Below are 57,671 nucleotides of genomic sequence, written 5' to 3'. Positions count from 1 at the left end.
CAACAGCAAAGGCTACCGCGAATTGGCCCGGGCCCGGAACATCCCGCTGATCCGCGTCGGCTTCCCCATCCACGACCGCTTCGGCTCCCAGCGCGTCCTGCACCTGGGTTACCGGGGCGCGCTGAATCTCTACGATCTGATCGTGAATGCGTTGATTGAGAAAAAACAGGACGATTCCCCGGTGGGGTACGGATATATTTGAGCAAAAAGGGATACACCATGAGCACTCCAGATACAATGAAGCATCCTTGTTTCAACGTTGCGGTGAAGGGCGAATGCGGGCGCATCCACCTTCCAGTGGCCCCCAAGTGCAACATCATGTGCAATTACTGCAACCGCAAATACGACTGCATGAACGAATCCCGTCCGGGAGTGACCTCCGCGGTGCTCAAGCCGCATCAGGCCGTGGAGTATCTGGCCCGGGTTCTGGAGAAAGAGCCTCGGGTCACCGTGGTGGGCATCGCGGGCCCCGGGGATCCCTTCGCCAACCCAGAGGAAACCCTGGAAACCCTGCGTCTGATCCGGGAGCGTTTTCCCCGGATGCTGTTTTGTCTGTCCAGCAACGGCCTGGGCGTTCCGGCGCATCTGGATAAATTGAAGGACTACGGCGTGACGCACATGACCATCACGGTGAACGCCGTGGACCCGGAGATCGGCCAGGAATTCTATGCCTGGGTCCGGGACGGAAAGAAGATTTATCGCGGCCTGGAAGCGGCCAAACTGATGTTGCGGCGCCAGGAAGCGGCCATCCGGGGGCTCAAGCAGCGGGGCATCACGGTCAAGGTGAACACCATCATCACTCCGGGGGTGAACGATCACCACGTGGAGGCTATTGCGGCCAAGATGCGCGAACTGGACGTGGACCTGCTGAACTGCATGCCCTTGTATCCGACCGCGGAAACCGTTTTCGAGGATGTTCGCGAACCCGGCAAGGAAGAGCTGGAGAGGATCCGGACCATGGCCGAAGCCTATCTGCCCCAGATGCGTCATTGCAAGCGCTGCCGGGCCGACGCCGTGGGATTGCTGGATCAGGACAAATCCCCGGAGTTCGCCTCTTGTCTGAGTGCCTGCTCCAAGGCCTTGCCGCCCATGCGCACCGAGGCCAGACCCTACGTGGCCGTGGCCAGCATGGAAGGCGTGCTGATCAATCAGCACCTGGGCGAAGCCCCGTCCTTCCAGATTTGGGGCCGGGAAAACGGCAGTTACGCCATGCTGGAGGTCCGCACCGCTCCGCCCAAGGGAGGAGGGGCCAATCGCTGGTACGCTCTGGCTGATTTGCTCAAGGACTGCCGGGCCGTGCTGGTCTCGGGAGTCGGCGACACGCCCATGGCCATCCTCAGCGAAGAGGGAGTCACGCCGCTGGAAATGAGCGGGTTCATCCAGGAGGGCCTGGAAGCGGTCTATACTTCCGGAAACGTCAACGCGTTCAAGCGTCGTCGCGAAGGCAAGACCTGCAAGGCCATGGGCTGTACCGGAGACGGGGGAGGGTGCGGCTGATAATTTTACTGTCTTTTGGTCGTTAAAGCAGGGGTACGGCCCCCGTGCCCCTGCTTGTGGATAGGTGCCACGCTTGAGTGCGTATTCATGTCCATTCTCTGGCCAAGTTCGAAATGGTCATGACGACTTATCAACCAATCTTCTGAATCACCCACCTTTTTGGCTTTGCATTTGCATTTGCCCCTGGCAGGAACATCAAGTTTCTCAACCAGGAGCGAACCAAAATGCGAATGAGTGAGCCCCAGAGCCAATTCAGCATCCTATCCGTCGGGCTGAGCCCCAGACAGGAAGAGGACATTCAGGCAATTATCGGTCCGGATTATTCCTGGGAACGGTATCAGCCATCCGGGACGGCCAAGCAAGCCAACCAAAGTCAACGACTCATGGCCTTGATCTCTTGGAAAGGGATCAATGGCCGGATTTCGGCTTTGCAGCGCGGAGAGTTTCAAGAGGACGACGCCCCTCCTCGGGTGTTGGTTCTGGATTCCGACGTGGCCCAGGCCGACTTGGAACGGGTCGTGGATGCCGGTTTTACGGCTGTTTTGCGCTATCCCTTCGAGCCGGAGCGGGTCAGGGGCCTGGCGCGGGAACTTCAAGAATCCCAGGGCTTGTACAAGGACCTATACCACATGGCTCGGGAAATCTGCCTGGAGCGAGAAATTCTTTCACGTCAGGCGGATTTGCTGCAATTCTTCAACAAGATCCTCACCAATGCCAGTTTTTCCCTGGACCCCGTGGAAATTCTGCACCAAGCCCATCAGGATCTTCAAATTTTGCTCCCGGTCAAGGGCGTGGACGCGATTTTCTGGCATACCGGCGCGGAGCAACAGATGGAGGCGGAACTCTTCATTCATGAGTACTCCGGTAAGACCATTCAGGGTAAAATGATTGAGTTTCTGCTGGAAAACGCGGCCAAACACGCCGAGGAGCCCATTGAAAACTACCACGTCAACTTCATGTCCAAGATGGACAGCGGCGATGAACTGAAAAAGATCAACAGCAAGGACATCCTCGTGTTGCCCTTGCGATTCGGAGGCAAGAGCTTTGGATGCGTCAGCATCGTCTCGGAAAAAATTGCCCGACTGGGTCGGGATCGCCTGCAAACCATCCTGGCGGCCGTGAACCATCTGGCCTTGGCCCTGCGTAACGCCTTGTTGTATCGGGAAATGCGCACCAGAGCGGACCGGGATGCCCTGACCCGCCTGCCCAATCGTCATTTTTTTGACGAGCGGATGGTCCAGGAACTCAAACGCCATCAGCGGTACCGAATCCCTCTGACCCTGATGATCATGGATCTGGACCACTTCAAGCGGATCAACGACACCTTCGGCCACCAAGCCGGAGACATGGTTCTGCGCGACATAGGACGCTTGTTGCAGGAAATGCTGCGCAGTTCCGATCTCGCGGCCAGGTACGGCGGCGAAGAGTTCGTAATGCTGCTTTCCCACACCACGGAAGAGCAGGCTTGGGTCCTGGCTGAACGGATCCGCGAGGTCATTGCCAAGCGCCGCTTCAATTACAAGGGAAAATTTTTCAGAGTCACCGCGAGCATCGGCATCGCCTCCCTGGAAACGGGCCTCTTTGGTCAAAACGTCGACCTCTTCGCCGAAGCCGACGCAGCTCTGTACAGAGCCAAGGCCGGCGGCCGGAACATGATCTGTCTGGCTGGAGAAGAAGAGGACGAGGATCAGTGCCGCCAATATGCCTGAGCAATCCCCAACGCATCCCCATCCGAAAACAAGGAAACGGGCTCACCCTGGTAGAGGGCGAGCCCGTTTCTGAATTTGTGAATGGTCGCAAGTTTCAGCGACTCAACATTGAACACACAGAATTAATACTTGAATTCATACTGATTGCAAAGTCGCTCTAATGAACGTGTTTTTTGATAAAATTACTTTGGAGATAGACAATGAGGAAAGTGCTATTTTCAAGTGTACATGATTGGCCTTGGTCGCGACAGATAAGTGCGTTGCATCCATTAAAGTCAACATTTGTATTCAATGATGAAGTTGCAAATTGTAAAAATAATTACAAAAACTTATGGCTTGTTGTTTGGGATGAACCGAGAAAAGGAAGAATACCACAATTTATTCCTTTCGAGAGAAGGATTCTTTGGATTACTGAGCCATCATGTTACAAGCAATATCCTAGCTGGTTCACAAAACAGTATAAATATATCGTCACACCAAACCAAATACAAGTCGATCATCAATGCACACAATTGATTTCACCACCGCTTATCAACTGGTTTTATGGAGTAAATATTGACAAGCTAAATTATGATGAGTGTTATCATATAGACAGAATGCTCAATGACAAGCGACCAGCAAAAAGTATGAAAATTTCAATTGTATGCTCAAATATACGAACTATAAAAAATCACCAACAACGCTTATATTTTGTTCAAATTTTACAAAAAATTTTCAAAGATAGAATTGATTTTTATGGTCGTGGTTTCAATAAAATTCAGAACAAGGCAAACGCAATTAATGATTACTTTTACACTATATGTCTAGAGAATAATTTCGAAGAAAATTTTTGGACAGAGAAAGTAGCGGACGCTTACCTTGGGTGGAGTGTGCCTGTATATGCCGGCTGTCCAAACCTAGAAGTTTATTTTCCTGAACAAAGCTTTATTCGCATTGATTACCGCAATATTGAGTCTTCTGTAAAAGTAATTTACAAATTACTTGAAGAAGAAGACGACTATTCTTCTAGGCTGGAAGCAATTTCTGAGGCTCGTTGGCGAGTTCTTTTTAAATACAATATTTTTAGATGTATTGATGGTATTTTGGATCAAATCGAAAATATTTAAGTTTTCTTTAATTATGCAATAATATGCTCATAAAAAGAATAGTCACTGCTTATTTCTAACGTTGAAGCTTTAAGTAGATCAATTTCCATCAAAGTCATTATTTTTGAATTTCTTAATGCGGACAACGCTTCAATATAATTTAAAAATACATTTTTTTGTTCATTGTTGCACATGCCTGGCATTTCTATAGAAAGGGCATTCAAATCTTGCGCGAGGCAATTTCTAAATATTTCGTTTTTGAAAAAGAATGTATTAATCGCCGCTATAAAAGAATGTTCATCTCCAATAAAATCTACACCTGTTATACTTTTAGAGTATTTAATAATATTTATAAATACATATGCCATATATAACAGTTCAATATATATTATCCCAAAATCTTTGCTTTTTAAAATATAATTTATTCTTTCAATCATTCCATCAAGAAATAAGAAGAAAAAAGCTTCTAATGAATTAGTTTTATTTAATTTATTTATTTCATTGGCCCTAAACCAAGTCCACTGTCGCTTTACCAGTGCAGTTCTTGTAATTTTCCGAATCTGCTTTGCTGTTCTTTCTGGGTTAGAATACAGGAATAAATTCAATCCTCTGACTTTCTTACAAAAGTAATGATCTTCGTGTGTTTTATTTGTATATCCTGACAAGCCACCTGAAATATCCCAGGTATTTTTTTTAAGAATCCATATACCAGCAGTGATAAAATCTACAAAGCCAGTTTCTGTATGTCCATGAAAAAAATTCATATAACGAGATGCAATATCATTCCCTGCTTCACAAATTATTGGGCTTCCAACAAGACCAATTTCTGGCCTTTCAATATGCCGAAGATTTATAGAAAGCCAGTCTGATGGTATTCGTATGTCACAGTCGATTGACAATATATACTGACATCGAGATGACGTTATCCCATGATTCTTTGTAATTGCACATCCCAAATTATTATCATGACGCTTGATAATAACAGGAATACCCATAAAATCTGTAGAATACTTGAATTTTTTACTTGACCCATCATCAACAACTATAATCTCCGATGGCTTGACGAGCCAATCTCGTACAGATTCGAGTAGTTCACTTGCAAGATGACCATCATTGTAGGTATAAGTTACAAGTGATACTTCTTTTTTTTCTGAATAGTTCATATTGTCACAATGGAAGGCTTGGGCTGAATTGATGGGGATGGAATGGTTGTGATTCTTGTAGACCATCACCACGGACAAGCCGGATAGGCCTCCCAATTGTTGTTCCACTGGCCGACGTTCATGGCCAGGTCGCAGGCCAGGATGGTCATGATGGAGGAAACCGGCTCTTCCGGGAGACGGCGGGTGTGGTGGGCGATGATGTAGTCGCGGCGGGGTTGCGGTTCCATGCGTCCGGCGTGTTCCATAATCCAGATGCGCTGGCCGCCTTCCACCTCGTAGATTTCCAGGCGCAGGCTGATGCTGGTCGTTCCCCGCGAGCCGCCGCTGAGAAAGTACGGGATTTCACCCCGGACAATCAGGTCCACGTCCAGGGCCCTGGCCCTGGCCAAGGCTCTGGTCAGCCCCGGCCACGTCGTTTCTTCCTCGTAGATGAAGGAGGGAAAGACCGCGGCTTGGCTCCAGGTTTGCCAGAAAATGCGCCCCAGGGCTCGCCCCAGGACGATGGGGCTGTCCGTGGGTTGGGTGACCTGCATGGGGTAGAAAATGGCTGAAAGCGGGGCTGCCGGAATGTTCTTGGGATAAATCGAAATGATGGGAGGGCCGCGAAAGATCGGGGCGTCGGTGGTCACTTCCTGAGGGCCGATGCGGGGCTCCCAGTAGTTGCCGACCACTCCGACATATTCCCCAGCCTGTCTCGCCAAGTCACATCCGGTGAGTACCGAGAGGGCCAAAGCAAAAAGCATGATCCACGCGCCAAGTCTGTTTCGTTTCCGCGTCATAGAGGCTCTTCTTGTCATAGAGGCTCTCCTTGTAAAAAGGGACTATTGCGGCAAGGAAGAGGCCGTGGGAGCTTCCTTGACGGCTTCAAGCAAATGTTCGCGGGATTCAATCAGATTCTCCCGCAACTGGAGTCGCTTCTCCGGAGTAACGAGTCGAAAATTCGGACGCTCGATGATTTCCTCGAGCATTTGCATTTCCCGTTCGACTTTCATCAGGCGGGTCCGAAGTTGCGGCTCATTGACGCAAAACCGATTCACCGCTGCGGCCAAGGCCCGGACTTCCCGCGAAAGGTCCAATAACGCCTCTGGTTTGGTTTGCTTGGAGACTTCTTGGGAATCCCGGTAATTTGTCCAGATTTGTTTCAGCCAAGAGAGCATGTCGACAATTTCTCCGTTGTCTCGGTTGCAACGTGGTCAGAAAACCGGTGCCCCGCTGCGTTGCGCCATGCTCATGACGATGGCCAGCAGAAGAATGAACGGAATCAAGGGGAGCAACATGGCCAGGAGGACCTTGGCCGTTGTCGTCCGATGAATGTATTTATAGCCCAAAAAGGTGACGACCAGGGACCAGATCGCTCCCACCAAGGGGCCGACGAACGGAATCAGCGTCAATACCATTGGAGCGCTGCCGTAGGTCAGGGCGCGGAATGTTCCCTCGAACCCTCGCGTTGCTCCCCCGACCATATTGAGGCAGGCATGAACCAGCACGGCCATGACGTACAGCAGCATGGTCAGGATGATCGGGTAGCCCACCAGCAGCATCACGGCGCTGAACCCCATGGCCTCACCTTCCCCGGTCATGCTCGATGTCATACCGGTCATATCCCAAAGCATCTGCAAAACGATCTGAAACTCGGCGACCAGCAGGTAAAAAATTAATGGCTTGATCTGGCCGGAGCCCACGGGCATGGCCTGAAAAAACGCCGCGGGCCGGAGCATAGCCCGCTTGATGGTCTCCCAGATGCCGGGAAAAAAGCCGTAAATGTCCAGCCGCTCCCAAGGCACCTCGATCTCGCCGCCCTTGGTGACCTCTTCGGGCTGCTCCGCATCCTGGGCTTCCTGGTGAGGCGTGCCCATGGAAGCGAGACTGTCCCAGAAATCGCCGTTGTCGGAAGGGGCTGCCTTTTCGGATGGTGCTTTTTCGGGCCGCGCTGTTTCGGTGTGGTCGGTCCGTGCCGCTCGCTGGGCAAAATCGCCTCCAGGAGCTCTTTCCGACTCGGTTCGGGCTGATTCTGTTTGGGATTGGTGGGAGTCAGTCTTGTCGAGCGGGGGGGCCGCAAGAAGGGGAGGAGGCGGGAAGGGGTCACCCGCTGTACGGAATTGAAATTTGTGTTTGCACTTCGGGCAGGTGGCGATCTCCGCCCGTTCCGGGATTTTTTCGTCCGGAACGGTCCTGGCGAAGCCGCACTGGGGACAGGTGATTTCCATGGTGTTTCCTCGGGGACAAACGTTCAACAACTTCGTCCATTCCTAGCCCGTCCCGAGGAGAGAAGCAAGCAAGCCTGAAGCCGCCCCCGGCGGCGCGCACGGTTGATTACTTGTAGGCGTTCCTGGCGTACCGCATGGTCGTGCTCGGCGTGTTCATCTCCTGAGCGGCGAACTCCGAAGGGGAAGCGGTCATGGTGGAGGTGGTCGAGGAAAACGTAGTCGGATTCTGGTTTTTGATCTCCTCGAACGCGGATTTCAAACCGGAAAGAATGGTGATCACCTCGTCGATGAGCTTGGGATCCAGTTTGAGATTGGCCATCAGCAACCGCGTGTTGCAGTAGAAATAGAGCTTGTGCAGATTCTCTCCCAGTTCGCCGCCTTTTTGGGTGTTCAAACTGGCTTCAAGTTCGCCGATGATGTCCAGGGCCTTTGAAATCAACAACCCTTTTTGTTCCATATCCCGTTCTTTCATTTTCTGCTTGGCCTGGTTCAAGAAATTAATCGCCCCTCCATAAAGCAACACGACGACGTCTCCGGGGTTGGTCGTGGTGACTTGGGTTTGGAGGTAGGCTTTCGCGGCATTGTACATATTCTTCTCCCGATCTTGAGGGTATCGGACTTGCGACTGAACACCAAGGCGACACTCGGTGTCGCCGGCTTACTTCGTATCCGAACTCAACTGCCCGAGCTGCGACCTTATGGAGGCACCGAGCTGATCGTAATAGCCGAGCAAGGTTTCCAAGCGAGCGAAGCGCGCGCGTAAGTCCCGCTCCATGCGGGTGATGCGACGCTGTTCGAACTCGATCTTTCTGTCGATCCCATCAGTGATGTCGTCGTAGTTCTCTTCCAGAATTTTCAGCGGTCCGGAACTGCTGTCCGTCAAATCCCTGAGAGCGTCTGTAAGCTCAGGGATTTTGCCGTATTTGAGAAAAACCTTGCCAGTGTATTCACCATCAGTCAGATTATCCACCTTGATGACCATACCGGCCTCCGGCTTGCCGCTCATGCCGGTGATTTCTCCGTTGCCGCTATAATTGGCTGGATTGCCGTTGATGGTCACATTGCTGAACATGCCCTCGCTGATCGTATATTTTACGGTGTACTCTCCACCCTTGGTCACTCCGTCGATGCTGGATAAATACCGAAAGTCCTGGGAATCGCTGGAGCCGATGTAGTCGGCAGCAAAAACCCGGGCAAAGGCATCCGGACGGTTGCGCAACGAGTGTTCCAGCACTTCCTCGTCCAGCTTAAGCATGCCGAACATGGGAGAGCCCTGATCGGCATCCGTGGTGATCCCGATCATACCCAGGGAGCTGAAGACGTCGTTGTTCACGTCAAAGCCGATGCCTTTCACGGAGGTGATGGATTTCAGTCGGGAATCGATCATCTGGATGGCGTAGTTGCCGGTCAGGATGGAGCCGTTGCCGCTCTGATCCACTTTGGTCAGCTTGGTGATCTGGGCTCGGACGTCGTTGACCTGATCGACGAACTCCCGGACATTCTCCAGGACCTTTTCATTGTTCACGGCAATGTTCAGCGTGGTTGTTCCGGCTTGACGCAGGTTGAGGGTTACGCCGTCCAACAGGTCGGCTATTGTGTTCGTGGAGCGTTCAATCCAGTCATTCGCATCGGGGGGGAAGCCGTCGATCTTGAGTTTGGAATTCTGCGCTGCTTGGGTTTGACTGAAGTCCCCACCTTCAAAGCCGGGAACGGTCGTGGCGGGGTTAGGGTTAATGGTAATCGTTTTGTTCGCTCCCAGGTCCATGCCCCGAAGCTGCAAGTGGTGCACCCCGTCCGCGCTTTTGATGATGCTGGCCCGAACTCCCGGATTTTCCGGGTCCGTGTTGATCAGGTTGCGCAACCCCTCAAGGCTGCCGCCGGACGGCAGGTTCAACGTCCGTGTTTTGCCGTTGTAGGAATAACTGAACACCCTTGCCGAACCGTCGGTGATGTCCTCCGTTGTACTGGCCTTCGTCGTCGTACTGGTCAGGATATGGTTCTGAGCCAGTTGGTGGACTTCGAGCACATGACTGCCCACCTGGGCCTTGTCCGTGGCAGTGGCCGTGAGCACGTTGTCGTTGACGCTGTCCGCATCCTTGACCATAAACTTGGCCATGGTGTTGATCCGTTGCAAATTGGTCCGCAGGTTGAGCATCTTGGAATTCAGCTCCCGAAACCCCTCCTGCTTTTCCTCCCACTCCTTTTTCCAGAGTTCCAGGCGAGCGGTTTGCCTGCGCTCCAAGTTGATCAACTGCTCGATCATGGTCTTGAAGTCTGTTCCAGACCCCAGGCCGGTAAAGTTGATCGATCCTGATATGAGGGCTTCCGTATCCATGATGTGACCTTGCTGGGAAAAAGTTGCTGGTTCGATTTACCTCATATTTTTTAAAGCAAAGTCGATGCCATCGTACAACTGAGCCGCCATCAGCAAAAAAGGCCGGACCCTAGAACAGGGCCCGGCCTTGAGTGATCAAGCCCCGATTTATGGTTAGCCGCCGATGAGCTGCATGGCCATCCTGGGCAGGGAGTTGGCCTGGGCGAGCATGGCCACGCCGGCCTGGGTCAGAATCTGGCTACGCACGAATGCCGTCATCTCCAAGGCAATGTCCGCATCCGAAATCCGCGATTCCGCAGCTGAGATGTTCTCAGCCTGAATCTGAAGGTTGGTGATGGTGTTCGACAGTCGGTTCTGCAAGGCACCGAGACTGGCCCGGATGTTGTCCTTGGAGAGGATTGCCATTTCAAGAGCTTCCAATGCCTTCTGCGCCCCCTCCTGCGTTGAAATCGAATAGCCGGCATCCTCGTCAAGTTTTGTTTCTCCAATAGTTCCTGAGCTAGTCGTATCGTCAGCTGCGTTTCCAACTCCTAAAGCCGATGCCGTGGCATTGCCGATGGCAATGTAATAATAGTCCTCGGAGCTGTCGTTCGATGGCCCGAAGTGAACCTTCAAAGGACCTGTCGATTTCAGGCCACTCCCATTAAATCCAGTCCCCCAATTGTGAGGGTTGCCTGAAGCCTCATTGCCAGGGGTTCCGGACAGATTTCCATTCAACAAATAAATGCCATTAAATTTTGTCGCACTTGCGATTCGGGTAATTTCCGAGGCCATGGCCTGGTACTCGGAGTCAATGATCAACCGCTGGTCCGAATTGTAGGTACCGGTAGCCGCCTGGGTGGCCAGTTCCTTCATCCGGATCAGCTTTTCGTCGATAACGGCCAAGGCGCCGTCAGCAGTCTGGATCATGGAGATGGCATCGTTGGCATTCCGGACGCCCTGGTTCAACGAGGCGATTTCCGCCCGCATCAACTCACGAATGGCCAAGCCGGCGGCATCGTCGGCACCGCTGTTGATGCGCAGACCGGACGAAAGGCGTTGGGTCGACGTGCCCAGCGCAGCATAGTTGTTGGAAAGGTTTCGGCTCGCGTTCATGGCCATTAAGTTGGTGTTAATACTCAGCATGGTACTTTCTCCTTGGAATATGTTGGCTTCCTTGCCTGGGCGTCAAACCGTCCTTCATGGACATGATCCTCACCCGCCGCGGGTGGGGCCGCCCAGCATTTGACTACTGTATCGACGGATGAAGAAAAAACTTTAGAGAGTTTTCAAAAGACGATGAAAATAATACCAATCGAGAGACTTGACATTTTGCCGACCACGAATGCACTTCACCTGAAAATTTACCTCCGGAGTAACAACAACGGCATATTTGGTTTTGAATTTTTGTGGAACTTTTTTCCTTAAACTGCCAGTAAAGATAAGATTTCACCCTAAATTTTCAAAATTATGCAAGAAATTTGCCAAAAAGCCGACACAATCTTGGGTGCCGGAAAACCTCTCGAAGCCGCAGCGCTTTATGTTGAGGCTTTGCGGAATACCCCTCATGATGCCCGGCTCTGGGTCAATCTCGGTAATGCCTTGGCTGCTGCTGGGGACCGTCAGCGAGCCCTGAACGCCTATGGGCATGCGGTGGAGCTTTGTCCTGACAACGCCATGATGCGCTTCAATTATGGGTCGGCGTTGCTGGATGGAAACGACCTTGACCAAGCTAGGCTTCATCTCGAAGAGAGCGCCAGATTGCAGCCGGACTTTTTCTGGACATTCGAGAGATTGGGGACATTGTACCACCAATTGAACGACAAGTCGGCATCTCTTCTCAGTTTTGACAAAGCCTTGGCAATGCGTCCAGATGACATTGGCCTGGTATGGCGACGTTGTTTGGCGGAACTCTCGATATGTTACGAAAGTGAGTTGCGGCTTGACGAGGCTCGCTTGAACTATAAAAATTACCTGGAATCATTGATAAAAAAGTTCGACCCGACAATCCGGCATATGCTGCATACGGCACTGGACGGAATTCGTGAGCCCCCCTTTTATTTAGCTTACCAGGGACATAATGATGTGGAATTGCAACGTCACTATGGTACATTTATCAGCAATGTCCTGCACGCTGCTCACCCTGCTTGGTGCCAATCCCCAACCATGCCGGCCCCTGAACCGGATGGAAGGTGGCGAATTGGGTTTCTCAGCAAGTATTTCGCGGGCCATTCCGTCTGGAAAATTCCCTTGCGCGGCTGGTTGGAACATCTGGATAGGCGCAGGTTTCGGCTGTTCGGGTATGCCACGGATGATGCCCGAAACTCACCCGCCGCGACGCTTTGCGATAAATTCGTCCACGGAGACCGGCCAGTGGAGGAGATCGCCCGCATAGTGGCGGAAGATCGACTGCATGCCTTGATATTTCCGGAAGTCGGGATGGACTGGAAGACGATCTGCCTGGCTGCGCTGAAGCTTGCGCCGCTCCAGCTTGCCGGAGCAGGGCATCCTCAGACCACGGGGCTTGATAGTATTGATCTGTTTCTCTCCAGCAAGATGATGGAGCCGCCGGATGCCATCCAGCATTATTCCGAAAAGTTGGCTCTGCTTCCCAACCTTTCCTCTTGCAATTACTCACCCCCGTATGCGGAAACTCCCCCCGCTCGAGAAACCCTGGGGCTTCCCAAAAAAGGCATCCTGTTTTTTTGCCCGCAATCCCTTTTCAAGTATCTTCCTCGATTTGACGACATCTACGCCCGCATAGCCGAAGGCGTTTCTGACGCGAAATTTCTCTTTATCCGTCATGAAATCTCGCCGGGAGTCACCGCGTGTTTCAAGGATCGTTTGCGAAAGCACTTCAAGCAACGCGGGCTCGATCCTGTGCGCCACCTTGTTTTTCTCCCAAGACTATCCGCAACCGGATTCGGGCAAATTTGCGGAGCCAGCGACATCTTTCTGGACAGCCTGGAATGGTCCGGCAACAACACCTCGCTGGAAGCCATTTGGCGCGGCACTCCCATCGTCACCATGCCGGGCAAAATGATGCGCGGGCGACACGCCGCGGCGAACCTGACCATGGCCGGACAAACGGCGACAATTTGTGCAAACGTTGAGGAGTACGTGAAGGTTGCCATTGACTTGGCGAACAGCCCCGGCAAACGAAAAATGCTCTCAATGGAGCTGCGCCAAAACAGGGCGGGCGCTTTTGGGGATCTGGAGTGCGTACGGGGGCTGGAGGAATTGCTGGAGATGGAAATCAGGTCGCGGATTTTCTGATGCTGTAAAGCATGGTTTCGAATTCCTGAGCTCGAAGAGCCCAATTGAATTCTTTTTGAAAGTGCAGGGCTTGTCGGTAGAGGTGTTTGGTTAATGCCTTGTCATTGTGAGCCAAACGTTGGCAAAGCTCTGCTGAAAGACTGGCAAAACTTTGGAGGGTTACATTCCCATTCTCGTCTGGCTCGGGGAAGAAACCATAGCCGGAGCATGTCTCAGGAAGGGCACCCAGCGGCGTCGTAACCACAGCGACACCGGCTGCCATGGCCTCCATAACTACTATTGATGAAGTTTCCTGGATAATGCATGGGTAGAGCAGTAGCCAGGATTTTTTTAAAGCATCGCACAGAACCTTCTGGGATACGGCTCCATGGCTAACAATTTGTCTGCATTTCAGAAGCGGGGAAAGACTTTCCGCCCATTTTGAGTGATACAAGAAATTTGATGGAGAGTATATGGAATAGTCTGAGTAAATATGGAACTCAGCTTGAGGTATTCTCTTGTGTAGTAACAAAAAAGATACCAAAGCCTGTTCAAGACCTTTTGATGGAACGCTTATATAGATTATACTCGGGAATTCATGTCGGTATTGATAGCTAAATCTGAAATTATTATTTGTATTGAACCACGGAGATGGTGCATTTCGGAGTACTTTAACAGTATCTGGATTGAGATTTCCAGATTCAATGAAGTGTTCTCGCTGCCAATGACTGACGCAGAGAATTATGTCCCGTGAACCATTCAATAATGCCAAAGGGTTTTCAAGTGGTTGCGTATTCCAAGTGTTGTGTTCCCAGGATACAACAACAGGATAGGAAGAATGTTTTCGTATTAAACAGGAAAGTGTAGAGCAATTAGTTACAATAATAGCTTCCAAAGCATTTATTTCGAGAATTCCTTTGTCAATATTTTCACAATTAACACCATGAAATTTCCCACTTTTTTTTGTTCCTGTAAACAGGTATACATCATGGCCACGTTTAGCCATCTCGATAGATAAATATACTTGAGCTGACTCTGAACCACCAAGTCCTCGCTCCCATGGTGTATTGGCATTATAATCATGTTCTTTGTCCGGATTTATGAATGCTATTCGCATGCTCTTTTGTCCGTATGATCAGATTGTTATGGCTTGTTTCAGTATTATCGCAAAAATATGAAGTATGATGAGACGTTAGCCATGGCTATATCAGTCGCGCCTACATCGAATGGTGTTCCAGAAAGAAGGATTTGCGTTTTGTCAAGCAGTTCCGAACCATCGCTCTTTTTTTTTAATTATCATTTAGTATGGTACTTTTAAAGTATTTGACAATTCCGCATTCGTGATAGGATGCTGTCGCTCCAAACAAGGTAAAATCTGAAAGCAACCCATCTATAATTCGCCTGTCTTTTTCACTGTGGTATTCTAGTAAAATTAAACCAAAACGATGAGGATTAATATTTCTCAGTATCTCGACCTCAGAACCTTCCGTATCGATTTTCAATATATGAGCTGATGGAACCTTAGAAGGATGCATTTTTTTAACTTCTTCAAAATTTTTCGTTTGTGTTCCTAGTTGGTAAAAGCTATTTTCTCCAATATTGTTTTTCCCAAGGAACAATTTTGTCTTGTTTAGATCACCTACAGCCAAATTATAAGCTTTAATATCTTTGTATTTTGATATGTTCTCTTTTAATATTGAATAATTAGCCTTTAACGGTTCGTAACCAATTATATTTGACCCGGGAAATGTTTCAGCAGCCCAGACGCAAAATGCTCCAACATTGGCGCCAATGTCTACGATAACAGGCTTTTCAACATTGAATGGACTTATGCTATACTCTCCTTTGAATATCTTTTGAATATGCCACTCCATGTTGTCCGGGTGTTTAAAAACCGGACAAGAGATAAAGTTTGTACGCATTTCAGTTATCTTCATAAAAACCTCTTTTCCAATATTTGCAAGAGGTGAATAATTACACCAAGCTGCAAGTATTTCAGGTCACTTTACATTTGGTTGAAGTGGAGGCAACAGATGCAAGATGAAGACGGGTTGTTGCAGTTGATAGGGCCGTGAGAAAAGCAAGGCATTTACGCGACTTGCCCAGCACTCCAGCCCGAGGGGCATCATACCCAGGGCCTGCACTTGCCCTGTGTGGATCATGTGCAAGCTGAAGGCAAGAGGATCCATCACCCAACCTTCCTCTTCTTCCGATACTTCCCCAACCAGGCATTCAGCCGAGGCTCCTGGCCTTGGAGTTTGGGTTCGTAGAAGCGGAGGTTGACTTCGGTGGGGAGGTAGTCTTGTTCCACCCAGGCGTCGGGGTAGGCGTGGGGGTATTTGTAGCCGCGGCCGTAGCCCCATTCCTTTTGCAGGGCCGAGGAGGCGTTGCGCAGGTGCAAGGGGACGGGGCGGGGGCCGTGGGCGCGGATTTCTTTCTGGGCGGCCAGGTAGGCGGCGTAGGTGGCGTTGCTTTTGGGGGCCAGGGACAGATAGACCGTGGTTTCGGCCAGGGGAATGAAGCCTTCGGGCATGCCCACGAATTCCACGGCTTGCTGGCAGGCCACGGCCATGCTCAAGGCGTGAGGGTCGGCCAGGCCGACGTCTTCGGAGGCCGAGAGAATCAGGCGACGACAGATGAAGCGGGGGTCCTCGCCGCTCTCCAGGAGGCAGGCCAGGTAGTAGAGGGCCGCGTCCGGGTCGCTGCCGCGGATGGATTTGATCAGCGCGGAGGCCAGCTCGTAGTGGGAGTCGCCCTCGCGGTCCCCGCGCAGGACCACTTCGGGCAATGCCTGGCGCAGCTTGTCCTCGGCCCATTTTTCCGGCGACAGTTCCGCGGTGAGTTCCAGGAGGTTGAACAGGGTCCGGGCGTCGCCGTTGGACAAACCGGCAAGAATTTCCAGGCTGGTTTCGGGTATGGCGGCCCCGAGGCTTTGAGCCCCTCGTTTGGCCAGGATGGTCAGTTCCTGACGGTTCAGCGGGCGCAGACGCAGAACGTGCATTCGCGAAAGCAGTTGTTTGGTTACGCTGAAGGACGGGTTTTCCGTGGTGGTGGCCAGCAGGGTGACTTCCCCGCTTTCCAGGATAGGCAGAAAGAAATCCTGCTGGGCCTTGGAAAAGCGGTGCAGTTCGTCCAGCACCAGAATTTCCATGTTCTCCAGCTTCTTGCGCAGGTTGGCCAGTCCCACTTCCGGCGCGCTCAGACGCAGATAGGGCTGATTGCGGGAAGTGGCTAAAAGCAGAGCCAGGGTGGATTTTCCACAGCCCGGAGGGCCGAAAAGCAACATGCTGGGCATGCGCTTGGCCTGAAACAGGGCGTGCAGCCTGATCCGTAAATGATCCTGGCCGACAAAATCCTCCAGCTTGGTCGGGCGAATGGCCGCGGCCAGAGGCTGCTGAAAGCTCATTGCCCCTCCTTATGGTCGCTGGAGGAGAGTGGGGCGGAAGATCGTTCGGCATCGTCGCCATCAGCCGCGCTCGGCGACGGGGACGCGACGTCGCGGGGAGCAGGAGGTTGGGCCTCTGCATCCAGTTCCGAAGGGACCACCTCCACTTCGGAAAAATCGTAGGAAATATCCCCGACCACCTCGACGCCATCCTGTTCGCCCTTGTCGCTCGTTTCACCGACCGGCTCGGGAAAATACTCGTGGGGAAGCAGGTCCTGGGGCAGCTCAATCTCCCAGACCGGCAATTCCTCTTCGGTGGATTCTGCTCCTTCGGAAAAATCGGGCTTTGGGTCGTCGACTTGGTAGATTATTGCCGTATCGGCGTCATCCTCGGACATGACCTCAACCAGGGAGAGGTCGTCTGGCTGTGCGACCTCGAAATTATCCTGGGCCGGCGCGGCAACGGAAACGGTGGGGATGTCTTCCGAAACGGCAGAGGGGTATTTGGCGAGCAGCGTTTCCCGATTTGAGATGGAATGAGCTGTTTCTTCATTTTGCAAGGATTCTTCAGGCGGCGACAAATCAAAATCCAACGTTTGTTCGTCGAAAGCGAAGCGTTCGGCGGCCTCGACATCCGGTTCGAAATCCATCGGCTCCGGGGCGGTTGAAGGACCTGGTTCCGCCTCTGCCTCCGGCGGTTCGGGGGCGGACTCGGGAAGCCACTCATGCCCGGCTGATTGGAGCCAGTTCAGGTTCAAGGCCGTACGAATCGACTGCCAGTCGTAGCCGCATTTGGAACAGGTCGCCAGGTGGTCGAAACTGGTGTGCTTGCATTTGGGACAATACATGGTGCGGGCTCGTGACGATGTGTGGTTGACGTGGGAGGTCAGGCTTCTGAAGCACCGCCCTGGATACTCCAATAACAAAGCCCGAGGCAGAGCAGGGCGGCGGTTTCCCAGCGCAGGGTGGACCGCCCCAGGGAGCGGGGCAGGTAGCCGTTGCCTATAAAGGATTGCGCTTCGTTCTCGGCCAATCCGCCTTCCGGGCCAAGGACCAGGACCGCGGGGCCGGAAGACGGAAGCTGTCCCGGATCAAACAGATCGCTCGGCGAAGCACTTTCCCAAATCAAAAAGTTTCCGGACTCCGGAGTTGCTTGAGAGGAGGCTTGCAGAGAAGCTTGATTGGACAAGTTGGAGCACAAGCGGATCACCTCGTCGGGCCCTTCGGGAACCGTGGTGATCGTGGGCAGCCAGGGATTGCCGCATTGCTTGGCCGCGTTGACCAAGTGATCGGTCCAGCCCTCCTTGGGCTGATCCGGGACCCTTCCTTGACTGCGTGAAGCTTGCCAAAAAATCAACCCCGCGGCTCCCAGTTCCACGGCTTTTTCCAGGATCCAACCGCGACGCGAGGCCTTGTTCCAGCCAATGGCCAAGTGGATTTCCCGTCGCGGACGCGGAAGGCGTTGCTGAGTCAGAAGTTCAAGGTGGGCTGTTTTGCGGGCTGCGGCCCGCACAATGAAATCACCGACCCGCCCATGGCCATCGAAAAGGCGTACGGTGGTTCCCGGACGAGCGCGCAAGACAGTGAGCAGGTGATGGGCTTCCGGTCCTTCCAAGCGGAACGGCTCCTGCCATTGATCCGGGGGGAGGTAGAGGGATTTCACGGTTCGGCGCGGAAAACCGCCTAAAGCTTTATTCGGGCGGTCCCTTGAGTGTAAAAGGGTAGGGTAGTGCGTCGCGCGGGCAACTCGGCCTTCCCTGTTCGGACCACGAATTCCGACTCATCGGCGAACTGCGTGTCCACATACGCCAGGGCAACGGCCTGGCCCAAGGATGGGGCGAAACTACCGCTGGTGACTCGGCCTCGCGCGTCCCCGGATGGACTGCACACCACGTCTCCGTGGCGGGCGCTGCGTCGGCCGGAAATGAGCAGCGGGGTCAGGTGTTCCCGGACGTCCACCTGGTGCTCCTTTCCCACATAAGGGGCAGGGGAGGTGAGCAGGGCGGCGTACCCGGCCTCGGCCGGGGTGTGGTGCTCGTCCAGGTCCTGGCCGTACAGCGGCAGCCCCATTTCCAGGCGCAGGGTGTCCCGGGCGCCGAGTCCGGCCGGAAGCACCCGGTCGTCTCGCAGGCAGGCTTCCCAGAACGCAAGCGCCGACGATGCCGGCAGATAGATTTCATAGCCCAGCTCCCCGGTGTACCCGGTGCGGCTGATCAGAACTTCCTCTCCCTGAAAAAGCTGCTTGCAAAAAGAAAAATACCCCAAGTTCCGCCAGTCAGCGGGTACGACGCCTTGCAACACCTCCAGGGAAAGGGGGCCTTGCAAATCGATCTTCGCAGTCTGCTCGGAAACGTCCTCCAGTATCACCGCGGACGGCAAGAGGCCCCGGATCCATTCCCGGTCATGGTCGATCCGGGCGGCGTTGACCACGAGCAGGAACCGGGCTTGCTCCAGCCGGTAGATGATCAGGTCGTCGAGAATTCCTCCGTCTTGACTCAGAAGAAATCCATATCCAGCCCGGCCAGAACGCAATTTTTGAAGGTTATGGGTCACGATGCGCCCCAGCGCTTCTTCCGCGTCCTCTCCGGAGACGAGGAATTCGCCCATGTGGCAGATGTCGAACACGGAAGCCCGTTTCCGAGTCTGTTCGTGTTCGGCCAAAATCCCGGCGGCGTACTGCACCGGCATTTCCCATCCGGCGAATGGAACCATCCGGCCCTGATGGGCCGAGTGCCATGCATGCAACGGTGTCTTATGCATCACGAACCTTTTTCTCTTTTTCCGGTACGGGGTCGCGTGACTCCGGTCGTTGTTTGCGAATGCCGCGTAGTTCATCCACCAATCCCACCAGCCGACGAAATTGGGCCTTGACGCGCAGACCGTAGACACTGGCTTCGTCTTCCTTAAGTTGGACATAGCGTTTATTCAGATAGGCATTGCCCAGAACCCGTTCGCACAAGTTGACGACCCGGTCCATCAGCCCGTCGAAATAGGGATGGATCTCAAATTTGAAGTCCTGGAGAATGTCGTTCATCTGTTGGAGCATGTCCAGCCAGGAGAGAGGCTGACCTTTGCGGGAGCGCTGGGTCAAATCCTCCAAAATACGGACCTTGCGGGCCTGCCGGATGTAGGAATACTGCGACCAGACGTCGGTGTACAGTCTCTGGTGTTGCTTGAAGACGTCCAAATTACTCTGCTCAAAGAGATAGCCGTCCAAAACCTTGACCACTCCGGAGTAGAACTCGTCGCTGTATCCGATGATCCTGCGCTGGTGCTTGGATAGCCAGGCAAACAGAAATTTCAGCCGCTTTTCGTGGGTATCCGTGTTTTCCACGACTTCCAGCTTCTTGAAGCGAATCGAGCCGGCGTACTCGCCCTTGACGATGTCGTTCAGCTTCAGAAGCATATTGGAAATGTCCTTGATCACGTTGGCCTCGCAGCAGACTTCTCCGGACAGGGGATGGATGATCTCCTGGCGCAGAACGGAAAGCGCCCGGTCCTGACGGACGTTGTTCCGGTCGTAGCGATGCTGGCGGTAGGTCACCCTCAGGATGACGACGTGTTTTTGGGCATCGACAAAGGCTCCCCGGTCTCCAAGGTGATTGATCAGCTCCACCTGGTCGGGATCGACTCGGACCAGGGCGATTTTGTCCACTTGCGGATAGGACTTGGATTGCGCGTTGGTGTGCAGGGTGGTGATGGTCCGATCCGATTGCCCCAAAACCCGAACCAAAAAATCCTCGCTCAACTTGAACAGCCGTCGCGCGAACAGCGCGGAGGAGGTCCTGCGCTCCGAAACAATGGGAAAGCCGTACAATTCCATGAGAAACTGATAGACGAAATTGCGGTGATGTTCGTAACAACGATTGTCGCCAACCTTGAACTTGCCGATACGCAAGCCGAAGCGTTTCAGTTCGCTGTCCAAATCCGAGGGGAAGGACGCGTTGATGCCGGAAAAAATAAACGGCCCCTGGGAAAGTTGGGAGAAAACATGCCCGCGCTCCATGCGCAAAAGAAAGGAGAGAACCCGTGGATAATTCTCCAAAGCGGTCAGGTCCCGCTCGGAAAAGTAATACTGAAACTCGTCGTGCATCTGTCTGGGAAGGCGACTTTGAAAGGCCAACTGGTTTTGGCGGGAGATCTGGATTTCCAGGGGGCAGACGGTTTGGTCGCCCTGGTCCAGAAGCTCGAAAGGGGAGTGCAGGATGTCGAATTGAAAGATTTCCTGGAAATAGGAAAGGGGTCTGGCCAAGGCCACCAGGCTGAACCCCGGCAGATGCTTGTATTCGAAAATATCTACGTCAAAGGAAGGAAGGAGCTCCCGGGCTTCGACAAGAGGGTAGTTGGCCGTTTCAAAATAGGGTTTGATCAAGCAGTACTTGATATGCACCATGTCCAGAAAACGGCGCAATTCAGGAAGGGTGCCGAACTCCGGGATGTTTTTGAACGTCCAATGATCGGCCCAGGCAATATCCTGGGCTTGAGAAAACGCCTGCTCCCAGATAATGCTCATAGCGAGACGGGCGTTTGATCGTGGAGAAGAAAAAAGAGGCGATTCAACTGCTTCATTCCCATGTGCCTTCAATGCAATTCGGATACTTTTTAAAAGATTATCTGTTTTTTCGTAAAAAAACAACATGTAGCCGTACCGACTCTCAATATTCAGGGCCTTTGGATAAGACTGACTGAAGTGCGATCATCCCCGAACATCTTCACGCATATGGGCGACGAACGATCTCAGGATATTCCGTGGGCCACGCACAGGGCGTCTTGCTGATGAAATATGAAGTTTCATTGTAGTGATAGCGATTATCGAGAACCAAAACGGGAAAGCCAAGGAAAGCGATTTTAAGTCATATTTTTCAATATATTGAACACAAAATCCAAAGTACTACTTAAACAATTTTCATGCGCACAATCCTTTATGAAGCACTGGCCGCCCTCGGGCAGCACGCGGACTTTCGGCATGTTCAGACCATGGGGGCAGGTCTTGGCCGACTCATCTGGGCCGTCGTACCGTCACGACGCAGGCTGGCCACGACCGCCATCATGGAACGCCTGGGGCTGGGCCCGGCCAAGGCGAAAGCCGTGGCTCGAAACAGCTTTGTTCACAACGGTCGATCTTTTCTGGAAATCCTGCTGTGTCGCAGGATAGATTGGCGGTTTGTCCGGGATAGATTGATTATCGATAATCCGGAACTCTTCCACGAAACCCTTCATGAACTGCGGGGGAGGCCGTGCGTGGCGGCCACGGCGCACCTCGGCGCCTGGGAACTTATAAGTGGACTGCTGCACCTGATAACCCCTCAGGAATACAAACAAGTGATCGTCAAAGCTACCCACGATCAATATTTGTATTCCGTCATTCGGCGAATGCGCAGCCAACCGACGGTGCGCGTCGTCGAGCACGAACAGGCCGTGCCCAAGGTGTTGCGCAACTTAAAGCAAAAAGGCTTGAGCGGCTTTCTCGTGGATCATAATTGCCGAAGGGAAGAAGCGGTCTTTTTGCCGTTCCTGGGGCGAGAGGCCGCGGTCAACATCGGCCCGGCCTTGCTGGCCTTGCGGGCCAAGGCTTTGGTCTGGCCGGCTTTTGTCGTTCGCGAGTCCCCGGATAAATTCCGACTCGTTTCTGAAGCACCGTTGGATACCCAGGATATATCCGGAGATCGCCATCAGAAAGTCGAAGTCATCGCCCGATTCTACACCCAGGCCGTGGAGCGGATGGTGCGTCGTTACCCGGAACAATGGTTCTGGATGCACCGCCGCTGGAAAACCCGCCCCGAAGGGGAGTCTCGCGAGAGGGGGTAATCAGCATATTTATTCGTGATGGCGTGACGAGTCCCGGCAAAACACATTCATAGAGTAAAGTTTACATAATTTACATTATGAGACAAACATATATCCACCTGAAATCAAATATCCTAATGCTCCGAAACCTGCCTCAACCGGTTATCGCACAAAAAAAGGGTTCACGGCTTAAGCCGTGAACCCTTACATCCATATTTGGTGCGCCCGGCACGATTCGAACGTGCGACCAACGGATTCGTAGTCCGGTACTCTATCCAGCTGAGCTACGGGCGCGCAAAGCGATAATCTCTACTCAAAGCTCAAGGATTTTGTCAAGTGCTCGAAGCCAGGTTTTTAAAATTTTCCAGATGTCGAACCTATGGACAGTTTGAAAACTTTTCCAAACCTTGACGAGAAAGCGTGCATGATGCTTTAAGACCTTCTGAGGGGTAAGCGTAACTGTTCAGCTCATTCGAAGCTATTTGGACCATTTTCCCAAGCAGTTTATCAAAACAATATATCCGTCGGGAACGACAACTCAGGTTTAACATGACAGATTGTCCAGAAATCATTGAACGATTCCAGGTCAAGGATCCGGAAGCCTTGCGTGAAGCGGCGCAGGATGCCGGAGATTACGGCTGTGAGGAGGCAATCCCCGGACTGATCACGTTGTTGCAAAACCCAAATTTAGGGGTCCAGGAGGCCGCTGATTTGGCGTTGCGGCAACTGGGCGGCGGCGAGGCGGTGCGGGGGCTTTGTCCCTTGCTTCGAGCCGAGGACGCCCAAGTGCGAAATCTGGCCATGGACATCCTTCGGGAAGTAGGCAACCTGGACATCAATACGATCGTCGCCCTACTCAGCGACGACGACGTGGACATCCGCATTTTCGCCTCGGACATTCTCGGTTCCACCCGGAACATCCTTGGCGTGCCGCATTTGTGCCAAGCCCTACTCCATGATCCGGAAGTCAACGTTCGATACCAGGCCGCTGTCAGCCTGGGCAGCCTGGGGTTTGCCGAAGCCGTTCAATGTCTGAACCAAGCCCTTTCCGACGAAGAATGGGTCCAGTTTTCCGTCATCGAAGCCCTGTTGAAAATCCGGGATGAATCCTCCATCAATGCTTTGATCCGGGCCATGCCTCAGTCCTCGGACTTGGTGGCCTCGATGATCGTGGACGCCTTGGGCGAAATGGGCAACCTGAAGTCCATTCCCTTGCTGCTCAAGCGACTTGACGAATCACCACGGGCGTTACGCAACAAAATTGTCAAGGCCGTGGTCCAAATCATGGGCGGACGAACCCTGAACCTGTTGTCGGCCCTGGAGCAAGCCAATTTCAAGGACTACCTGCTCTCCGCGCTGGAAGATGAAGATGAAGAAATTCAGGATATGGCCATATCCGGTTTGGCTTCCCTAAAGGTATCCGAAGCCGCCGTCCCGATTATCAAGATGGCCGCCAAGCTGGATCCGAACTTTGAGGTGCATCAGGACCGTCTGGAAACCATCGCCGACGCTTTGGCCCAAATCAGTTTCACCGAACCCTTGCGCCAAATCCTCCAGGAATCCGACCCAACGGCCATGGCCTTGACGGTGAAGACCTTGCGGCGCTTGCCGGGGGCGGAGTCCAGCCGTTTGCTGATGGATGCGTTTTGGAAGCACGACCGGGACGTGCAGCGAGAATTGGTGGATGCCCTGTGCGACGTGGCTGGGGATGAGGCCGAGGCGTTTTTCGTCGATTTGCTCGATCGGCACAACGACGGGCATGTACTCAAACAGGCGATGCGTTTTCTCAGCCGTGAGGCCGCCCAGGAGAAAAAACCGGAACTGGCCGATAAACTGTTCACGTTTCTGGATCACCCCTACCCCGATGTCCGCGGCGTTGCCCTGGAAGCCTGCATCAGCCTGGGTGGAAAATCCCTGGTGGACAAATTTCACCAGATGTACGCGTCTCCGGCCGCGGACAAACGGGCCATGGCCATCCTCGGCCTGGGCAATCTGGGGTGCGACACGCATCTGAACGTGATTCGTTCAGCCCTGGAGGATGAGTCCACCGCCGTGCGCAAGGCAGCCCTGGAAGCCAGCATCAAACTCTGCGGCCTGACCGGGGAAGTCTTTGAAATGATTTCCCAGCGCTTGCAGGATGAAGACCGGGACGTTCGGCTGACCCTGGTCGCCCTGCTCGGAGACTGCGCGTGCAGCTTGGTCAATGTGGCGCCGATTCTGAAATCCGCGCTGGGCGACGCCGACGATTGGATCCGGATCCGAGCCGTCGAGGCCTTGGGACGGTTGCAGGTCGCCGACGCGGTTAAGGACTTGGCTCCTCTTTTGCAAGAAAACAATCCACTTATTTCCATCAAGGTGATCGAGGCGTTGGGGATGATCGGCAACCAGGCCGCCTTCCAGGTTCTGCTCAGCATGCTCGACAGCGACGACTCGGAATTGATCAACGCAGTGGAGGACGCCATCGCCGTGCTCCAGGAACGTGAGGAAGGATAGGCGAAACAATGAACGCCGCGGGAACGGTGGACATCAAGGATGCCGAGTTTCAACAACTTCGAGATTTCATTTATGCGCAAAGCGGAATTTATATCCCGGACAACCGGAAATATCTTCTGGAGAACAGGCTTTCCAACCGCGTCAAAAATCTGAACCTGAAGGATTACGGAGAGTATCTTCACTTTCTGAAATACGACGGCGGACGCCGTCAGGAACTGCCCAGGCTGTTCGAGGTCATCACCACCAATGAAACCAGTTTTTATCGCAACCCACCGCAACTCAACGTATTTCAGAACATCGTTCTGCCTCGGATACTGGAGCGACTTCGCAAGGAAGGGAAACGCAGCCTGCACATCTGGTCCGCGGGCTGTTCCACCGGCGAAGAGCCGTACACCCTGGCCATCATTATCCACGAGGTGCTCAAGTCTGAAATCGCCTCCTGGAACATCCGGATCACGGCCAATGATTTATCCGAAGCCGTCCTCCGTACGGCGCGTCAAGGCATCTACTCCGATTACGCCCTGCGCACCACGCCCGAGGATGTCGTCAAGCGGTACTTCGCCGAAGAAGCCGGACGATTCAGGGTACGCCAGGACTTGAAAAATATGATTACCTTCGGCCAACTCAACCTGAACGATCGCGGCCAAGTGAAACTGGTTCCGCGCTCGGAGATCGTTTTTTGCCGAAACGTCATCATCTACTTTGACGATACGATGAAAAAACGGGTAATCAATGCTTTTTACGACAATCTGGCGCCTGACGGCGTGCTGTTCATCGGCCATTCCGAATCCCTGCACCATGTTTCCAGAACCCTGACCCCCAAACACCATCCTGGAAGCATCGTCTATTACAAAGAAACATGACCCGGTCCACGAGACGCCGCGATGAATTGATTCACGATCAATGCGAAAGGGAGTCCCGCATGCTTACTGAAGAGCTTACTGAAGAGGAAAAACGCGCCCATGTCCGACTGACCAAACCGTTTGAGGTGAAAATCAGGCCTTTTGCCTTCCCCTTGCAACGCCAGCCTACTTCCGAAGTCCATTCCGTGGACATCAGCGAAGGCGGGCTGCTCGTTCACTGCGCCCGGCGATTCACCGTCGGGGACAAGTTGCAGGTGACCATCTTCATCCCCAGCCTGAACAAGCACCATCCTGGTTTCTTCAAGGTCTTCGAAAGCGACGTGGACCAATCCTTGACCGCAGTGGCCGAGGTGGTCAGGGTTCAGGAGGTAATCCCGCTACGGGATTATGGATTGGGTTTGAAATTTTTGGACATCTATGAGGACGACTGGCAGGCGTTGCGCACGCTGATCCTCAAGGAACTGCGCAAACAGGGTGCCGCGTGAAGCCAACGGTCCTGGCCGTGGCCAACCAGAAAGGCGGTGTCGGCAAGACCACCACCGCCTTGAGCCTCGCCGCCGCGCTCGGCGAAACGGGGCGTCGCGTTCTGGTCATGGATCTGGATCCTCACGCCTGCGCCAGCATCCATCTGGGGTTTTATCCCGAAGAGGAGCGCACGACCCTCTACGACCTGTTTCGCGAGGAGGATCCCGGCAAGCGCACGACCATCCTGGACGCGATGATCTCCCCCGCCGTCGATGCCGGATTCGACGCCGCTCCCAGCCACATTCGACTCTCCGAACTGGAGATGGACCTCCGGGACCGGGCGGGCAAGGGCGCGATCCTGAAGCAATGCATGGGCCACCTGGAGAACCGATATGATTACGTGGTCCTGGACTGTCCGCCTCATGTCGGCATATTGCTGGTCAACGCCCTGGTAGCCTGCGATCTGGTGATCATTCCCATGCAGACGGATTTTCTGGCCCTGCACGGCGTGCGCCTGATCTTCGCGACCATGAAGACTCTGAACAAAGCCTTGCCCAAACCCATTGATTTTCGAATTTTACCCACCATGTTCGACCGCCGGGCCGGGGCTTGCCAGCGGGTATTGCGCTTGTTGCGCCAAAAGGCGGCTTCCAAGATGTTCGAGACCATCATCCCCATGGATACCAAATTTCGGGAAGCCAGTGGTCTGGGGAAAACCATCCTGGGCGTCGCCCCATCCTCCAAGGGGGCGCAGGCCTACCGACAACTGGCCAGGGAGTTGACCGCCAATGAAAACGCTTGAACAATATTTCAAGGATCAGCCGCTGCTGCCCGACAACATCGCGGCCCCCCGCGACGGCGAGGAGTTGACCAGCGCGGAACAGGCTTTCTTACGCAAATATCTCGGTTTCGGGAGCCCCTCCGGTGACCACGAACCGGCGATCCAGACCGTAAATCCGGAACAGGTCATGGCCGGGCCGACGCCTCCAACCGGTGTAGCCTCCGGGACCGAAGGCTCGACGGACCCGCGAGGTTCGTCCATGGGTTCGGATCCGGCGGAACTGCAAAAAGCACTGCGCGAACAGCCTGAACTGCAGTTGATCGGTTTTCGTCTAGCGGATCAGGATTACGCCCTCCCCATTGAGGTGATCCAGGAAGTCATCCGATCCGTGGAGGCGACCAAGCTGCCCTCCGCGCCGACGTTTCTATCCGGCGTGGTCAATCTGCGAGGGCGGGTCACCCCCCTGGTTTCCCTGCGCAATCTGCTCCGTCTGCCTCCAGGGGACGATCTGTTCATCATCGTCTGTCGTCACGGGGGCTTGCAGGTCGGCTTGCAAATCCAGGCCGTCTCCACCATGCACCGAGTCAAGCAGGAGCGCATTGATTGGGCGGTGGAGTCCTTGCTGGGCGTACAAAACGAGATGATCTGCGGTCTGATTCGTTCCGAAAATCAGCGCCTGATCAGCATTCTCTCCCTGGACCATCTTGTTCAATCCCTGGTGAAATCATGAGGTGTTTTTCGTGAAGCATATTCTTATCGTCGACGACTCCAAAACGGTTCGCAATCTTGTCGCCTTCATCATGAAACGGGAAGGCTTCCGGGTGACCATGGCCGAGGACGGCATGGACGGCCTGGAAAAGCTCTTTTCCGCCGGTGAACTGGACCTGATCATCAGCGACATCAATATGCCGCGGATGGACGGCTTTACTTTCATCAAGAATATCCGTGAACAAGATATTTTTCGCGATATCCCGATCATCGTCCTGTCCACTGAAGGTCAGGAAGAAGACATTCAAAAAGGGATCGGCCTGGGCGCGAATCTGTACATGGTCAAGCCGGCACAGCCCGACAAACTGGTCCGCAACGTAAAAATGCTTCTGGGATAGCCCAACAGTCCATTGAAAAACTCCCAATTGCTGCGTCGCTACAAAAAGTTCAAACTCTCACGTATCAATAATTACTCTTCGACCTTGAACTTTTTTTGCTTCTTGCACTTGTTTTTTTTGAACGGACTGACGGATAAGGTTTTCTCAACACTCAGCCAACCTCTCCCTTTTCCCCTTCAAGAGGTGCGCGAATGAACCAAGAGTTCTCGGATCCGGAAATATTCTCCGATTTCATCATCGAGGCCAAGGAACATCTGGAAACCATCGAGCCCAACCTGCTGCTTCTGGAAAAACAGCCGCGGGACGTGGGGCTTTTGGATGCCATATTCCGGCCGATGCACTCCCTGAAAGGGGCGTCCGGTTTTTTGGGCCTGCCTCAAATCAACAATTTGGCCCACAAGGCCGAGAACATCCTGGACGAACTGCGCAAGGGCAAGTTCCAGGTCACTCCCGACATCATGGACATCATCCTGGCGACCACCGACGCCTTGCGAACGATGATCGACAACCTGGAGATCAGCGGCTTGGAAGGCGACGTGGAAACACGGGAGATCATCGCTCGCATCAATGGCGTTTTGGAAGGCGGCGGCGCCCCGTCCGCGCCTGTCTCTCAGGAAACCACGGCTCCGAAAAACTCATCGCCCTCGGCACCATCTCCGAAATCCCCAGCGGACTCACCACCTCAAGCCTCGACGGACTCGGAAAACGGCCCATCAGCCAGACATCCGGCATCCTCGGACACCTATGCCTTGAACGCGGTCAGCGCGGAACACTTGGCGGACTTTCTGGAAGAGGCCCAGGAAATCGTCACCAACCTGAACCAGTCTCTTTTGGAGTTGGAGCGGACTCCGGAAGGAAAAGACGAGTTGATCAACGATATTTTCCGCTACATGCACAACCTCAAGGGAAACAGCGGCCTGCTGGGTTTTTCCGAGCTCAACGCTCTGGCCCATGAGGCTGAAAGCCTGTTGGGCCAAGTCCGCAAAGGAGAGATCGCCCTGGAGCGGGATCTGATCGACCTGCTCCTGGCCGCCACGGACCAAGTCGACGGTTTGGTGGCCAAGGTGGACGCCGAGTCCATGACCGTTACCGCGACGGATGTTCAGCCGATGATCGCCAAGCTGTACCAAGCCCGCCTGGGAGATGCGGGCATGGACGAACAACCGGACGTATCGACCCAAGTTGAGGACGTCGCCCCCCTCCCCCATGACCAGCCGCTTCAAGCCCCTTCCTCCAACAACACAGCGCCCCCCGCAGTGGTTCCGAACGGGATGGATCCTGAAGACTTCGCTATTTTTCGCGAAACCGCTCGTCAACAGGTGGAAAACATGCGCATGGCGTTGGGTCTGTTGGCCGAGAATCCCGCCCATCGGGATTCCATTGACGGCCTGTACCGCTCATTGCTGACCCTCCAGAATTCCTCCAACTACATGGGCTACGACGACTTGAACGTCTACGCCGAGCGCACGGCCAAGCTCGTGGACCAGGCCCGCGGCGCGGACATGGGATTCGAGCTGTTCCTGGACCTGCTCAACCAGGAAAAGGAGATCATTGCGGACATGGTCGAGGCGGTTTTGAACAAGCATACGCTTGTCGACGCTTCTTCTCAGCCGCAACCTGAAGCACGACTTGAAGAATCCGGCGGTGAACAACAAGAAGCCGTATCCCAAGCCCCAAAACCGTCTCAAGATGAGCCCGTAGCGAGCACTTCCTCCTGGGACGCGCCTTCGCCGAAACCCGAGGCAGCCGCCGCCACGCCTGCTTCAAACACCAACGACGACCGGACGGAGACTCCGGACTCGCCCCCCCCCTCTTCCCCTGAAGCCTCCGCCGAGCAGCCGGCTTCCCGTCAAGATTCCACCGCTCCCCCCAAGCCCAAGACGTCCACCACCATCCGGGTGGACCACGAACGGCTGGATCATTTGATGAACCTGATCGGCGAGTTGATCATCAACCGCAACCGCTTCGCCATGTTGTCCAAGTCCCTGGAGGAAAATCCGGACCAAGTGGAACAGGTCGCCCAGCAGTTGACCGAATCCACTTACGCCATGGCCAGAATTTCCGACGATCTTCAGGACACCATCATGCAGGTGCGCATGGTCGCGGTGAGCGCGGTGTTCTCCAGGTTTCCCCGACTGGTTCGAGACCTGAGCCGCAAAAGCGGCAAGGACGTGGAGCTGATCACCGAGGGCGAGGAAACCGAGTTGGATAAGAGCATCGTGGAAGTCATCGGCGACCCTCTGGTTCACTTGATCCGCAATTCCATGGACCACGGGCTGGAAGGACGAGAAGAGCGTGTCGCCGCGGGCAAGCCGCCCACCGGACGGGTTTGGCTACGCGCCTACCACAAGGGCAATTCCGTGGCCATTGAGGTGGAAGACGACGGCCGAGGCATTGATCCGGGGAAAATGCGCAAGGTGGCGGTGAAAAAAGGACTGATGTCCGAGGAGGAGGCCGCCAGGCTTGACGACCGGGAGGCCGTGGAGCTGATTTTCGCTCCGGGGTTCTCCTCGGCCGAGAAAATCACGGACATTTCCGGTCGGGGCGTGGGCATGGACGTTGTCCGGACCAACATCAAGAACCTCAAGGGCACGGTCAACGTGACCTCGGAACTGGGCAAGGGCTCGAAGATGACCCTGGTCCTGCCTTTGACCCTGGCCATTATCGACGCCCTGATGGTCACCGTGGCCGGGGCCACATACGCCATCCCCCTGGACGCGGTATCCGAGACGACCAAAATCGAGACCGAGACTCTCACCGACGTCAGCGGCCGCAAGGCGGTCACCTTGCGGGACGAGGTGCTGGGCATCGTTGAATTGACCGACCTGCTCGGCCTGCCCAAGAACAACAGCCAACGGGAGATCCTCCCGGTGGTGGTGATCACGGACAACGATCGCCGTTTGGGCTTGGTGGTGGATCGCTTGCTGGAACGTCAGGAAGTGGTCATCAAACCGCTGGGCACGTACCTGGGAGACATCGACGGCATTTCCGGGGCCACGATCATGGGCGACGGCAGCGTGGTCCTGATCCTCGACCCGCACGAAGTCTATCTTCTGGCCACTTCCCGCCCAGGGAGGTAGGTTCCGCAGGGCAGGCACGCGGGGGTGCCCTCCATCTTCACCCTTCCCCCTCCCCTCCCCCGCTGTTTCCGGCCAGAGGATGAGCCTGATCGTAGACCTGGACGATCCGGGCCAGGTCCAGATGGGTGTAGCGCTGTGTGGTGCTGAGCCGGGCATGGCCCAAGAGTTCCTGGACGCTGCGCAAGTCCGCCCCGGATTCCAGCAGGTGGGAGGCAAAACTGTGGCGCAGGACGTGGGGGCTGATCCGGCGTTCCAGCCCGACCTGGGCCGCGATCTTATCCACGATTTTAGCGGCCTCGCGCCGGTTCAACCGGCCGCCGCGCATCCCCAGAAAGACGGCCCGTTCCTCCGGTTTAGGGCCAAACGCCCCCCTGTGCTCCAGGTAGACGCGCATCCGCTCCACTCCGGGCTCGGTCATGGGCGCCAAGCGTTCCTTGGCCCCTTTGCCCAGAACGCGAACCATGCCTTGGTTCATGTCCACGTCGTACAGGTCCAGCCCCAGGGCCTCGCTGATCCGCAACCCCGATCCATACAACAGTTCCAGCAGAGCCATGTTCCGCAGCGAACGGGGATCCGGCTCCTGAGAGGCCTCCACCAAGCGCAGGGCCTGATCCACGTTCAGAGTGGTCGGGTGACGAACGTCCTGCCTGGGATTGATGATGGCGGCGCAGGGGCTGACGCGGAGAATGTCCTGACGGATCAGAAAGCGGAAGTAGGAGCGCAGAGCGGCCAGCTTGCGGGCCACGGAGCTGCGTTTGACGCCTCGGCGGTGCAGATCGGCCAGGTAGCCGCGCACCGTGTCCCGGGTAATGCTTTCCGGGGCCTCGGGGACTAGGCCTTTCTCCCGGACAAAATGCTCGAACTGGAGCAGGTCCACCCCATATGCGGCAAGGGTGGCTTCGGCATAGCCTTTTTCCACGCCCAGATGGGCCATGAACATCCGCCCGTAGGAGGACAGATCATTCTTGTCGGCGATCCAGGACATAGGAACTGCCGGGGATGGACTTGGCCTTTTTCTTCAGGTTCATGGCGATCTGCGAGGCCTCTCCGAAGTGCTTGAGTCGGCCGTCGGTGTTGAAAACCACGGCAATGGACACGGACATCATGGAAAAACGCTGCATGGCGCCCTTGCGGTCCGTGGAAAGGATATAGCCGCGCTCCTGGTCGTCCTGGTCGTAAAAATGAGGGACGATGCCGTCGAAGCTCTCCACGACCCGTTGACAGGCGAACTCCACCGCGTCCGGGGGCAGAATGAAGACAAAATCGTCTCCGCCCACGTGCCCTACAAAGGTGAGTTTTCCGGCAAAGGAGCGGATGGTGTTCACGATGACCCGGGCGGTCATCATCAGGACCTCGTCCCCCCGGGAAAAACCGTATTTGTCGTTGAAAGACTTAAAGTGATCCAGGTCCACGTATGCCAGGGCAAAAGGTTCCTTGCGGTCGATCAAATCCTGGATGCGCTGAATGATGGAGGTATTGCCGGGCAGCTTGGTCAGTGGATTGGCGTCCAGTTCGCGGGAAGCGCGATGCAGGGTCAGGCTGAGACGGGACCGAGCTTCCAGGGGCGAGATGGGATAGATAAGAAAGTCATCCATCTCCACCGCATGAAAATCCATGTTTTCCAGCGGCTTTTCCTCGGTCAGGCAAAGAACCACGGGCAACTGGCGATAGACGTTCTCGCTCTTGACCATATTCACGAGGGTCGGCCCGGAGAGTTGGGGCAGGTCGTCGTCCACCAGGAGCAGGTCCGGCGGGGCGTTGAAGACTTGTTCCAGAGCCATGGGACCGCGCTGGAACACCGTCCACTCCACCTGGTCCGACGGCCAGAGACTTTGGAAAAACTCCACCCGGTCCCGATCCGCGCAAACCAGGAAAAAACGCAGCTTGCGCCCGCACAGCACGGTTAGCCCAACCCCATGGACAGCCCGTCACCTTCGATTTCCGTGAGCATGACGTCCAAGACCTTGTCCAGTTGGCTCATGTCCAACTGCAACAAGGCCAGGGCTTCGGAATCGAGGCGGGGTACCAAGTCGTCGCCGCCGGACCCGACTTCCAGGGTTCGAATCAGAAAGTCGCCCACGTGCACCACGCAGGCCATTTTTGGATAATGTTGCGCGGCAACGGGACGGTGATGACCGGAAATGCCGATCTTCAGGTTCACGGGCAGGTTCCAGTGATCCGCGACCCAGGAGTTGATTCGGTCATGGGCGAAGCCGAGCACCTTCTTTTCCGCGTCCAGATAAAGCACGTCATCCTGGCGGACCACGGCGTCGATCTCCGCCTTGGCCGTCGGCAATTGCAGAGCCACGATGACCTTGCCCAGGTCGTGCAGCAGACCGGCCACGGCATATTCTTCGGGCTCCTTGAACCCGGCCTCCCGAGCAATGGCGTTGCAGGCCATGGCGCACCCCACGCTGTGTTCCCACAGACCGACCATGGAAGTGGTCATCAACTCGAATACGGAGGTGCTGATGATCAGCCCCTTGATGACGTTGAACCCCAGCAGGACCAAGGCGTGTTGAATGGTGCTGATCCGCCCGGGGAACCCGTAAATCGGTGAATTGACCATCTTCAGAACCTTGGCCGAGAGCACCTGGTCCCGGGAGATCAGTTTGGCGATCTGCTGGGTTGAGGAGTTGGGATCTTCCAGGAGTTTGGAAACTTCTTCCAACACCGTGGGCAACGTGGGCAGATCCTTGACCGCCAGCAATTGCCCCTTGCGCTCGGTGCGCAGATCTTCGCTCATGCCGCGCCCCCCTGTTCCTTCTGTTCAGCCGGCAGGGTCTGCTCCGGTGATTCAGCGATCACTGTAGCGCTGGCGGCCTTGAGCAGAAAATAATCTTTCAGATGGGCCCGGAGCTTGACCATCCAGGGATCGTCGCCGTGCTTGCGAAACAAATGATCCAGTCGCTCGACCCGAATGGTATACGGATTCTTCCCCCCTCCTCCCAGGTCCACCGGATTGCCCTGGACCGTGATCATGGCCACGTCCATGCGTTCCAGCCGTTCCAGCAACGACTCGGAAAGTTCGGTGTTTTCGGCCACCAATACCAATCCGTTTTCCCGGAGGATGGGCTTGGCCAGCTTCATGCCCGGTTTGGCCAGATTTAATGGAATTTTTTGCATAAATAGAGTCGCGCCTTGTCGTCTGGGTGTCAAGACCAGGATCGGTGAACAACGCCGACCGGAAAAGAAACGTTTATCGTCCGCACAGCGAATAGTACATCCCCGGATATCGCCTGACAAGAGAACGCATTTCCAGAAGCAGCAAGAGCGTACTGATTCGCGAGGGTTCATCATCAAGTCCGTTGCAAATGTCGTCGATGTGCACCCTGCCCCGGTGCTCAAGAAATTTGACCAATCGTTCTTCTTCCGGATTCAACGTCTCCCAACAACTTTCATCCGCCGATGCGAAGTGGTTGTCGGGCTTGGAGGTCGAGGAGACCATGAGAGAGTCGCCGGATACTTCTTTGGAAAAGAGGTTGGGCGGGTCCATGGGCTTGTCCGAACCGGTGCCTTGAGAATCGGATGTCGAAGGCTTCGGGGCGGTATCCGGGGCGCCCGACCCTTTGATGCCGATGAGCTGAGGCCGCAGTTCCGTCAGAATGTCCTCCACGGTCCGGACCAGGGTCGCGCCTTGACGAATCAAGTGGTGACAGCCGTTGTAGCTCTCCATGTTCAGCGGACCGGGCAGGGCGAAAACCTCGCGTCCTTGTTCCAGGGCGATGGAAGCCGTGATCAGGCTGCCGCTGCGCACGGCGGCTTCGACCACCAGGACTCCGAGGCACAAGCCGCTGATGATCCGGTTGCGGTGCGGGAAATTGACCGCGTCCGGCCGAGTGCCCGGCGCGAACTCCGTCACGATCAGTCCCTGGCGAAGCAGGCGCAGCCAGAGATCCTTGTTCGCGGCGGGGTACAATAGATCCAAGCCCGTGCCCAGAACGGCGATGCTGGAGCCGATCTCCTCCAGGGCCGAAACATGGGCCTGACGGTCGATCCCAGCGGCGAATCCGGAAATAACGCAGATTCCGGCTCGAGACACATCCCGGCTGATGGAGCGCACGGCTTCCATGCCGTAGCGGGAACACTTCCGGGAGCCGACCATGGCCAGGGCCGGGGAACCGAGCAGACCGCGATCTCCGGCCAGGTAGAGCAAGGCCGGCGGGTTGGGGATGCGGCGCAGTAACGCCGGATAGTCCCTGTCCGACCAGAGCAGAACCTCCATGCCCTTGTTCCGGGCGTCCTGGGCCTCCTGCTCCGCGGCCGTTCGCCAGGAACCGGCCAGAAACTCCCGGACCTGATTTTTCCGCGCCAGCCCGAGGTCATGCCATTGCCCGGCGTGTTCGACAGCCACGGCGGCCCGCCCAAAATGCTCCAAAAGACGCTTCCAGGTCCGCGGCCCCAGGCCGCTGCTGTTGCGTAGCGCCAAGCTGGCCAGATATTCGTCGCGGCGATCCGGGTCCATATCCGGGTGCGCTTTCAGGCGTATTCGGCTCACGAAGCGGTGGTCGGCAGTTGTGGCAGGCGCTCACGGCCCAACCGAGAGGCCGGAGTGTCGGGGTAATCGTCGATGACGATCCGGAGATGAAAGCGGGCGTTGGGATAGTCCCCCAACTGCTCATAGGCGAACCCGGCCTTGAGCAGGGCGTCGGGAGCCTTGGCGCTTTTGGGAAACCGTCGGCTCAGTTCCTTGAAGACCAGAATGGACTGCGCGAACTGCTTTTGGGCGTAGTGGGTTTCCGCTTGCCAATACAGCGCGTTGGGCACCAGGGGGTGGTTCGGAAAACGTTCTTGAAAGGTGAAAAAGTCCGCACGGGCCTGGGCGTATTCGCCTCGATAATATTTTGCCAAGGCCTGATCGTACAGTTCCTTGGCCTCGTTTTGATCCCGTGAATCGGCTGAAGCGGACGGTTGAGGCTTGGGAGTCGGCGAGGGTCGGACCTCGGGTTCCGGAGTCAGGCGAGGTCCAGGAACGGATGCGGGTTCGGAAGGCGTCCGTAGTGCTGGAACCGCCTCTGTCTGGTCCGCCTCGAAAGGCGTTGCGGAGGGCGGCGTCATTGCATCCGCGGACTTCGGAGTGCTTCGGGAAGTTTCCTCGACGACCGACTTGGTCGGATCTTGCGCGGCCAAGACATCCTGGAGAAAGCGTTCCTGTTGCAACAGCGACAGCTCCATGGAGTCCAGGCGTTCCCGGAATTCATCCGCCAGTCGGTCCTGGCGGTCGCGGACTTCCACCAGGGCATACTCCAGATTGCCGATACGGCCTTGCTGCAACGACGGAGAGGCGCAACCGGCAAGTCCCAGAACGAGCAGACCCGCCCCGATGACCAAGGGCATCCAATGCCGTCTCATGGAATATCTCCTTCCCAACCGTTCAATGGTGATAGCCCGTCCCCCGCTGGATGGTCAGGGCTCGGTAAACCTGTTCGAAAAGCACCACACGGGCCAGTTCATGGGGCAAGGTCATGGGACTCAGGCTGATCAATTGATCGCAGCGCTCCCGAAACTCTCCGGAAAAGCCGAAGGCGCCGCCCAGCACGAAACAAGGTCGGCGCACCGGGTCTTCCCACCATGCTTCCAGGGCCGTAGCAAAGGCTTCCGATGAATACCCCCGTCCCGCCGCGTCCAAACCCAGGACCCGGTCCTTGGGTCCCAGTTTGGCCAGCAGTGCCTTGCTCTCCATGTCGATCCGCCGTTCCAGGGTCAAGTGGCCCGGAGCGTCCTTGACCTCCACACGTTCAAACCGGACGAACCGCCCAATCAACGTCGCGTAGTGCTCCGCGGCCCGCACCCAGTGCGGCGTTTTCAACCGCCCCACCGCCAGACAGGCTATGGCTTTCATCCGCGCCCTATTTCTAATGCCTCCCCGGTCAGCCGGGCGATGTCGTCGAGATCCGTGCAGAGGGTCACGCCGGCGGCCTGGAGGCGATCGAGTTTGGCCTGGATGCCGCCGCCGCCCTTTTCCAGAATGGCTCCGGCATGGCCGAGACGCTTGCCCTCGGGGGCGGTCCGTCCGGCGATGAAGGCCAGGATCGGTCCGTTCCAGCCCATGGTCCGCAGGTGCTCGGCGGTTTCCTCTTCGGCCCGACCGCCGATCTCGCCCAGGATCAACACGGCTTCGGTCCGGGGATCAGCGATCACCAACTCGGCGCAGGGCGTCAACCCCAAACCGACGTAGGGGTCTCCGCCCACGCCGATGCATACGGATTGGCCGATGCCGGCCGCTGAGAGGCGGTGCACGGTTTCATAGGTCAGCGTGCCGCTGCGGGAGAGCACGGCCACCGGCCCGGGGGTGAAGATATGGCCGGGCATGATCCCGACCTTGATCTCACCGGGCACGATCAGGCCGGGAGTATTGGGACCGACCAACCTGCTGGGCGAGCCGTCGAGCTGCTTGAGCACCCGGAGCATGTCCATCTGGGGAATGCCCTCGGTAATGCAGACGATCCAGGGCACTCCGGCCTGGGCCGCCTCCAGGATGGCGTCCGCGGCCACCGCGGCGGGAACGAAAATAATGGAGACGTCGATCCGGTGTTTGGACACCGCCGCGGCCACGCTGGAATAGACCGGCAGCCCGAGCACGTTCTCCCCGCCCTTGAAGGGCGTCACTCCGGCCACAACCAGGGTTCCATATTCCTGCATCAGGGCGGCATGGCGCTGCCCTTCCCTCCCGGTCAGCCCCTGCACCAAAACTTGGGAGGAAGCATTCAGGCCGAAGGGCCGGTCACGAGGTAAACTTTCGGCGACGGGGATGGACGATGCCCCCGTGAAGGACGCCGTGGACAAACCAGAGCCCGATCCGCCGGTTGCCTCCGCGACCGGAGTCCGACTCGGGACAAGCGTCTTCAACACGGCCAGGGCTTGGCTCAAGTCGTCGGTCACATGCAAAGTGTTTCCGGGCACGTCCGCCAGTAAAGCACAACCGGCCTCTGCCCCATGCCCGGAAAGCCGCACCACCACCGATTTGGACGGCGGGCGGCCGCCCAGGGCGTTCTTCAAGGCCGCGGCCACCTTTTCACAGGAAAGGATGCCACCGAACAGGTTGATCAACACGGCTTCGACCTGAGGATCGTCGAGCAGGATGGCCATGGCCGCGTCCATGGCCTTTTGACCGGCGCCTCCGCCCAGGTCGAGAAAATTTGCCGGCTCCAGACCGGAAAAGGTAAGCAGATCCATGGTGGCCATGGCCAGCCCGGCCCCGTTGACCATCAGACCCACCCGGCCGCCGAAGCGGTGATAGCTCAATCCAGCCTGCCTGGCCCTGCACTCCTGATCGCTGAAGTAGACGTCCCGTTCATAGCGCCGCAACTCCGGTCGCTGATCCGCCAAGTTGTCGTCCACCTCCACCTTGCCGTCCAGGGCCAGCCAGCGATCGTCCCCCGTCAGCACCAAGGGGTTGATTTCCGCCAGCAGCAAACCGTTGCGCAGGAAGCAGTTCCAGAGGTTGCGCACCAGAGTTTGAAAGCCCGGCCAAAAGGCCTTGATCGCGTCTCGGTCCAGTCCCAAATGAAAAAATGCCGCGCGAATGTGATGATCCATCAACCCGGCCAAAGGATTGATTTTCTGAATGAAAAGATTTTCCGGATCCTCGGCGCCGATGGCTTCCACATCTACTCCGCCCCGACGGCCGATGGTCAGCACCGGGCAGCCCCACTCCCGATGCAGGGTCAGGCTGAGGTAGAATTCCCGGGCGATGTCCGCCCGTTGTTCAATACGCAGCAACGGAACCTTCCGGTCACTGACGATCATTTGAAACAGGCCCTCGGCGTTGGTGACCAATTCTTCAAGGGAGTCCACGGAGACGATCCCCCCTTGCTTGCCGCGTCCGCCGGAGAGCACCTGAACCTTGAGCATCCAGGGCGAGGGTATCCCGACCAACCGGGACGTCAGTTCCAAGCGTCGCCCTTCGGTCAAATCGTCGGGAGAAAGCAACAGGCCTTTGGGCGTGGGAACGCCCGATTCCTCGAAGAGTGTCTTGCCGTCATGTTCGTTCAGTTGCATATGCGCTCCGCTAAACAAAGCCTTGCTGGTTGTCAAAGGCATGCCAATAAGGGTAGAGGATCATCTTGATGCGCAGGGCTTCTCCTCAAATATCATCCATCCCCCATTTGATGCTCCATATTCGCCATTTTATCCTGAGTTGTCTGCTGGTCCTGACCGTGGTCGCAATTCCGATCCCCGGCATGGGGGCCACGTTGCTGGCTCTGGACAACTTGGTGGTGGACAGCCAAGCCGAAAAAATTCATCTCCGCTTCGGGTTGCGTCTGGAACAGCCCGAACCCGTCGCCGCGGTCCTGCACGAAGGAGTCGACCTCTGGTTGGAAGGGACCGCCCGTCTGATCTCCAAGCGCTTATTCTTGCCCAACAGAATCCTTCACGAACAGATCTTTGAGCATGTCTTGGAATGGAACCCGTTGACTCAAGAATACGAGTTGACGTTGCCCCAGAAGGAACATCTGGTCAAGGCCAAGGAACTCAAGGACTTGATCACCGAACATTGGCGGGAGATCAGCCTGGAAATGGGCGAATGGTCCATGCTGGTTCCGGGCCAGGCCTATCACATGGAATTGGAAGTCACCCTGGATCGCCGGGACATCCCCGTGTGGATGCGCCGCGTGCTCTTCTTTTGGTCCTGGGAAGTGATGACCCCGATTCGCTATGAACTGGAATTCTCCGTCCCTTGAGCGCCGTCGGTCATGGTTGACCGCGCTCGTCGCTCAAGGGTGACCCGCGCACCCATCGTCCAAGGTTGACCGCGCACTCACCGCCCATGCCCGAACCTTCGCCTTCCCCCGACCCGATCAAGATCAGCGTTCCGGACAGGGTCCAACGCAAACGCCGGCAGCGTGAGTTGTACTTGGCACTGTTCGGTTTTATTGCCGTGGTCGTGTTGGTCTGGGTGCAGCTCAATTTCCTGCGGGTCGACTCCTACGTTTTTTTCGCCCTGTACAACCTGAACTTCATCCTGTTGCTGGTCGTCCTGTTTTTGGTGGCCAGAAACGTGGTCAAGCTCATCCTGGAGCGACGACGCAAGGTCATCGGGGTCCGGCTGCGCACTCGACTGGTCCTGGCCTTCGTGTCCCTCTCCCTGGTCCCCACGGTTCTGCTTTTTCTGATTTCCCTGATCTTCGTGCGCACATCCGTGGATTTCTGGTTCGAAGGGCAGATGGAAAAATCCCTGGAACAAGCCCTGACCGTCGGCCAATCCTTTTATTCCTCGGCTCAGGAACGTCTGGAGCAGCGCGGTGAATTTTTGGTCAACCATATCCGAGAACGCCAATATTCCTGGGGCGGACGGCCCATGCACGCCTTTCTGGACGAAAAACGCCAGGAATACGGGCTGGGGCTGACCGGCGTCCTCTCTCCGGGGCTGACCGAGCAGAATTGGCACGCCAACGAGGACTGGGCCGCGGCCTGGCCCAGCGTCCGCACGGAGATGAACCTGGAATCCCTGCTGGACTCCCCCCGGATTCTCTCCGCCATTCATCCCGGACCCAGTTCCGATCTGGTCGTGGGAGTGCTGCCTGTGGACGGCGGGCGGACCGGCTATCTGGTCCTGGGCGACAGCCTGGGCGAGGGGCTGCTGTTCAAGTTGCGCCAGATCGTCCGGGGCGTGGACGAATACAAGAAATTGCAAACCCTGAAGTATCCCTTGAAGGTGACACTCTACCTGGTCCTGGGGCTGACCACCCTGCTGATCGTCCTTGCCGCGACCTGGTTCGGCTTTCGCCTGGCCAAGGAACTTTCCGCCCCGGTCCAGGCCCTGGCTCTGGGCACCCAGCGCATCGCCGAGGGGGACCTGGCCTTTCGCCTCCAGGATGACGCCAAGGACGAACTGGGCATGCTGGTTCAGTCCTTCAACCATATGGTCCGGGATCTGGAGTCCAGCCGGGCTAAACTGACCCAGGCCAACGCCCGCCTGGAAGATCAAAACCAGGAATTGGAGACCAGGGGCCAGTATATGGAGGCCGTACTGGACAACATCACTTCCGGAGTGGTCTCCATCGGCCCGGACGGACGGGTGAGCACGGTGAACAAGGCCGCCGAGGCGATCCTGAATTTCGACTCCCGGCAAATCCTGGGCAAGACGCCCAACCAGTTTCTGCATCAGGATTATCTGGGCATGCTCCAGGGCGTGATCAAGCACCTGCACGTCCACCCCCGGGCCAAATGGCAGCGGCAATTGGATCTGCGCATGGGGTCCAGGGAAATCAAGCTGTTGGTGAACATCGTCCACCTGCAGGATCAGGGCGGGGTCATTGCGGTGTTCGAGGACGTCACGGAACTGGAGAAGATGCAGCGCCTGGCCGCCTGGAAGGATGTGGCTCGTCGGATCGCCCATGAAATCAAGAATCCGCTGACGCCCATCAAGCTTTCAGCTCAGCGGTTGGAGCGCAAGTTCGCCGCCCAGGTGGACGACCGAACCGTCTTTGACCAGTGTACCAAAATCATTATTCGCCAGGTAGAACATCTCCAGCGCATGGTTCAGGAGTTTTCTTCCTTCGCAAAGCTGCCGGAGGTCCGGGCCTTCGAGAACGCCCTGGAGCCGCATCTGGAGGAAATCGTGGACATGTTCCGCAACAGCCATGTGCGCATCAAATGGACCCTGGACGTGGACGGCCCGATTCCCCTGGTACGTTTCGACCCCGAAGCCCTGCGCCGGGTCTGGATCAACCTGCTGACCAACGCCGTGGAGGCCCTGGAGGATCAGGACCAACCGGAAGTACGAACCCGGCTCAGCCACGACCCGGAAAATCAGTCGGTGCGCATCGAGTTCCAGGACAACGGGCAGGGTCTCAGTCAGGTCGACGACATGCAAAACATCTTCGAGCCTTACTTTTCCCGCAAGAAAGGCGGGACCGGCCTGGGTTTGACCATCGCCAAGTCCATCGTCGGGGAGCACCAGGGGACGATCAGGGTCCTGCCCAACACCCCGCGTGGGTGTGTCTTCGAGGTCGTCCTGCCAGCATAGCTCCACTTTGCCGACAAAATCGAAATCCGTATCGAAATCAAAAAAAGCTTTGATACCGAGTATCTACTCAGCACATTTTGTTTCCGCCCTTGCTCCGGCAATCGGAGTCGGGGTCGCTATCGGAATCGGAATCGGAACAGGAAAAATTTGAACGCTACCCAGCGTTTTCGATCCCGATACCGACCCCGACAACGGCATTACTCTATGCTGAATAGTTACGATACCGATTTCGATTTCAACCCCGAGCATCTCCTAAACAATAGCCCGCGCCTCCCCTCTTTACTCTTCCTTGGCCTCCATGGCCTTTTTCAACTGCTCGCCCAATGACCCCATGGGAGCCGTTTCCTGGGCCGCGTGGCCACGCCAGTCCTCGCCCTGGTCGGCACCGGGCAGAGCCAAGGAGATACGACGCTTGTCCACGTCCACGACGTCGACGACAACCGACAGCACGTCTCCGGGCTTGGCCTTGGCATAGGCCTCGTCCTCGGCGCGTTCCAGACGGGAAAGGGGCAACAGGCCCACGACTCCGGGCTCGAGCCGGACGAACATGCCGAATTTTTCCCGCTTTTCCATGGTCCCCTGAATCATCTGGCCTTTCTTGAATCGTTCGGCCACTCCCTCCCAGGGATCGCCCTCGGCGTCGCGCATGGACAAAGCGATGCGCCGGGTTTGCGGATCAATGGACTTAACCATCACCGGAACGCTGTCGCCCACGGCCACCATGTCTCCGGGCTTGTGCACCCGCTTCAGGTAGCTCATCTCGCTCACATGCACGAGGCCTTCGATTCCGGGAACGATTTCCATGAACGCACCGAACGGGGCCAGGTTGGTCACCCGTCCGCTCAGCTTGGCCCCCACCCGGACCTCGTCGGCCAACCGGCTCCACGGGTCTTCCATGGCCTGTTTCATGGACAATTCCAGGCGGATTCCCTTGCCCTGGTCGTCGACTTTGAGCAGTTTGACCGTGACTTGGTCGCCCACGGACACCACGTCTTCCGGAGAAACATTGCGGGACCAGCCCAGTTCGGAGACGTGCACCAGCCCTTCCAGACTCGGGGCCAATTCCACGAACGCACCGAAAGGGGCCAACCGGGATACCGTGCCCTGGAGCAGATCCCCGACCGAGACTTTTTTAAGAAATTCGGCCAAGGTCTCGGCCAATTCCAGATCCAAAAGCGCCCGGCGGGACACCACGATATTTCGTCCGCGCTCCTCAACCTTGGTGATCAGAAACTGCATGGTTTCGCCCACCAGGGCTTCCGGATCCACCACGGGACGACGGTCCACCTGGCTGAGCGGACAGAAGGCCGTCTTGTCCAGAATCCGGACCCGGAACCCGCCCTTGCAGGTTTCCTTGATCTTGCCTTCCACCGGAATGCCTTCTTCCATGGCCTGCCGCAATTGTTCCAGGCCGCCTTCTCCGCTCAGGGCCTTGGCCAGGCGGATCTGGCCGCCCTGGACGGCCACTACGAACAATTCAACCTCATCGCCTTCCCGCAACGAGAATACGTCGTCCTTGTCCAGGAGTTCCTGCTTCTCGATCACCCCGTCGCTTTTGGTTCCGGTGTCAACGTAGACCATTTCCTCACTGACGGCGATGATCCGCCCCTTGATCCGGTCGCCCACGCGCAGGTCGGGCTTCATTTCCATTTCAGAGGCCTCGAACATCTCGGCAAAGCTCTGCTCCATCTGGGAATCGGACATACAATATGCTCCTGTGAAGGGTCGTTTGGGCAACGGCTGATTTGGGGTTACGGAGTGGAACCGGAGGTTGTGTCGACCCACCGGCGAACGGCGTTCAATTCGTCGCTCCATTCGGAGGAAAACCGCAATTTCAAAAATTGTAAGAACATCTGGTCAAAAAAGAACAAGGCCCGCTCCAACAGGTACATCTTCTCCAGGAACGGACCGTCCGGGTCCTGGCCCTCTTCCAGGCGAAACTCCACCTTGGGCGTCTTGAAGCCGGCCGTGGAAAAATCCTCGGCCTTTACCGTTACCTGCCAGCCGTGGCCGTCCTCTTCCACGCGCAGCTTGGCCTGATGCACCTTCTTGCCGCGCAACAAACCGCTTTTTGCCTCGTGCAGTTCCGCGCCGGGGCCGCTGCTGACCGCGGTTTCCAGGTATTCGCCTTCACCACTTTGGACCATGACTCGGCCCTCGAAGGTCAGGCCAAAGGGGATGCCGTCCGTGGTTTGCCACTGGCCGTTGCTGCGTTCGCTGCGAAACCAGATCCAGGTCAAAAATTCCTGCCCCAGAGCCAGGTCCTTGGCTTTGATGGTTTCCAGACTCACGACACGCCCTCCCCTTCTTCATCGGATGCGTCGCGAACGCGGTCACTTTCGCGCCGCGCGGCGGCCTGCCCAAAAGCCTCTCGGGCTGTCTCCACGGCGGCTCGGCGGATCGGAACGAACATCGATCCCTCAAACCCGGTCAACCGACCTTCCGCCGCTTCTCCCAGGAGTTCCAGCGCCAGAACCACCGGAGTCAGCGGCTCCAGCTCGGCATCGAAGGTTCGGGCGAACAATTCCTCGAACAAGGTGCGGACCTTGGTATTGGTGGTGGCCAGATACACCCGGTTGTCCCGTACGCTCCAGACCACGTCGAACACCGCCGGGATGGGCAGACTGCGCATCAGCAGGCGTTGCCGGACCTGATCGCGCAGTTCGGTTTTTTGGTCCTTGCTCAGAAACTTCTTGCCTTCCGCGACCAGTTGGGCCATCCGCTCCCGCAGGGCGATCATCCAATGTTTCTTGAACACCGCCGGAGGGACGCGCCGGGTGTCCAGGCGCAGGGAAAAGGCCAAGTACGGTCCTTTTTCCGGACCAGCCGTGGTCCACTCCGCGTCCAACAGGTCGTCGAAGCAGACCCAGCCGAAGGACCGCTCCTCCATGCTCTGGTCGATGTCCACGAAGGCAAACCGTTTCAGCCTGAGCTGGACATCGGAAAGCACGTCGTCCCCGACCTCGTCCGGCAGACGGTATCTGGTTAGTCCCGTGCTCGCGGAAAGAAAACCCACGTTCGACTCCCTACCCAATCATGGTTATTGAATGACCGTGAATTCCGATTCCTGAGCCTGCTCCGCCACCACGGTGTTGGTCAGCAGGGCCACCTCGGAGATTTCCACCTGAACTTCATCGCCCGGACGCATCGGTCCGATTCCGGGCGGCGTTCCGGTCAGGATCACGTCTCCGGGCAGCAGGGTCATCACGCTGGAGGCGAAGCTGAGCAACTCCCAGGCGCTGAAAATCATGTCGCCGGTACTGCCTTCCTGACGGACCTCGCCGTTGACCCGGGTGGTCAGGGTCAATGCGGCCGGGTCCGGCACCTCGGTCTCGATCCAGGGCCCGATGGGGCCAAAGGTATCGAAGCCCTTGGCTCGGCCGTACAAACCGTCCTTGGCCTGCAGGTCCCGAGCCGTGACGTCGTTGGCGCAGGTGTAGCCGAAAATGTATTCCGAGGCCTCGGCCACGCCGACCCGGCGGCACGGTTTGCCGATGACCACGGCCAACTCCCCTTCATAATCCACCCGCGAGGATTGCGACGGCAGGACAATGGACTGCCACGCACCGATGATCGAGGACGGCGGCTTGAAGAACAATACCGGCTCCTCCGGTACGGTCTTTCCCATTTCCTCGGCATGGGCATGGTAGTTCAAGGCCGCGCAGATGATTTTGCTGGGCGCGACCGGAGGCAGCAAGACCACCTGGTCCAGAGGGATCGGATCATTCAACCCGATGTCCCTGTTCAGACACAGCACATGGTCCGGCTCCAGGGTGGCGTAAAACGTCTTCCCCGCATACTGCACTCGCACGACTCGCATAAAAAACTCCCGTTTTTGAATTCGTCCCTCACACCCCGACCACCACGGGCAAAACCACGGGATCGCGGTGAAGGACCTTGCGGAAAAAGTTGCGCAGGACCACGCGGATGCGTTCCGCGTTTTTTTTGGGTGAGGCCTTGGGATTGGACTCGAACACGTCCAGGATCAGGCACTTGGAATCATCCAGGACGTGCTCGAACTGCTGTTCAAAGACAAACCCCTTGGAGATCAATTCCGGGCCGACCAGAATGTGTCCCGTTTCCTGGTCGATGACCACGTGCACCACCACCAGGCCTTCCTCGGCCAGCAGTTTGCGCTCCTTGAGCACGCTGGCGCCCACGTCGCCGACGCCTTTGCCGTCCACCAGGGTCGAATCCACCCGGATGCGATCGTCGAAGCGGATCCCGCGCTCGAAAAACGTCAATGGTTGTCCGTTGTCCAGGACGATGGCCCGCTCCGGGGCCACTCCGCACTCCCGGGCCAGTTGACAGTGTTTGACCAAGTGCCGGTATTCCCCGTGAACGGGCACGAAAAATTTGGGCTTGACCGTGTTCAGCATGGTGACCAATTCGTCCCGGTGGGCATGGCCCGAGGCGTGGATGCCCTGGACCTTTTCGTACAGCACTTCCGCGCCCAGGCGGTACAAGTTGTTGATCAGCCGCGAAATGGCCTTGGTGTTGCCCGGAATGATCCGTGAGGACATCAGGACCAGGTCTCCCCGACGGATGCTGATCTGGCGGTGTTCTCCCTGGGCGATCCGACTGAGCACGGACAGGGGTTCGCCCTGGGAGCCGGTGACCAGTAGAACCAGTTGATCGTCGCGCAGGTCCTCGATGTCGTCCAGAGAACAGAGAGCGTCCGGGGCCAAGCGCAGATACCCGAGGTCCTTAGCCAGGGCGATGTTGTTCACCAGGCTGCGTCCGCTGACGGCGACCTTTCTTCCAGTCAAGGCCGCCAAGTCGAAGACTTCCTGCATCCGCTGGATATGGCTGGAAAACAAGGTGATGATGATCCGGCCTTCGGTTTGTCGGAAGACCCGCTCCAGTGCACCCTTGATCTCCAGCTCGGTCAAGGTCGCCCCTTCCCGTTCAATATTGGTGGAGTCGGAAAGCAGCAGATGCACGCCGGGTTCGGAAAATTTGGCAAAGGCTTCCAGGTCGGTAAACTGGTCGTCCATGGGCGTGGGGTCGATCTTGAAGTCGCCGCTGTGCACGATCCGGCCCACCGGGGTTTCGATGCCCAAGCCGTAACCGTTGATGATGGAGTGACAGACCTGGAAAAAATGCACGGTAAATGGGCCCAACTCCACGGAGTCGTTGCTGTTCACCCGGCGAAAATCCACGTATTTGTTCAGGTTGTGCTCACGCAGCTTGTTCTCCAGCAGGGCCAGAGTAAACTCGGAACTGAACAGCGGGGCGTCCACGTAGGGCAGCAGCCAAGGCAAGGCTCCGATATGGTCCTCGTGGCCGTGGGTCAGGACGATGCCCCGGAGCTTGTCCTTCCGGGCCAGGATGGTTTCGAAGCGCGGGATCAGAACGTCCACGCCGTAATGAAAGTCACTGGGAAACATCAGCCCGCAATCGATAATGATCATGCCGTCGGCGGACTCCAGCAGCATGCAGTTCATCCCGATCTCGCCCAACCCTCCCAGCGGGGTCAGGGTCACGGACGTTTCTTGTCCAACCATTCGTCAGTCTCCTTGGAGTGCGCGTGCATGATTTTCCATATATCTTCTTTGAGTCGTTCACGCTCCTTGAGCGTGTAGGCGTCTTGGATCGCGTGGGCGGGAAAGAACCGCACCGCGACGGAACCCGGTCGGATGCGCCAGGAATCTTTCGGGAGCACGGCGTAGGTTCCGGAGATCAATACCGGCACCACGGGACGTCCGCTTTTGATGGCCAGGATCATCGGCCCGATTTTGAAGCTCCCAAGCTTTTCGAAGCGGGAGCCTTCGGGAAAAATAAGAATGGAGGCGTGGTCGGACTTGGCGATGGCTTCCTGAATGCTCTTGATCCCGCGGCGAGGATTTTCCCGGTCAATGCCGATGTACCCGATTCGGGACATGGCCTGACCGAAAAAGGGGATGCGAAACAGGCTTTTCTTGGCCACGAACCGGAACTGATGCCCTTTTAAGGCCGCCAGCAACACCGGAATATCGAACCAGCTCTGGTGATTGACCATCAGGATATACTTTTCATCCGGATCGAAATCTCCGCGGTCCACATGCACCGTGACCCCGGCCAACCGGCAAACCAGCCCGCCCCAGAAGATACTGATCCGGTTCGAAAGATTTCCGCTACGGTCGAAAAAAGAAGCGATTATGACGACGATCGCGAAAAAAATGGTCAGCGGAACAAAGAAAAGATAGAAAGGAATAATGGACAACATGCAGCGCCCTCTCCTAATCTGTTATGATCAAAATGTAAATGCGGCCAGGAAATGATCAGGGCAAATCTGTTCTCATCAATAATCCAAATCGAAATCGAAAACGGAATCTGGAAAAACTGTGCATCACTCGGTGATTGCGCCATCTTCTTGGATATGACGTTCGATTTCGACCACGATTTCGATTTCAATACCGATCCGATGTGTCCCCCCGTTCACCCTCGTCGCTTGTAGGGCAGGATGCTGTTCAGGGCGGCGATGTCCCGCATTTCCATCTGGTTGTATTCCGAAATGGTGGATTCCATCACTCCGTGCAGCCGGGGATCGAAAAATTTGTGCAGGCTGTAATTGGGCGCGGAGACGAATCCGCGCAGCGCCTTGTGCACGCCGCCCATGCCCGGGTCAAAGAGCCGGATTCCTTTCCTAATCATCCATTCCATGGGCTTGTAGTAGCACAGTTCGAAATGCAGGAACTCTTCGTCCCGCCACGTGCCCCAGTATCTCCCGTAGAGCCGGTCCCCGTCCGTGATGAGCAGCGACATGGCCATGGGAGTAGGTTCATCCGGTTCGAAGGCCGCGATGATCAACAGGTTGTCACGAAAGGTTTTCCGGAGTCCCTGAAAAAAGGCCGGGGTCAGAAACTTGCAGCTCCACTGCCCGAACCGATCGTTGTGTCGGGCATACAGTTCGTACATCAGGGCGAAATAGGACTCCGGAATCTCCCGACCGAACAGGCATTGAGTGGTGATTTTGCGCCGGACCAGACGGTCGCGCTCCCGACGTACGTTGCGGCGCTGATTGGCCTTCAGCCCGTTCAGATACTCGTCAAAGGAAGTGAAGCCGGGATTCAGCCAGACGAACCCCTGATGCACCCAGACCTTGTAACCCAGGCTTTCCGGAATTCGCCCCCAGTTGGTGGTCACGAAGTGAAACCCGCACCCGGACACCCCGCGTCGCCGACAAAAGTTCTCGATTTCCAGAATCATGGCCGCGCTCAACTTGGCCTGATTCACGTTCCCGGCCATCAGAAAGCGATAAGCCGTGACCGGACTGAACGGACTCATGCCTACCAGTTTGGGGTAGTAGCGCACCCGCATGCTCGCGGCCAGATGGGCCCAGGCATGATCAAAGACGAACTCCCCGTCGCTGTGCGTTTTCAAATACAGCGGCGCGGCCCCGACCATCCGCCCCTGATCGTGAATCGTCAGGTGACACGGCTGCCAGCCGCTTTCAGAGCCGACGCTACCGGACGCTTCCAATAAATGCAGCCACTCCCAGCGCAAAAAAGGAACATCCCGACCGGAACACAGCCTGTTCCAGGCATCGGGATCAATGTCGGCAATAGCGTTATGCCAAATCGCGGTCAGGGTGGGGATGGTGGTCATGGGTAATACCATTTCCAATTCAACAATTCTCTTTCGGTGTCGGTGTCGGTATCGGCATCGGAATCGATATTGTTTGTATGCCAATAACCTGAGTTCGATACCGATTCCGATACCGATTCCGACACCGCGGTAAGATCACTATATCACTCCCCGCAACGCGACCACGGCCAGGACGCCGGCGAACAGGGCGGCGATCAGGTTGCGGGTCAGGATGGCGACCAGGGCCGTGATTCCGGCGGCGGCCCGTTCCGCCGGCCCGCCTTGAACAAGGTTGGGCACGACGATGGCCACCAGGATCGAGGCCGGGACATGCCGGAGAAAGGCCTCCACTCGCGGCGTGGGCGAAACCCGGCTGATCAGGAACAAACCAGCGGCCCGGGTGAGATAGGTCGCCGCGGCCATGCCCAGCAAAACCCAGAACACGCTCCAGGCTCCTCCCCAGGCTTCTCCCCCGGCTCCTCCCACGGACACCCCTAAAAAACTCGGGCTCGAAACGCCGGTCAGGGCCGCAAGGGCGAGATCAGCGTCCATGTCGCCATGCCCCGTACAGCCCCCCGGCCAGACCGCCGCAAAGTATGTACCATTTACCGGGCAGCAGCGCCCATCCGATCCAGGCCGCGGCGGCGGCTACCAGCCAGACCGGCAGGTCGTGTCGGCCTTTCCAGAAAAAAATCAACAGGCTGATGAACACGGCGGTGAACGCGAAGTCCAGGCCCCAGCGGGCCGGGTCGCTCATGGCCGTACCGAGAAAAAAAACGCTGGATGCGCCAAGAATCGTGGCCGAAAACCAGAACAGGTAAATGCACAGCCCCGCGCCCAGCAGAAACGCGGCGTCCCGTCCGCCTGAACCCATTTCGCGCATGGACAGGGCCCAGGACTCGTCGGTCATGAAGAACAACGAACCATAGGCTTTCCAAGGGGGAAGGCCGACCAGCCAATCCCTGAGGGCCGCGCCCATGAGTACGTGGCGCAGATTGACGATGAATGTTGTCAGCACGATGCCCAAAAAGGGCAGGACCGGTCCCCAGAACTCCAGCACCATAAGCTGGGACGCCCCGGCAAAGGTGGTCAGGCTCATGGCCCCGGCCTGCGCCGCGCTCATCCCGGCCTGCACGGCCAGGATGCCGAAGACCAAGCCGTAGGCGAACACGCTCAATCCCAGGGGCAGGCAGCTTTGGAAGCCGCGCCGGACGCCGGAAAGCGTGAACGTTATCGGCTGTGACGAGGAAATTGAGGGTGTGGACATGAATGCTCACATGTCCCTGGCCAGAACCATTCGGCAGGCCAGGGCGAAATCCTCGGGATAGTGGCCGACGATGCACCGGGCCTGGGCCTCGCTGAACCCGCCGGGGGCATAGGGCAGTTTGGGCAGAAAGGCGTACAGCAGACGTTGGTCCGGATCTCCGGCATCCAGGCGGCGGGAATACTCAATGCTGGTGACCATCCGCGCACCAAGGCCTTCCAAGGCCCGCTGGGCGATGAGCATGGCCTTGTCCAGGGCCGCGCGGCAGGTCGCGTCCGCCTCCAGTACGTTGCCCACCGGACGCAGCGGCATCAGTTGCAACTCGAACCCGGCGGCCTGGGCCTTGGGTACGAAGAGCAGCACGTGCTCGTCCTCATGGACCACCAAGTCCGCTTCCCCAGGACGGCCGTCGGTGCGTTGATTGGCGCGGATGGCCCGCAGATAGTCCGTGAACAACCCTTGTCCGGTCTCGACCCGATAGCGATCCACGGCGTCGGCCACCAGATCGCCGCAGGCATACGGACGAAACGTCCCGCCCGCACTCAACGCCTCGGTGATCGGCAACGAGCTTGGAATCAAGGCGTACTGCTGATGCACCTGCTGATGGGAAGCGTGGAGGCGATAGCCGCTGGGCGCGAAATCAAACCCGAAATTCCAGCCCCAGAGCGTGGCGCTGTAGGCAAGCTCCTCGCCGCGAGCCGCGGTCCGGCGGACGTGCTCCAGGGTCGTGATCCGCAATTCCTCCAGCTCTTCAGCGGTCAACCGCCGATGCCGGGGCGTGGCCAGGCCGCACAGCTCCGCCAGCCGAATGTAGGTTCGCTGATAATACAGGTGACGAAGGCCGAGAATGTCCTCCACGACCAGTTCGCGGATTCCGTACCGCACGGCGTCGTGGGCCATGTTCGCGGCGAAATGGCCCCAGGGAATGTAGCTGTTGCGGCGCAGATACTCGAATACGTGCGTGCGCCCGTCCGGACCGAAGCGAACGTCCCCCACCACCTCGCTGCCCCCCTGAACACCGGGCCGAAGAACCATGGCCACCTTGTAGGCGTCCGGCAGTCGGGGATTGTTCACCACGGCTTCGAACAGATCGTGACGATGCATCACGGGGCGGACCCGACCATCCGCGTCCTTGATGTAGCGCAACCCCGTGGGGACGGCTCCTGAAGGATCATCCGTGTCGCCAAACAACAGATCGCAGGACAGAGACGCGATGATTTGCAGATCCTTCGGGTCCGTGGACGTGACGGCCACGGCCAGGAGCACGGATTCAGGCAGAGCCGCGAAGAGCGCGGCTTTGTCCGATGATTGGACCTTGCTTCCCGCGGCGTCGAAGATGGAGTCCAACGCATCGTGCATGGATGTTTTTTCCGGCGCGGGAAGCGCGATGCAAAGCGGATCGCGGGCCTTGGCGTCGGCCCAGGAGGAATCGACGTAGGTCGTGCCCCGGAATGGAAAGGCATTGGGGATTTCGTAGATCACGGAGGCCCGGTCCACCTGGACGTCCCCGACGGGAAAGTTGCGCTGGTTGGCCACCTCCTCCCCGGTTTCGGCCCGTCCCAAGGCCTCAAGATGGTCCTCGGCCCGCAGGTTGGCCACTGTGTAGGAAGGTCGGTGGACGCCGAAGCGGAATCGACCTTCAGGGGTGATGCAGGTGCGTAATGTCATCGCGAGGGTAGTTGTGGTTTTGAACAGATTTGATTTCGATACTCACTCGTTACCTGAATCGGTATCAAAATCGTGATCGAAATCGAACATCATGTCTATAAAGATGCTTTACTCACAGCATGTTCCGATTTCGATTTCGATCGCGATTTCGATGAGAACAGGTTTGACCCGGAGGTTCGGCCCGCGGCGCGTGACAAACCAACGCCGCCTGCCGTAGGTTCCCCGCCCGAAGGAGGAGCACCATATGTCATCAAAAAAAAACATCCCCTTGCCGGAGACGTTCGGCCTGCCCCCCGGGGGCGTGGAAACTCATGCTCACCTGGATTTTCCGGACTTCGCCGAAGACCTGGATGACGTCCTGGATCGGGCCAGGGCGGCCGGAGTGGCCTGGTTCGGCAACGTCTTTCTGTCGCCCGAGGCGTACCGGGCCCACCAGCCGCGATTGTCCACCATTGCCGGGATGTTCTTCACCCTGGGCATCCACCCGCACGAGGCGTCCACCGTCACGCCGGACGTCCTGGCGGACATGGCCGCGCTGTTCGCCCAAAATCAGGACCAGGATAAGGACAAGGACAAGGGGCTGCGCGCCCTGGGCGAAATCGGGCTGGACTTCTACTGGGACCGCAGCCCCAGGGACGTCCAGATTCGGGCTTTCCAGGAGCAACTGGCCCTGGCCAGGGAGCTGGATCTGCCCGTGATCGTCCACAGCCGGGAAGCCGAGCCGGAAACCCTGGCCATCCTGCGGGACCTGGGGTTCAGGGATCGCCCGCTGCTCTGGCACTGTTTCGGCCAGGGCCGGGAGTTGGCGGAACAGATTTTGGCCGACGGCTGGCATATCTCCATCCCCGGCCCGGTCACCTTTCCCAAAAGCACGGCCCTGCGAGAGGCAATCCCCCACATTCCCTTGTCCCGGATGGTCCTGGAAACGGACTGCCCGTTCCTGGCCCCGCATCCCTTTCGAGGCAAGCGCAATGAACCGGCCTATCTCTGCTATACGGCCCAAGCCGTCGCCGACCTGCGCGGCCAGCCGATTCAGGATATCTGGACGGCCTGCGGGGACACGGCCCGGGCGTTTTTCAAATTGGACGAATGAAAACGAGGATCAGTCCGTCCCCGCTCCGGCAGGCAAGGGCTTGTCCGCCCGGCCCAAAAACGTGATCCGTCGAATATTTCCGGCCGTGATTTTCAACTTGCCCCAATCCGTCAGTCCGTAGAACGCCAGACCCGGATCGATCATAAACTCTTGGGTGGTTTGATTCCGAAACAAAACCTTGGACAGGACTCGGTCGTCCTGGAGATACATCCGGGCTTCCATGATTTCGGCGAAATCCAGACTGATGTCCGCCTTTCCCGCCGTGACCGGGAGCATGGTCAGGCCGTTCATGGAAAAGTCGTGCAAGGCGAAGGAGACGTCGTCGGCGTCCACCAATTCCACCAGAAACGACCGCTCCGGCTTGGGAATTTTGGTGACCACATCCGAGTCGCCGAGCCCGCCCATCCCTAGACTCAACCAGGCCGCGACCAGCAGCACGGCCATCCATGGTGTCGTCATACGGCGACATCGTTCATTTTGCATCCCGTTCCTCCGTATCCTTTCTTGATTCCTTCCGTTTTTCCTCACTCTTCCACCCACCCGGGAACGTAACCAACTCACGAAACGTCAATTGATGGTGCGCCGTCTCCAGAAACTTCCGAATTTCCCGCTCCCGGCCCGGGGCGAAAACCAGCTTGACCACCGCCGTGTGCGGGCTCACCGTGCTCAAATAGGCCAGATTGTCCTCGGCCTCCAGAAGAAACTTCAGCAGAGAGATGCCGTCCGGGGCGAGTTGCAGGTACATGCGGCTTGAATACCGCGGAAGCGCCTGAGAGGTCGCCTGATATATTTTTTGAGGGGGCTTCCGAGAAGTCGCCCGTGGCGAAGACATGACCTTTCTCCTATCGCAACAGGCCGTCGCGGACAAGGGCGACGTGGGACGCCCCCAGTACCGGAAGCGAGGAAGTTGGAACGACTCTTGAAACATACGCGGACAAGGAGAAAAGACCATGCAGATTTTTCCCTCTTTTTCAGCCCAATCCGGTTCCTCGGCCAACACGGGGTTCGCCCTGGACGCTCCGCTGTTCAACCTCGGAAACAAAAATTTCGAAGATGTGTTCGGGGCATTCCTGCGCGACACTCGGGACGATGCACCATTCCATCCTTCGCCGGAGACGACGCGTTCGGAACACGTTCGAAGCGACGACCGGCGAAACCATCCGGAACCACCCAAGTCCGTTCACCAGGATCTTCCACGTTCCCGAGAATTGGACATGCCCGTAAACAGGGAAGATTTTGCCGAGTTGCGCCCGAAGCTGGAAGAGCTGGGCGTGGACGAGGAAACCCTGGATCGTCTTGAGGATCTCTTTGATTCCAACGAGACCGTCACGTGGCGGCAAGTCCTGGACGTTTTGCGCGAGCCGCTGAAGGAACTGGCCAATATCAAGCTCACTCCGGAGCAGGAAAAAGACCTGATCAGCCTGCTGGAAAAGATCGGCTTCACTCCGGACGACGCCCTGGCCCTGGCTGGTGACATTCTGGACAACAAACTGGACGCGGTCTTCAAGCGCATCGAGGAATTGCTTTCCAACCTGACCGGTGAAGAGAAATTTTCCTTTACCCCGGCGGAAATCCTGGCTTTGCTGCAAGCCCTGGGCCTGATGGGCGGCGACAAGGCTTCCGGGACGACGGACCCCGCTCTGGGGAAGTTTTTCGGATTGAGCGGCGAAAGTTTCGGGAATGTGGACCCAAAATCCGTGCAGGCCATGCAAGCCATTGCCGAGGCCATGAAAAAGGCCGGGATGGAAATGACGGCTGAACTACGTTCCGTGGTCCACAAGGCGCTCCGGGAAAACGCCGATCTGCTGCAAAGAGTCTCTGACGCCGCGGCCAAGGGTGAGCTGAAGCTGAATTCGGAGACCCTGGCCGCGTTTCAGAACGCTCTCAAACAGAACGCAGGCGGATCATCTCCGAACCTCGACCAAATCCTGCAGCAGGCCACGGAAAAGGAACTGTCTCCTGAGGAGCTGAAAAAAATCCTGGGCATGATCAAGGAGGCCGCGGCTGGCTCGGATCAGGATAGAAACCGATTACTGGCGGAAATCCAAAGAATTATGGCAGCTTCTGAAAACCGTGATCTCCGGATGCAGGCCGCGGACAACGGCCCCAACGCCCACCGGATGTCCATGTCAGAAGCCGTAAACGCACTCAGGGCCGCAACCTCGGAAGGGGACGGCAAAAACAACGCCAACCAGGGAAAACCTTGGCAAAATCCCAATGCCTCGAATGGTGCCAACCAGTCCGCCCAGGGCTGGGAATCCTTCTGGAACAAGGTCAGCGTCCAGGGCAGCGGCGAGGCATCCGGCGGCCTGCTCAAGGATGCCGGTCCGGACCCGCGATCCGTCCTGGGCCAGACCAACGCGGCCAACAACACCGAGGCCGCGGCCCGCAGAGTCCTGGCCAACGCCCCGGCCCCGCACCGGGCCGTCCTGAATCAGGTCCATTCCGGCCTGCTCCAGAACCTGGGCCAGGGTCGCCAGCAACTGACCCTGCATCTGCACCCCGCGGAACTGGGCAGTCTGACCGTGAACCTGAAGGTGGTGGGCAAGGAAGTCCAGGCCGTGCTGCGCGCGGAAAACCAGGAAGCCCGCCAGATCATCGCCGAAAACATGCCTTTGCTCCGCCAGTCCCTGGAGTCCCAGGGCCTGCGGGTCACGCGCCTGGAAGTTTCGACCCAGTTGCAGGACCAGAACCAGTTCACCCAGCTCTGGCAGGGCACGGACGGGCAGAAATTCCAGGAGCAAGAGGCCAATACCCAATGGGCCGCACTGGGACGGGGCCTTCTGAAAAACGGCGCGGCCGGGGGCCAGGATGCCTCGGAACAGGCATCTATTTTGCAAAATCCATCCCGAGAAGGCGGCATCAACCTGATCGCCTAGCAAAATTTTCCTCTATCCGGGAGCAAGCCCATGCCCACCAGCCCAACTTTCGCCCCACAGACCAGCAATCTTATCGGCCGCGCGGAAACCGACCACGCCCCCAACGGGCCGCGAACCGGAGATCGATCCGCGCTGGACAGAGATGCCTTCCTGCGTTTGCTGACCACCCAACTGGCTCATCAGGATCCACTGAATCCTTTGGACGACAAGGAATTCGTGGCCCAGTTGGCCCAGTTCTCCAGCCTGGAACAGATGAACAACATCGCCGAAGCCATGACCGACATGAAGGATGCCGTTGAACGGCAGGAAATGCAGGGCGCGGTTGGCTACATCGGCAAGGAGGTCATGGTCGAGGGGCGCAGCATCAGCAAGGAAGGCGCGGTGACCAGCTCCTTTGCCTACGAACTGCCGGACGTGGCCGAAAAGCTCTACCTGAACATCTTCGACAGCCACGGCAACATCGTCCGCACCGTGAACATGCCCGGACGGATGCCCGGTGAGCACCAGTTCTCCTGGGACGGCAAGGATCATAATGGCAACGAGCTGCCCGATGGCGTGTACACCGTGTCCATGGCCGCGGAAGGCAAGAACGGCGAGCCCATGATGGTCTCCACCAAATCCAGCGGCGTGGTCTCCGGGGTGGTCAATGACGGCGATTCGGTATTTCTTCGCCTTGCCGACGGACGACGGGTCAATTTCCGTGACGTCAAGGAAGTCGTGGGAACCGGCGCCGGGACGGATGCCAACGCCCTGGCCTCCCAGCTTCAGAACCTGGCCGGGAATATGACGGGAGTGAACAGTATTCTCTCGGGTATGGGCAGCACTCAGGATATGATGGGGCTTCTGAAATCTTAGTTGCGCGATAGTCAAACATTAATCTTTCCAAAGAATTAAGATAACCACCTGCACGTCCGAACTCCGGACAAGCACCAATTTAAAGGCAATACTGTTCACTTTGAATTAATTGTAGTGTACAGGTGAGCCATCTCAACCAAAGGAGGTGCGAAGATGGCTCGAACAGTTGCAGAACTGCCCA

General features: G+C 56.8%; 52 protein-coding genes, 1 tRNA gene and 1 pseudogene (1 of these 54 running past the window's edge). 18 read left to right on the top strand and 36 right to left on the bottom strand.

Going from position 1 to position 57,671, the window contains the following annotated elements:
- From AC559A_RS13610 to AC559A_RS13595, 4 genes are all read left to right on the top strand, one after another.
- Window positions 1-202, top strand: partial view of a nitrogenase component 1 gene (locus tag AC559A_RS13610; protein ID WP_498818317.1) — the 3' end only. The gene continues 1,169 nt to the left of window position 1, outside the view; the window shows 202 of its 1,371 coding nt (coding positions 1,170-1,371); its start codon lies beyond the left edge, outside the window; it ends in the stop codon at window positions 200-202.
- Window positions 203-219: 17 nt separating this feature from the next.
- Complete coding sequence (locus AC559A_RS13605) at window positions 220-1,497, top strand: radical SAM protein (RefSeq protein WP_498818316.1); 1,278 nt, start codon at window positions 220-222, stop codon at window positions 1,495-1,497.
- Window positions 1,498-1,721: 224 nt separating this feature from the next.
- Complete coding sequence (locus AC559A_RS13600) at window positions 1,722-3,206, top strand: sensor domain-containing diguanylate cyclase (protein ID WP_498818315.1); 1,485 nt, start codon at window positions 1,722-1,724, stop codon at window positions 3,204-3,206.
- A 200-nt stretch (window positions 3,207-3,406) separates the two neighbouring features.
- Window positions 3,407-4,312, top strand: coding sequence for a glycosyltransferase family 10 domain-containing protein (locus tag AC559A_RS13595; protein WP_498818314.1), 906 nt, complete (start codon window positions 3,407-3,409; stop codon window positions 4,310-4,312).
- 11 nt (window positions 4,313-4,323) lie between these two features.
- Here the strand turns inward: AC559A_RS13595 and AC559A_RS13590 are convergent, their stop codons facing one another.
- From AC559A_RS13590 to AC559A_RS13555, 8 genes and pseudogenes are all read right to left on the bottom strand, one after another.
- Window positions 4,324-5,562 (bottom strand): glycosyltransferase family 2 protein, encoded by a 1,239-nt coding sequence (locus AC559A_RS13590; protein WP_498818313.1) that lies wholly within the window; start codon window positions 5,560-5,562, stop codon window positions 4,324-4,326.
- Window positions 5,520-6,233, bottom strand: coding sequence for a hypothetical protein (locus AC559A_RS13585; RefSeq protein ID WP_498818312.1), 714 nt, complete (start codon window positions 6,231-6,233; stop codon window positions 5,520-5,522). The genes AC559A_RS13590 and AC559A_RS13585 overlap by 43 nt, the downstream gene beginning before the upstream one ends.
- A 42-nt stretch (window positions 6,234-6,275) precedes the next feature.
- On the bottom strand, window positions 6,276-6,611 hold the full coding sequence (locus AC559A_RS13580; RefSeq protein ID WP_028571549.1) for a hypothetical protein: 336 nt from the start codon (window positions 6,609-6,611) through the stop codon (window positions 6,276-6,278).
- Window positions 6,612-6,647: 36 nt separating this feature from the next.
- Window positions 6,648-7,310, bottom strand: coding sequence for a YIP1 family protein (locus AC559A_RS13575; RefSeq protein ID WP_498818349.1), 663 nt, complete (start codon window positions 7,308-7,310; stop codon window positions 6,648-6,650).
- A 258-nt stretch (window positions 7,311-7,568) separates the two neighbouring features.
- Window positions 7,569-7,661 (bottom strand): annotated as a pseudogene (locus AC559A_RS13570) (zinc-ribbon domain-containing protein); the annotation flags it as partial.
- A 106-nt stretch (window positions 7,662-7,767) separates the two neighbouring features.
- A complete protein-coding gene (gene fliS, locus AC559A_RS13565; protein ID WP_498818311.1) occupies window positions 7,768-8,250 on the bottom strand; it encodes a flagellar export chaperone FliS in 483 nt (160 codons plus the stop codon).
- A 69-nt stretch (window positions 8,251-8,319) separates the two neighbouring features.
- Complete coding sequence (fliD, locus tag AC559A_RS13560) at window positions 8,320-9,996, bottom strand: flagellar filament capping protein FliD (protein WP_498818310.1); 1,677 nt, start codon at window positions 9,994-9,996, stop codon at window positions 8,320-8,322.
- A 153-nt stretch (window positions 9,997-10,149) separates the two neighbouring features.
- Window positions 10,150-11,121 (bottom strand): flagellin N-terminal helical domain-containing protein, encoded by a 972-nt coding sequence (locus tag AC559A_RS13555; protein WP_498818309.1) that lies wholly within the window; start codon window positions 11,119-11,121, stop codon window positions 10,150-10,152.
- A 357-nt stretch (window positions 11,122-11,478) separates the two neighbouring features.
- Here AC559A_RS13555 and AC559A_RS13550 point away from each other — a divergent pair, with 357 nt between their 5' ends.
- Window positions 11,479-13,251 (top strand): O-linked N-acetylglucosamine transferase, SPINDLY family protein, encoded by a 1,773-nt coding sequence (locus AC559A_RS13550; protein WP_498818308.1) that lies wholly within the window; start codon window positions 11,479-11,481, stop codon window positions 13,249-13,251.
- Here the strand turns inward: AC559A_RS13550 and AC559A_RS13545 are convergent.
- The 7 genes from AC559A_RS13545 to AC559A_RS13515 form a co-directional block, all read right to left on the bottom strand.
- Window positions 13,232-14,347, bottom strand: a complete 1,116-nt coding sequence (locus AC559A_RS13545; protein ID WP_498818307.1) for a glycosyltransferase family 4 protein — start codon at window positions 14,345-14,347, stop codon at window positions 13,232-13,234. The two genes, AC559A_RS13550 and AC559A_RS13545, sit on opposite strands and share 20 nt — an antisense overlap.
- Window positions 14,348-14,519: 172 nt before the next feature.
- The gene (locus tag AC559A_RS13540; RefSeq protein ID WP_498818306.1) at window positions 14,520-15,167 is read right to left on the bottom strand and encodes an FkbM family methyltransferase; all 648 of its coding nucleotides are present in this window, start codon (window positions 15,165-15,167) and stop codon (window positions 14,520-14,522) included.
- A 251-nt stretch (window positions 15,168-15,418) separates the two neighbouring features.
- A complete protein-coding gene (locus AC559A_RS13535) occupies window positions 15,419-16,636 on the bottom strand; it encodes a replication-associated recombination protein A (protein ID WP_498818305.1) in 1,218 nt (405 codons plus the stop codon).
- A complete protein-coding gene (locus AC559A_RS13530) occupies window positions 16,633-17,463 on the bottom strand; it encodes a hypothetical protein (protein ID WP_498818304.1) in 831 nt (276 codons plus the stop codon). The genes AC559A_RS13535 and AC559A_RS13530 overlap by 4 nt, the downstream gene beginning before the upstream one ends.
- Before the next feature lie 38 nt (window positions 17,464-17,501).
- On the bottom strand, window positions 17,502-18,278 hold the full coding sequence (locus tag AC559A_RS13525) for a 16S rRNA (uracil(1498)-N(3))-methyltransferase (RefSeq protein WP_498818303.1): 777 nt from the start codon (window positions 18,276-18,278) through the stop codon (window positions 17,502-17,504).
- Window positions 18,279-18,298: 20 nt separating this feature from the next.
- Window positions 18,299-19,375, bottom strand: coding sequence for a glycine cleavage system aminomethyltransferase GcvT (gene gcvT / locus AC559A_RS13520; RefSeq protein WP_498818302.1), 1,077 nt, complete (start codon window positions 19,373-19,375; stop codon window positions 18,299-18,301).
- Entirely contained in the window at window positions 19,368-21,128 is a 1,761-nt protein-coding gene (locus AC559A_RS13515) for a hypothetical protein (RefSeq protein ID WP_028571541.1), read from the bottom strand. The genes gcvT and AC559A_RS13515 overlap by 8 nt, the downstream gene beginning before the upstream one ends.
- Window positions 21,129-21,523: 395 nt before the next feature.
- Here AC559A_RS13515 and AC559A_RS13510 point away from each other — a divergent pair, with 395 nt between their 5' ends.
- Window positions 21,524-22,423: a lysophospholipid acyltransferase family protein gene (locus tag AC559A_RS13510; RefSeq protein ID WP_498818301.1), complete on the top strand. Its 900-nt coding sequence runs from the start codon at window positions 21,524-21,526 to the stop codon at window positions 22,421-22,423.
- Between the two features lie 196 nt (window positions 22,424-22,619).
- Here AC559A_RS13510 and AC559A_RS13505 read toward each other — a convergent pair.
- Window positions 22,620-22,696: transfer RNA gene (locus tag AC559A_RS13505), tRNA-Arg, on the bottom strand.
- Window positions 22,697-22,951: 255 nt separating this feature from the next.
- On the opposite strand from AC559A_RS13505, the gene AC559A_RS13500 reads away from it, so the two are divergent.
- The 7 genes from AC559A_RS13500 to AC559A_RS13470 all read left to right on the top strand — a co-directional run bounded on the left by AC559A_RS13500 (window position 22,952) and on the right by AC559A_RS13470 (window position 31,190).
- Complete coding sequence (locus AC559A_RS13500; RefSeq protein ID WP_498818300.1) at window positions 22,952-24,895, top strand: HEAT repeat domain-containing protein; 1,944 nt, start codon at window positions 22,952-22,954, stop codon at window positions 24,893-24,895.
- An 8-nt stretch (window positions 24,896-24,903) separates the two neighbouring features.
- Window positions 24,904-25,758: a CheR family methyltransferase gene (locus AC559A_RS13495; protein ID WP_028571538.1), complete on the top strand. Its 855-nt coding sequence runs from the start codon at window positions 24,904-24,906 to the stop codon at window positions 25,756-25,758.
- Window positions 25,759-25,817: 59 nt separating this feature from the next.
- Window positions 25,818-26,243, top strand: a complete 426-nt coding sequence (locus AC559A_RS13490; RefSeq protein ID WP_498818299.1) for a PilZ domain-containing protein — start codon at window positions 25,818-25,820, stop codon at window positions 26,241-26,243.
- On the top strand, window positions 26,240-27,025 hold the full coding sequence (locus AC559A_RS13485; protein ID WP_028571536.1) for a ParA family protein: 786 nt from the start codon (window positions 26,240-26,242) through the stop codon (window positions 27,023-27,025). Before AC559A_RS13490 ends, AC559A_RS13485 begins: the two co-directional genes overlap by 4 nt.
- Window positions 27,012-27,734 carry a chemotaxis protein CheW gene (locus AC559A_RS13480; protein ID WP_028571535.1) on the top strand — a complete coding sequence of 241 codons (723 nt, stop codon included), beginning with the start codon at window positions 27,012-27,014 and terminating at the stop codon, window positions 27,732-27,734. The genes AC559A_RS13485 and AC559A_RS13480 overlap by 14 nt, the downstream gene beginning before the upstream one ends.
- 10 nt (window positions 27,735-27,744) lie before the next feature.
- Complete coding sequence (locus AC559A_RS13475; protein ID WP_035262437.1) at window positions 27,745-28,110, top strand: response regulator; 366 nt, start codon at window positions 27,745-27,747, stop codon at window positions 28,108-28,110.
- Between the two features lie 191 nt (window positions 28,111-28,301).
- Window positions 28,302-31,190 (top strand): chemotaxis protein CheA, encoded by a 2,889-nt coding sequence (locus AC559A_RS13470; RefSeq protein ID WP_498818298.1) that lies wholly within the window; start codon window positions 28,302-28,304, stop codon window positions 31,188-31,190.
- Between the two features lie 37 nt (window positions 31,191-31,227).
- On the opposite strand, the gene AC559A_RS13465 is transcribed toward AC559A_RS13470, so the two are convergent.
- From AC559A_RS13465 to sucD, 8 genes are all read right to left on the bottom strand, one after another.
- Entirely contained in the window at window positions 31,228-32,175 is a 948-nt protein-coding gene (locus tag AC559A_RS13465; RefSeq protein WP_028571532.1) for a tyrosine recombinase XerC, read from the bottom strand.
- Complete coding sequence (locus AC559A_RS13460) at window positions 32,150-33,091, bottom strand: GGDEF domain-containing protein (protein WP_498818297.1); 942 nt, start codon at window positions 33,089-33,091, stop codon at window positions 32,150-32,152. Before AC559A_RS13460 ends, AC559A_RS13465 begins: the two co-directional genes overlap by 26 nt.
- Window positions 33,092-33,093: 2 nt before the next feature.
- A complete protein-coding gene (locus tag AC559A_RS13455) occupies window positions 33,094-33,936 on the bottom strand; it encodes an HDOD domain-containing protein (RefSeq protein WP_498818296.1) in 843 nt (280 codons plus the stop codon).
- Window positions 33,933-34,316 (bottom strand): hypothetical protein, encoded by a 384-nt coding sequence (locus tag AC559A_RS13450; RefSeq protein WP_035261354.1) that lies wholly within the window; start codon window positions 34,314-34,316, stop codon window positions 33,933-33,935. Before AC559A_RS13450 ends, AC559A_RS13455 begins: the two co-directional genes overlap by 4 nt.
- Before the next feature lie 73 nt (window positions 34,317-34,389).
- Entirely contained in the window at window positions 34,390-35,688 is a 1,299-nt protein-coding gene (gene dprA, locus AC559A_RS13445) for a DNA-processing protein DprA (RefSeq protein WP_156932861.1), read from the bottom strand.
- Window positions 35,685-36,542 (bottom strand): tol-pal system protein YbgF, encoded by an 858-nt coding sequence (gene ybgF, locus AC559A_RS13440; protein ID WP_051434376.1) that lies wholly within the window; start codon window positions 36,540-36,542, stop codon window positions 35,685-35,687. The genes dprA and ybgF overlap by 4 nt, the downstream gene beginning before the upstream one ends.
- A gap of 22 nt (window positions 36,543-36,564) precedes the next feature.
- Window positions 36,565-37,032: a 23S rRNA (pseudouridine(1915)-N(3))-methyltransferase RlmH gene (locus AC559A_RS13435; protein ID WP_028571528.1), complete on the bottom strand. Its 468-nt coding sequence runs from the start codon at window positions 37,030-37,032 to the stop codon at window positions 36,565-36,567.
- Window positions 37,029-39,191, bottom strand: a complete 2,163-nt coding sequence (gene sucD / locus AC559A_RS13430; RefSeq protein ID WP_498818295.1) for a succinate--CoA ligase subunit alpha — start codon at window positions 39,189-39,191, stop codon at window positions 37,029-37,031. The genes AC559A_RS13435 and sucD overlap by 4 nt, the downstream gene beginning before the upstream one ends.
- Window positions 39,192-39,259: 68 nt before the next feature.
- On the opposite strand from sucD, the gene AC559A_RS13425 reads away from it, so the two are divergent.
- Complete coding sequence (locus AC559A_RS13425) at window positions 39,260-39,874, top strand: DUF4390 domain-containing protein (RefSeq protein WP_498818294.1); 615 nt, start codon at window positions 39,260-39,262, stop codon at window positions 39,872-39,874.
- A gap of 86 nt (window positions 39,875-39,960) precedes the next feature.
- Complete coding sequence (locus AC559A_RS13420) at window positions 39,961-42,162, top strand: sensor histidine kinase (protein WP_028571525.1); 2,202 nt, start codon at window positions 39,961-39,963, stop codon at window positions 42,160-42,162.
- A 279-nt stretch (window positions 42,163-42,441) separates the two neighbouring features.
- Here the strand turns inward: AC559A_RS13420 and AC559A_RS13415 are convergent, their stop codons facing one another.
- The 10 genes from AC559A_RS13415 to AC559A_RS13370 form a co-directional block, all read right to left on the bottom strand.
- Complete coding sequence (locus tag AC559A_RS13415) at window positions 42,442-43,866, bottom strand: 30S ribosomal protein S1 (RefSeq protein WP_028571524.1); 1,425 nt, start codon at window positions 43,864-43,866, stop codon at window positions 42,442-42,444.
- Window positions 43,867-43,913: 47 nt separating this feature from the next.
- Window positions 43,914-44,453: a hypothetical protein gene (locus AC559A_RS13410; protein WP_028571523.1), complete on the bottom strand. Its 540-nt coding sequence runs from the start codon at window positions 44,451-44,453 to the stop codon at window positions 43,914-43,916.
- Window positions 44,450-45,178, bottom strand: a complete 729-nt coding sequence (gene rdgC / locus AC559A_RS13405) for a recombination-associated protein RdgC (protein WP_084031880.1) — start codon at window positions 45,176-45,178, stop codon at window positions 44,450-44,452. Before rdgC ends, AC559A_RS13410 begins: the two co-directional genes overlap by 4 nt.
- 24 nt (window positions 45,179-45,202) lie before the next feature.
- Entirely contained in the window at window positions 45,203-45,982 is a 780-nt protein-coding gene (locus AC559A_RS13400; RefSeq protein WP_028571522.1) for a fumarylacetoacetate hydrolase family protein, read from the bottom strand.
- A gap of 28 nt (window positions 45,983-46,010) precedes the next feature.
- Window positions 46,011-47,669, bottom strand: a complete 1,659-nt coding sequence (locus AC559A_RS13395; protein ID WP_028571521.1) for a ribonuclease J — start codon at window positions 47,667-47,669, stop codon at window positions 46,011-46,013.
- A complete protein-coding gene (locus AC559A_RS13390; RefSeq protein ID WP_498818293.1) occupies window positions 47,645-48,370 on the bottom strand; it encodes a lysophospholipid acyltransferase family protein in 726 nt (241 codons plus the stop codon). The genes AC559A_RS13395 and AC559A_RS13390 overlap by 25 nt, the downstream gene beginning before the upstream one ends.
- A 212-nt stretch (window positions 48,371-48,582) precedes the next feature.
- Window positions 48,583-49,752, bottom strand: a complete 1,170-nt coding sequence (locus AC559A_RS13385) for a GNAT family N-acetyltransferase (RefSeq protein ID WP_051434375.1) — start codon at window positions 49,750-49,752, stop codon at window positions 48,583-48,585.
- Between the two features lie 138 nt (window positions 49,753-49,890).
- A complete protein-coding gene (locus tag AC559A_RS13380; protein ID WP_498818292.1) occupies window positions 49,891-50,283 on the bottom strand; it encodes an AzlD family protein in 393 nt (130 codons plus the stop codon).
- Window positions 50,273-50,998 carry an AzlC family ABC transporter permease gene (locus tag AC559A_RS13375; protein ID WP_028571517.1) on the bottom strand — a complete coding sequence of 242 codons (726 nt, stop codon included), beginning with the start codon at window positions 50,996-50,998 and terminating at the stop codon, window positions 50,273-50,275. Before AC559A_RS13375 ends, AC559A_RS13380 begins: the two co-directional genes overlap by 11 nt.
- A 6-nt stretch (window positions 50,999-51,004) precedes the next feature.
- Window positions 51,005-52,663 (bottom strand): hypothetical protein, encoded by a 1,659-nt coding sequence (locus AC559A_RS13370; protein ID WP_498818291.1) that lies wholly within the window; start codon window positions 52,661-52,663, stop codon window positions 51,005-51,007.
- 244 nt (window positions 52,664-52,907) lie between these two features.
- Between AC559A_RS13370 and AC559A_RS13365 the strand changes: the two genes are divergently transcribed.
- On the top strand, window positions 52,908-53,756 hold the full coding sequence (locus AC559A_RS13365) for a TatD family hydrolase (protein ID WP_498818290.1): 849 nt from the start codon (window positions 52,908-52,910) through the stop codon (window positions 53,754-53,756).
- A 9-nt stretch (window positions 53,757-53,765) separates the two neighbouring features.
- Here AC559A_RS13365 and AC559A_RS13360 read toward each other — a convergent pair whose 3' ends face one another.
- Both AC559A_RS13360 and AC559A_RS13355 read right to left on the bottom strand, forming a co-directional pair.
- Window positions 53,766-54,215 carry a hypothetical protein gene (locus AC559A_RS13360; protein ID WP_156932859.1) on the bottom strand — a complete coding sequence of 150 codons (450 nt, stop codon included), beginning with the start codon at window positions 54,213-54,215 and terminating at the stop codon, window positions 53,766-53,768.
- A gap of 13 nt (window positions 54,216-54,228) precedes the next feature.
- The gene (locus tag AC559A_RS13355) at window positions 54,229-54,501 is read right to left on the bottom strand and encodes a DUF4911 domain-containing protein (protein WP_498818289.1); all 273 of its coding nucleotides are present in this window, start codon (window positions 54,499-54,501) and stop codon (window positions 54,229-54,231) included.
- Window positions 54,502-54,706: 205 nt separating this feature from the next.
- Here AC559A_RS13355 and AC559A_RS13350 point away from each other — a divergent pair, with 205 nt between their 5' ends.
- Window positions 54,707-56,635 carry a flagellar hook-length control protein FliK gene (locus AC559A_RS13350; protein ID WP_498818288.1) on the top strand — a complete coding sequence of 643 codons (1,929 nt, stop codon included), beginning with the start codon at window positions 54,707-54,709 and terminating at the stop codon, window positions 56,633-56,635.
- A gap of 30 nt (window positions 56,636-56,665) precedes the next feature.
- Window positions 56,666-57,490, top strand: a complete 825-nt coding sequence (locus AC559A_RS13345) for a flagellar hook assembly protein FlgD (protein ID WP_498818287.1) — start codon at window positions 56,666-56,668, stop codon at window positions 57,488-57,490.
- Window positions 57,491-57,671: the final 181 nt, after the last annotated feature.

It is taken from the genome of Desulfonatronum zhilinae (genome assembly GCF_900182865.1).
In the GTDB taxonomy this organism is placed as follows: Bacteria; Desulfobacterota; Desulfovibrionia; order Desulfovibrionales; family Desulfonatronaceae; genus Desulfonatronum; species Desulfonatronum lacustre.
This window is presented reverse-complemented; position numbering and strand designations above follow the sequence as displayed.

Coding starts and splice junctions, on each gene's coding strand:
- AC559A_RS13605 (WP_498818316.1), top strand. CDS start 220: ATGAGCACTCCAGATACAATGAAGCATCCTTGTTTCAACGTTGCGGTG.
- AC559A_RS13600 (WP_498818315.1), top strand. CDS start 1,722: ATGCGAATGAGTGAGCCCCAGAGCCAATTCAGCATCCTATCCGTCGGG.
- AC559A_RS13595 (WP_498818314.1), top strand. CDS start 3,407: ATGAGGAAAGTGCTATTTTCAAGTGTACATGATTGGCCTTGGTCGCGA.
- AC559A_RS13585 (WP_498818312.1), bottom strand. CDS start 6,233: ATGACGCGGAAACGAAACAGACTTGGCGCGTGGATCATGCTTTTTGCT.
- AC559A_RS13580 (WP_028571549.1), bottom strand. CDS start 6,611: ATGCTCTCTTGGCTGAAACAAATCTGGACAAATTACCGGGATTCCCAA.
- AC559A_RS13575 (WP_498818349.1), bottom strand. CDS start 7,310: ATGGGCACGCCTCACCAGGAAGCCCAGGATGCGGAGCAGCCCGAAGAG.
- fliS (WP_498818311.1), bottom strand. CDS start 8,250: ATGTACAATGCCGCGAAAGCCTACCTCCAAACCCAAGTCACCACGACC.
- fliD (WP_498818310.1), bottom strand. CDS start 9,996: ATGGATACGGAAGCCCTCATATCAGGATCGATCAACTTTACCGGCCTG.
- AC559A_RS13555 (WP_498818309.1), bottom strand. CDS start 11,121: ATGCTGAGTATTAACACCAACTTAATGGCCATGAACGCGAGCCGAAAC.
- AC559A_RS13545 (WP_498818307.1), bottom strand. CDS start 14,347: ATGCGAATAGCATTCATAAATCCGGACAAAGAACATGATTATAATGCC.
- AC559A_RS13540 (WP_498818306.1), bottom strand. CDS start 15,167: ATGAAGATAACTGAAATGCGTACAAACTTTATCTCTTGTCCGGTTTTT.
- AC559A_RS13535 (WP_498818305.1), bottom strand. CDS start 16,636: ATGAGCTTTCAGCAGCCTCTGGCCGCGGCCATTCGCCCGACCAAGCTG.
- AC559A_RS13530 (WP_498818304.1), bottom strand. CDS start 17,463: ATGTATTGTCCCAAATGCAAGCACACCAGTTTCGACCACCTGGCGACC.
- gcvT (WP_498818302.1), bottom strand. CDS start 19,375: ATGCATAAGACACCGTTGCATGCATGGCACTCGGCCCATCAGGGCCGG.
- AC559A_RS13515 (WP_028571541.1), bottom strand. CDS start 21,128: ATGAGCATTATCTGGGAGCAGGCGTTTTCTCAAGCCCAGGATATTGCC.
- AC559A_RS13510 (WP_498818301.1), top strand. CDS start 21,524: ATGCGCACAATCCTTTATGAAGCACTGGCCGCCCTCGGGCAGCACGCG.
- AC559A_RS13500 (WP_498818300.1), top strand. CDS start 22,952: ATGACAGATTGTCCAGAAATCATTGAACGATTCCAGGTCAAGGATCCG.
- AC559A_RS13495 (WP_028571538.1), top strand. CDS start 24,904: ATGAACGCCGCGGGAACGGTGGACATCAAGGATGCCGAGTTTCAACAA.
- AC559A_RS13490 (WP_498818299.1), top strand. CDS start 25,818: ATGCTTACTGAAGAGCTTACTGAAGAGGAAAAACGCGCCCATGTCCGA.
- AC559A_RS13480 (WP_028571535.1), top strand. CDS start 27,012: ATGAAAACGCTTGAACAATATTTCAAGGATCAGCCGCTGCTGCCCGAC.
- AC559A_RS13470 (WP_498818298.1), top strand. CDS start 28,302: ATGAACCAAGAGTTCTCGGATCCGGAAATATTCTCCGATTTCATCATC.
- AC559A_RS13465 (WP_028571532.1), bottom strand. CDS start 32,175: ATGTCCTGGATCGCCGACAAGAATGATCTGTCCTCCTACGGGCGGATG.
- AC559A_RS13455 (WP_498818296.1), bottom strand. CDS start 33,936: ATGAGCGAAGATCTGCGCACCGAGCGCAAGGGGCAATTGCTGGCGGTC.
- AC559A_RS13450 (WP_035261354.1), bottom strand. CDS start 34,316: ATGCAAAAAATTCCATTAAATCTGGCCAAACCGGGCATGAAGCTGGCC.
- ybgF (WP_051434376.1), bottom strand. CDS start 36,542: ATGAGACGGCATTGGATGCCCTTGGTCATCGGGGCGGGTCTGCTCGTT.
- AC559A_RS13435 (WP_028571528.1), bottom strand. CDS start 37,032: ATGAAAGCCATAGCCTGTCTGGCGGTGGGGCGGTTGAAAACGCCGCAC.
- sucD (WP_498818295.1), bottom strand. CDS start 39,191: ATGCAACTGAACGAACATGACGGCAAGACACTCTTCGAGGAATCGGGC.
- AC559A_RS13425 (WP_498818294.1), top strand. CDS start 39,260: ATGCGCAGGGCTTCTCCTCAAATATCATCCATCCCCCATTTGATGCTC.
- AC559A_RS13420 (WP_028571525.1), top strand. CDS start 39,961: ATGCCCGAACCTTCGCCTTCCCCCGACCCGATCAAGATCAGCGTTCCG.
- AC559A_RS13415 (WP_028571524.1), bottom strand. CDS start 43,866: ATGTCCGATTCCCAGATGGAGCAGAGCTTTGCCGAGATGTTCGAGGCC.
- AC559A_RS13400 (WP_028571522.1), bottom strand. CDS start 45,982: ATGCGAGTCGTGCGAGTGCAGTATGCGGGGAAGACGTTTTACGCCACC.
- AC559A_RS13395 (WP_028571521.1), bottom strand. CDS start 47,669: ATGGTTGGACAAGAAACGTCCGTGACCCTGACCCCGCTGGGAGGGTTG.
- AC559A_RS13390 (WP_498818293.1), bottom strand. CDS start 48,370: ATGTTGTCCATTATTCCTTTCTATCTTTTCTTTGTTCCGCTGACCATT.
- AC559A_RS13385 (WP_051434375.1), bottom strand. CDS start 49,752: ATGACCACCATCCCCACCCTGACCGCGATTTGGCATAACGCTATTGCC.
- AC559A_RS13380 (WP_498818292.1), bottom strand. CDS start 50,283: ATGGACGCTGATCTCGCCCTTGCGGCCCTGACCGGCGTTTCGAGCCCG.
- AC559A_RS13375 (WP_028571517.1), bottom strand. CDS start 50,998: ATGTCCACACCCTCAATTTCCTCGTCACAGCCGATAACGTTCACGCTT.
- AC559A_RS13370 (WP_498818291.1), bottom strand. CDS start 52,663: ATGACATTACGCACCTGCATCACCCCTGAAGGTCGATTCCGCTTCGGC.
- AC559A_RS13365 (WP_498818290.1), top strand. CDS start 52,908: ATGTCATCAAAAAAAAACATCCCCTTGCCGGAGACGTTCGGCCTGCCC.
- AC559A_RS13360 (WP_156932859.1), bottom strand. CDS start 54,215: ATGACGACACCATGGATGGCCGTGCTGCTGGTCGCGGCCTGGTTGAGT.
- AC559A_RS13355 (WP_498818289.1), bottom strand. CDS start 54,501: ATGTACCTGCAACTCGCCCCGGACGGCATCTCTCTGCTGAAGTTTCTT.
- AC559A_RS13350 (WP_498818288.1), top strand. CDS start 54,707: ATGCAGATTTTTCCCTCTTTTTCAGCCCAATCCGGTTCCTCGGCCAAC.
- AC559A_RS13345 (WP_498818287.1), top strand. CDS start 56,666: ATGCCCACCAGCCCAACTTTCGCCCCACAGACCAGCAATCTTATCGGC.